The following is a 57,671-nucleotide window of genomic DNA, read 5'->3' on the forward strand; positions in this document are numbered from 1 at the left end:
CGACGTCACGAGTACCCATACCGCTTTTGTACATCTGAATCACGGCTTCCTCAAGCCATCCATCCCGCCGCTGATACGGCTCAAATACTTGAGTCGATCTCGTGGAACCTCAAGCTCCTCAATGGCACCGTACTTGGTGTGCAGGCTGCGCTTGTAGTAACCGTTCCGGCTATTGTGCTCTTCGTCTGTGTTTGCCATAAAATGTTTAATTTCAGCTTTCATCAACGACTCCAAGTTATCTTTGACAAACTGGGTGACAAGATTTTCAAATAGATTAGAAAGCGTGTTTTCGGGTATTATATTCATCGGTAGGGTCCTTTCTCGGTGCGTGTCGTAACCCCGAGGATACCCTACTTTTTTTGTGCCCGACTAGGCCCAAATGTTGGTACACAAACTATTTTACGTCATCTAGTTTGGCCACTGAGAGTCGCTTTTCCCGACTCTCAGCTCCTTTTCCCCCTATTTTCGGCGGTGAGAGTCAGCTTTTACGACTCTCACCATCACACTAGGGGAACTTCCAGCTAGTTTGACCACCGAGAGTCGCTTTTCCCGTCTCTCAGCTCCTTTTCCCCCTGTTTTCGGCGGTGAGAGTCAGCTTTTACGACTCTCACCATCACACGAGGGGAACTTCCAGCTAGTTTGGCCACTGAGAGTCGCTTTTCCCGACTCTAAGCTCCTTTTCCCCCTGTTTTCGGCGGTGAGAATCGGCTTTTACGACTCTCACCATCACACGAGGGGAACTTCCAGCTAGTCTAACCGCTGAGAGCTCGATTTCCCGACTCTCAGCCTCACTTACCCCGGTTTTCGACGCTGAGAGTCCACTTTTCGCACTCTCAGCAGCCAGCAATCGGGATTTCCAGCTAGTTTGACCGCTGAGAGTCCACTCTTCCGACTATCTGAGCCGCTACCCGCTCAGCGCATTCCGCACGGCAAGTATATACTTCGCCTGATCGAGCGGGTTGACGCCGCGGCGTTGGCGTGACACGTCAACGTCCGGCGGGCATTCGCGGTAGCCGGCGAAGAAGGTCGTGAGCGTGCCGCGGCCTTTGGTCATGGAGCCCAGACGCGCCGGGAAGTCGAGCGTGGTCGCGACGGGCAGCGTGCCCTCCAGCTCCATTCGCTCTTGGCGCACGATAGGCGCGTCGAATTCGCCGCGCATGAGGACAAGCTCGTTCATGAGCTTGCCGCCGTACTCCTCCGGCACGGAGAGCCGAAAACGAAGCAATGGCTCCAGCAGCTTCGTTCCCGTGTTCGCAAGGCCGTTCATCATGCCCATAGGCGTCGCAATGACGAAGTCGAGCGGATGCGTGTGCCACACATGATGCTCGCCCTCGATCAGCGTGACGCGCAGATCCGTCACTTCCCAGCCGCGCAGTCCCTGCTGAAGCGCCTCCGGCACTCTCCGAGCGACCTCGTTCTGATAACTCTCCAACAATCGTTCGCCTCGAACAAGCGACTTATAGACAAGCCCGCTTCCCCGCTCACCCGGTTCGATCGTAAAACGCAGGATCGCCCAGCAAGGCTTCGGCATCAAATACGCGACATACCCTTCGCCAACCGAAGCCGGCGTTTCTTTATAGATAACCGACGGTGCGCCGAAGCTGACTTCGAGCTTAAATCGGCTCAGCAAGATGGAGGTCAGCACCTCCATCTGAATTGGCCCCATCACCTTTAAATGCAGCTCTCGCTCATCCTGCAGCCACTGCAGATCAAGCAGAGGATCCTCGTCCGCCAGTTCCTGAAAAGCCGCAACGACAGCCGGATACTCCGCCTCGTTCTTCCACTGCACCTGCACGGTGAGCAGCGGCACCGCAAGCCGTTTCTCTCCCGGCACTCCTTCGGGCGCGCCGATGACATCACCGATTCTTGCGCGGCTCCACCCATACACCGCCGCAATATCGCCGGCCTTCAGGACGCCGATATCTTCCGTCTTCTGCCCGGTCACTCGCCGAATTTGCGTTACTTTATCCTGCATGTCGCGGCTGTAATTAAGCACCGTATCGCGGTTGCGGATGACCCCTTCGAAGAGGCGGACATACGAGATTTTACCCATCACGGGGTCCCGTTCCATCTTGAAAATCACACCCGATACCGGAGCCTCCTCCGACCCGCTCGGCGCCGGCAAATACGTCAGTACCGCATCCATTAGCTCTTTCACGCCAATCCCGCGGTTCGATGCCCCGAACAGAACCGGAAACAGCGTGCTGCGATGTACGCCTTCGACAAGCACTCGCCCAAGCAGCGCATCATCCACCGCCTGTCCATCCAAATAAGCTTCCAGCAGCGACTCATCCTGCTCAGCAACCGCCTCCACCAGCATGCGCCGGTACGGCTCCGCCCACGACTGCTCACCGGCACCAATCACCTGCTCCTCCAACAGCACCGACACAGCTCCGGTAAACTCTGCTTCCGCCCCAACAGGCGCCGCGACAGGCACCACCTGACGCGATAACAATCGTTGCAGCTGTGCCAATACAGCCAGAGCATCGGCTCCAATGCGATCCATTTTGTTCACATAAATAACCGTCGGAATCGACAGATCGCGCAGCGCCTGCCAGATCACTTCCGTCTGTGCCTGCACGCCTTCAACCGCGGATACGATCAGCACCGCACCGTCCATGACTCGTAGCGACCGCTCCACCTCAGACAGAAAATCGACATGGCCTGGCGTATCCACGAGGTTAATCGGCGTATCTTTCCACGTAAACCGCGTCACTGCGGCACGCACCGAGATGCCCCGCTCCCGCTCCACATCCAGCCAATCCGTCTGCGTCGTCCCTGTATCCACGCTGCCCAGCGCGCGAATATGCCCGCTCTGATAGAGCATCTGCTCGGTCGTGGTCGTCTTGCCTGCATCGACATGAGCAAATATGCCAACATTACGCATCTTCGCACCCATAGCTCCCTAATCTCCCCTGCTGTCAGCTCTTATCGTCGTAATAGACATGATCGGCCGCCACTAAAGCGCCGCCTTCTATTGTAAAAATCCCAAACGAATACTGCATCTGCCTGCGTTTATCTGTCGGCGATCCCGGATTAAACAGCAGTACGCCGCTTCGCTCCCGAATTAGCGGAACATGAGAATGCCCGAACACGATCACATCCACGCTGCCCTGCTCGAAGGACCGATACGCATTCGTTTCCGTATCCTCGCGCTTGCCTGCCCCTAGATGACCGTGCACTAAACCGACCCGAAGTCCGCCAATATCAAGCACTTTGCGGTGGCCGAACTTGGCAATAATCTCATCGCCGTCATTGTTGCCTGCCACACCCTCTGTCCGAGCATACGCACGCAGCATATCCCATACCGATAACGTCATCCAATCTCCCGCATGCAGAATGGCATCTGCATCGTGAAGCTCCTTTATCAGCCGGTCCGGCAGCTTCTTGGCCATCCGTGTCATGTGCGTATCCGATACAACGACTACTTTCATGTCCTCCACTCACCTCTTCACGCTGGCATGGTATTACATAACACCGCCTGTGTCTTCCACCATGATCCTATTACTTTCATTATTGTGCAAAAGCACCCTCTATTCAACATGAAACAATTTTATTCCTGTAATCTAACATCAATATGCCGCATACGAAATATTTCGATCCCAAACCCATCAAATCCCATAAAAAACTGTCATACACCACCACTTTTATGTTAGATTATATTACATATAAAGCATTTACTTGCTCAACACAGTCGGGTTAGGAAAAGGAGAGAATGCTATGTTCAACATAAGGCGTTATTCCACCGCAGACCATGACGACATCTGGCGGCTTCATCTTCTTGTTATTTCCGCAGCAGGCGTAGAACCGACTCATCAGCATTATCATGATATTTTTCATATTGACGAGCAATATCTGGAGAGCGGCGGCGATTTTCTTGTCGGAACAGGTCAGAATGGTATCGTAGTAGCGATGGGCGGCCTGAAAAAGCTCGACAATGATACCGCTGAAATCAAACGACTGCGTGTTCACCCTCATTTCCAGCAGCGCGGCTATGGTCAGATGATGCTGACCAAATTAGAACAGAGGGCACAGGAACTCGGCTTCCGCCAGATTTATTTGGACGCTCTAACCAACCAACTAGGCGCCAAGAAGCTGTTTCTTACTAACGGCTACGCGCATCGAGGTGCTTCCGTCATCGACGGTTTCTGGATCAACGTGTACGAGAAATCGCTCATCGAAGCCAAATAAATAACAAATTTCATAAAATCGCTCAAACCGCTGGGCTTATCTCATCGTTACCTCCTAATAGAACGACTATTAGGAGGAGGAAGATCGATGAATAAAGCAAGAAGGTTTGGGCTTTTTTTGCTGACTTTAACCGTATGTCTGGCCATGCTGCTCCCTGTACTGAACGCCTCGGCAGCAGAGAGCTCCCCTGGGGTTACAACAGATGCGGACACAGCCGCTAAGCTCGGCCTGCTGTTAGGTGACGGCGACGGGGTTTCAGCCGCCTATCTCAGCAAGACGTCCACCCGCCTCCAAGCCGCTATTATTTCGTTACGTCTTCAAGGCAAACTCGCAGAAGCTCAAGCTTTCACAGAAAGCGGCAACTTTAAAGACGCTTCTCTCGTAAGTAAAAGCAATCAAGCTATTCTGGCTTATTTGAACGCTCACGCAGAGCTCGGCTGGAATGGTACAGGCAACGGTAATTTCAATCCCCTTGTTTCCATCACCGCACAGCAGTTCTATAAAGTGCTGCTAGAAGCGCTGGGCTACAAATCCGGCACCGCTTTCCAATACAACGCTACCTTCACGTTCGCGAAAAACAAAGGGCTGAAGAACATTGCCGCCGCATCCGAGCTGACCAATGCAGATATCGCCACAGCACTTGTTGAGGCGCTGAACGCATCGAACGCGAAGGGCGCTACCTTGTTTGCTCAACTGCAGCAGGCGAACGTAATTACCGCTTCTGCCGTGCTGCCAGCAGGCGAACACATCGGACTTGGAACCACAGACAAGCTAGGCTCATACTTAACCGACAGCAAAGGACGTACGCTCTACTTTTTCACAAAGGACGCTGCCAATCTAGAGTCCTGTCAAGCCGACTGCCTGAAAGCATGGCCGATTTACCATGCGGATCAGCTGCAAATTCCTTCATCCCTAAACGCAGCCGATTTCGGTATGTACATGCGTGCTGACGGCACCATGCAAACGACGTATAAAGGATGGCCGCTTTACTATTTTGCCAAAGACACGGCTCCCGGTGATGTGTTTGGGGAAGCTGTCGGCGGCGTATGGTTCGCTGCCAAATCGGATTACGCCGCTATGCTGGGCACGTCCACGAAGCTCGGCAACTACTTAACTGATGCGAACGGACGCACCTTGTACTATTTTGACAAAGACACAGCCGGCAGCAGCGTTTGTGAAAGTACTTGCTTGGCTAACTGGCCGGCTTATCTGGGTGCAGGCACCAAAGCCCCTACAGGTATTGCGAGCTCTGATTTCGGCGTCATTACGCGCACGGATGGCAGTAAACAATCTACGTATAAAGGCTTCCCGCTTTATTATTTCGTCAAAGACTTGGCACACGGCGATGTCAACGGGCAGGGTTTGAACAACGTTTGGTATGTCATTGATCCCGTTGCTTTCAAAGGTACAACTGCCAGTGCCGAAGTCAAAACCTATCACGTAGACATCAAAGAATACTCCTTCGGCACCGGTCCACTGACCGTGGAAGCCGGCTCGAAGATCGTCTTCACTAACTTCGACGATATGAAACACAATGCGGTTGCAATTGACGGCAGCTTCGACACCCCGTTATTGGCCAAAGGCGAATCGTTTACGATTACGATCAGCAAGCCGGGTACGTACGATTATTTCTGCGAGCCCCATAAGAAGTTCATGACCGGCCAAATTATTGTGAAATGAGTGACTTCGCATGCAGAGGAAAACGAGGAGTAACCGAGTAGGAGCGTCGTGGAACAAAGGATATCTGTTGGTCGCCTTAGGCTTGCTGATCTGTCTGTCGGTGTCCGCATGCAGCAGCAATACCAATTCTGCCGCTACAGAGAATCATGTCAATCACAATGAAATGGCGATGAATGACGCAGCAGACTCGCCCGGCTCCGGCGAGGACAGCTCCGTCAACTCCTCAGCAGACGACGATCCGGCAGCACAGCCGGCCCCTGCGACTGACGATACCCAGGTAGACGACAAGGGCGGTAACACTTCAACGAATAACGGCGGGACTGCCACGGCAACGGAGCCTAAGCCAGACGATTCTAACGCTGCGGCGAAGCCGGACGACGTCAAGGCAGATCCTAAGCCGGCAGCCGATGATAAAGGCGGCACGAAGGGTGATTCCAACGATGATGCCCATCATGATGATTCGAAGGCCACGACGCCTGCCGCCAAGCCATCGACGAAGCCTGCAACGAAACCCCCAGCAAAACCGGCTGCGAAGCCTGAGACGAAGCCGGATGAAGGCACAACAACAAAGCCTGATAAACCGGCAGCAGGTGCGGATAATTCAAAAGCCGAAGTGAAGAGCAAAACCTATGTAGTCGAGATTAAGGAGTTCGCTTTCACGGTAAGCAGTCTAACCATCCGCCCGGGCGATACCGTGAAATTCATCAATCGGGATAAGGTTAAGCACACGGCCACAGCGGACGATGGCAGCTTCGATACCGGCCTCTTAGGCCTCGATGAAGAGAAGTCCGTTACCTTTGATACCGAAGGGGAATTTTCTTACTACTGCGCGCCTCACCCGGCGATGCAGGCAACCATTATCGTAGCAGCGAAATAATAGTATCGGACAACGTTGTATAGGGTAGCCGCAGCTTAAGCGGTTACCCTCTCTGTTGTTAGAATGGTACATGGGTCTACATTATCGACGTCTGTTCTGGAGGCTTGCCGGTATGCACAATCTTGCTGATCATGAATTGATGCTGCTCATCAAAGCCAAGCAGCACAAGGCGCTGTCCGTTCTATACGACCGTTACGCGGCGCTAGTGTATTCGTTCGCACTGAAGTCGCTGAAGGATGAACAGTCCGCAAGGGATATTACGCAATCTGTCTACATGCGGCTGTGGACGACCGAGTCGGACTACAACCCGGATAAAGGCCGTTTCACCAGCTGGCTGCTAACCGTGACGCGTAATATGACAACGGACTGGCTGCGCAAGCAGCGGCGTATTAACGCTCCGCTTCTTCCCTATGTGCCGGAGGAGCTTGAGCGTATTCCTGATGCCGCCGTCACTTCCCCTGAGGAGAGTGCAGAGCGTCAATCACTCAAAGCGCAAATTCGCAGCGCCTACCGCCACCTATCCTCGCAGCAAATTATGCTGCTGGAGCATTTCTACTGGCAGGGATATAGCTTAAGCGAGCTCGCTGCCGCCTATAATCAACCGCTCGGTACCGTGAAGAATCGATTGCATCAAACGCTCAAAATATTACGCAGACATTTGCCGGCAGAAGAGGAGGGATTGTGATGGAGAAGAAAGATACAACGCCCGCATCCCCATGCGAGCTATGTCTGGAATACGTCTCCGGCGCATGCAACGAAGAAGAATCGCTCGCCTTCGAGCTTCACCTCCCTCACTGCGACGCCTGTCAGAAGGAGCTGCTTGAATTGCGCACAGCCTGGGAAGCACTGCCCGTCGATATCGAATGGATCGAGCCGCCCCAAGATCTGAAGCAGCAAGTAATGAATGCCGCGCTTGCCGCTCGTCCGGAGGACATTCTTCCCGACTCTGCAGGCAGCCATGTCGCGCAATGGCGTCCAAGAAAACCTCGAGCTCGCTTAGTCAAGTTCAAGCTGCTCCCCGGTCTGCTCGCCGCTTCCATTGCAGGAATCGTGCTGTTATCGGCGTGGAACATCCAGCTGCGGCATGAACAGCGAATCGCGCCGCTTCCGGTAGAGCAAGCGCTTCACGTATCCGCCGCTCAAATCAGCGAGCTTGTTTCGTTGAAGGCCCAAGGCCCGCTCGCCGGCAAGTCTTCCGGCGTTGCCTGTATTGTCGATAACGGCCAGAGCCGGCAGTTCGTCGTGTATTTATTCGGTGCTGCGGCAACCAAAGGCGCGGAAGCCTACCAGGTCTGGCTCGTCAAAGACGGCGTCCGCACGAGCGCCGGCACATTCCGCGTTGGCCAAGCGGATCGCGGAATCGGCCTGCTCGCGATGCCTATCGCGTCGGCGAAGCTCGATTACGACAGCATCGGCATTACCATTGAACCCGATGATGAGGGCAATCAACCGCGCGGCACGAAGGTGTTCGGGTCCATCTGATCCTCAGATGCGCGCAGCACACGATAGTTAAGCCACTCCGGCGGCAGAAGCCGGTTATAATGGGGCTGCAGGTAGCGGTCGTCAATCAACAGCAAGCTCCCGCGATCATGCTCCGAGCGGATGAGACGCCCGCCCGCCTGCAGCACCTTATTCATGCCGGGATATAAGAACGCATAATCGAATCCGTTGCGGTCTGTCCGGTCGAAGTACGCCTTCATAATGTCACGCTCAAGCCCGACTTGCGGCAGTCCAACTCCTACGACAACAACGCCCGTGAGCCGATCCCCGACCAGATCAATGCCTTCCGAGAAAATACCACCCATCACGGCAAAACCAACCAGCGTTTCCCCCGAGCCTTCCTGAAAAGCAGCCAGAAACCCTTCCCGCTCCTCCTCCGTCATACCCGGCCCCTGCACCATGGTCCTCACCGAACTCGAACCTGAACCAACAAGCAATTGATACTGCTCATACGCATCATTCATATAGGCATAGGACGGGAAGAAAACCAAATAATTGCCCTGCTTCTCCTGCGTCACCTTCGCAATGAGCGCTGCAATCGGAAATTTCGTACGCTCTCGATCCTGATAGCGAGTAGATAACGGAGCAATCGTCACTTCCAGCTGGTCCGCCGAGAACGGGGACGGAATGACAATGCTGTAGCTCCCCTCGTTCTCTCCTGCACCCAGCATATCCATGTAGTAGTTCAGCGGCATAAGCGTAGCCGAGAAGAAGACCATCGCGCGGTATCCCTTGCTCATTACCTCAAGCAGATGCGAAGGGTCTAAACAGAACAGTTTGGTGCGCATATCTCCCCGCAAGGACTCTGTATACGTCACGAAACGCTCATCATACAGCTCCGAGATGCGAACGAAGCTTTGACTCCGAAAATACAAGTCCAGCAGCTCCGGGTTTACGCTGCCACCAGCCGGCGAAAGCAGCTCCTTCTCCGCCGCAGCAGCAAATTGCTCCACTAAGCTCACAAGCGGCTCCGGCAGCGACTCCACCACCTCCTGCCGCTGTTCGCCGAGTGCTTTGCGCTGCGCGATGTAGTATTGATTGACCGCTTTGGCCGCTCCGTGAACATCGCCGTTTACCCCTTTGAATGCCCGCTGCATCTCCAGGAAGTCCGCTTTATTGAGGTCGCTCGAATACATTTCCCGTGCTCGGTCCACAAGATTATGAGCCTCGTCAATCAGCAGCGCCGTCTGCCGTTTCTGCTCCTCGAACATGCGCTTCAAGCTGACACGCGGATCAAACACATAGTTATAGTCGCAAATCATCGCATCCGCCCCATATGCCGCATCCAGCGCAAATTCGAATGGGCATACCCTGTGCTTGCGCGCATACACCTCTACCACTTCGCGTGTAATAAGCGTTTCGTTCGAACGCAAATCAAGCAGCGCCTCATTAATCCGGTCGTAATAACCGTCCGCATACGGGCAATGCTCCTTGGAGCACCGGACTTCCTCTTGGAAACAAATCTTCTCCTTCGCCGTCATCGTGACCACCTGCAGATGCAGCCCCTTCGTCTGCAGCAGCGCGAATGCCTCTTCCGCCGCCGTACGCGTGATCGTCTTCGCCGTTAAATAAACGAAACGCTGCAGCAGCCCGGCCCCAATCGCTTTGACGGATGGGAAGATTGTAGAGATCGTCTTGCCGATGCCAGTCGGTGCCTTAGCAAACAATTTATGGCCCTCTGCGATGGTTTGATAGACAGCACCCGCCAGCTTCCTTTGTCCTTCCCGATACGCCGCAAAAGGAAAAGCAAGCTCCTGGATACTGCGATTCCGGAGCTCTCGATGCCGTACCTGCTGTGCAGCGCATGCATAATAACTTCGCACCATCTCGTGCACGAACTCCGTAAGCTCCTCATAAGTAACTCGCTGCAGGAAGCGCCTCTCTTCCTCGCTCTCCACTTGCACATAGGTCAGCTGCACCGTGAGCTCCTGAAGCCCTCGGTCCTTAGCAATCATATAGGCGTAGCACTTCGCTTGCGCCCAATGAACAGGGTATGTATGGTCGATCTCCTCCGGCAGCCGTCCAGCGGTCGATTTAATTTCATCCACGATAAGGCCGCCATCTTCTCCCGCGATGAGCAGCCCATCACAGCGTCCATCAATGACAAAGAGAAGATCATCCATGACGATCTCCGCGCTTACATATACTTCCTTCTGATCTTGTTCGCCATATTGCTTCTGGATGCGTTGGTGCGCCTTGGTGCCTTCCGTCATGGAGCTCATGACATGGAAACCCGATTCGATATCTCCGCTCCGATAGGCATACTCCACCAATGCACGCACAGACAGCTGTATATGATCTCCCATGGCATCTCCTTTAGGCCAACCAAATCGAACATTTGTTCCTCAATTGTACCACCTAACCCCTTATCCGCGCAAAAAAAAGCCGTCCCGGGAAGGGACGACTAATTTTTCGAGCTTTTTAAAGAGTTGTTGTTGTTCAAGGCCGGAAGCATCTTCATGCTCTTGACCATAGGTGTATGATGCACATGGCAGGAAGGAGCAACATCGAAGGCGAAGTTATCACGCATCCAGCTTTTACAACCTTCTGTCTCACAGCTCCAAATCGCTGTGTTCTCTTCAGGGATATCCTCTACGATTTTCTTGCGATTATACAAGGCGCATCCCTCCCGGAATTATAAAAAAACTGCCCTCAACTTTCGTTAAGGGCAGTTTGTTGTTGTTCGCTATAAAACTACAGTTTTACAACGTTTTCTGCTTGTGGTCCACGGTTGCCTTGAACAACGTTGAACTCAACGCGTTGGCCTTCGTCAAGGGACTTGAAGCCTTCGCCTACGATTGCGGAGAAGTGTACGAATACATCGTTGCCGCCTTCAACTTCGATGAAGCCGAAACCTTTCTCTGCGTTAAACCATTTAACTGTTCCTGTTTGCATTAGGAAAACCTCCAAAATTAAATTAACATGTACTTTTTATTCGTTTTGCAAATAAAAAAATCACACATTGAAAAAGGTACCATCTGACTTTATGACAACCCTTTTCAATATGTGAATTCAGGTCTTTTCTCACTAAAATCATATTAGCATATCTATATACGAAAAGCAACGTGATTCCATTTCTTAACTGTTTCTTTAGGTTGCCTTCACCTGGTCACCTGCAAAGTGCAAGCTATTTCGCTTGCCCTCTGCTATTATGACCGTCACTTCCAGCTTCCATACTTAAATTTACAAAAATTTTATGAACCGATATATCGATCATAAAGCGATTGCGCGCGATCGAGATCTTCCGTTCCCTGCACGAGCACGCGTCCATCTGCGAACAGGACAAGCCGCTCCCCTTCCGGTAGCAATGCCTTGAGCAAATACGGATTCCGCTGCAGCTCGCAGGAGCGCGCAAGCTTCGCAGCCATATGCTCCAAGTCAAGCGCTCGCGAGCCGCTAATCTGAACGGTCTCCCTGCCGCACAACGTTACCGCCCCGCCGCCGCCATTCCCAGCCTGCAAGGATGGAAATTGCCGCAATCCGCAGGTTGGACAATTCTCTCTTGCCGGCGGCAGCTTCAAATCCATCATCTGATGCTGCCAAATCTCCAACGACAGCAAGCCCTGCCGCTGCGCGCCCGTCGCACCGACGATAAATTTGAGCGCCTCAACCGCTTGAAGAGAAGCGATGATATCCACGATCGGCGAGATGACGCCGACAGTATCGCAGGTGTCCCCGCCGCTGTCTCCCGCACCGAGCAGGCAGCGCAGGCAAGAGGTCTGTCCGGGGATAAACACCGCTGTCATGCCATGCGAACTGACGGCACCGCCATAGATGAACGGGATTCCCCGCTTGAAGCACACATCATTGAGCAGCAGTCGAGTTTGAAAATTATCCGTGCCGTCCAGCACGAGATCAGCGCCGGCAACCAACTCCTCCGCATTCTCGGCCGTCACATGTGAGACGATCGCCTCCACAGTTACGTCTGCGTTAATGAACCCCAGCTTCCGCTGTGCAGCAACCACTTTAGGCCTGACCTGCAGCACATCGTCCTCGTCGTACAGCATCTGCCGCTGCAAGTTGCTGCGCTCCACATAATCACGATCAATAATACGCAAAGTGCCGATCCCGGCTCTTGCCATATGATTAGCGATGACAGTGCCGAGCGCCCCCATGCCAACGACAACGACGGTTGCTGCCTCAATCTTCTGCTGTCCACTCACTCCGATTGGAGGGAACAGCATTTGCCGAGAATAGCGCTCGCGGTTATTGGATTGTTCGTCAAGACTCAAGACCATCAACCTCTCTTCTTGCCAATTAAGCCGCCCTTCATGCCGGATTGCAGCAGATTTAGGCGGCTCTCTATACCGTTCTATAAGTTATCGCAACCGCTCCGTTATCCCCCGGAAACAGCCTGCAGCACGCGCAGCTTATCGCCTTCCGCAAGCGGAATATCAAGCCGCTCCAGCCAGGCAATGTTATCGGCATTGTAGTAGAGCAGCACATGCTTCCGCACCTCGCCCTGCTCCGTGTACAAATGCACTTTCAGCAGTGGATATTCCTCGATCAGCAGCTGCAGTGCCTCCTGAAGTGTTCCCGCTTCCAGCTCGAACGAAGATCTGCCCTTCGTGCTGTCGCTCAGCAGAAGCGGCACGGATACTTGAATACGCACACGCATTACTCCTCTATAATCCAAGGTTTGACCGTCAGAATACGGGAGAACTGTCCCGGAAGCCTGTCCCACGTTACGCCGCGATCTGTCGAACAGAAGATTTCACCGGATGTCGTGCCGAAATAAAGACCGTATGGATCCAGCGAATCTACGGCCATGGCGTCACGCAGCACGCTGACATGGCGCTCCTCGTCAGGCATCACATCGCCGACCGGCTCCCACCGGCTCTCGCCCGGGGCCATGCCGTAAACGAGCAGCTTGCCGCCTCTCATCGAGCGCTGTTCGCTGCTCTCGAGCGGGACAAGGAACAGATCGCCTGTCGGCGAGACGCTGATCGGGAAGCCGAATGGCGCGTCATCGCCTTTCAAGACCAAACCTTCTTCTATGGCGAACCAGTTGTCGCCGCCATCCGTTGATTTGAACACGCCGCTGTGCTCCTGCATATACAACGTGTTCGAATCCGTCGGGTCGATTACCATCTTGTGGATGCAGTAGCCGACCTCATCCGAAGGCTGCCCCGTAGGGACGCGCGCAAGCCCATTGTTGCACGCTTTCCAAGTCTCGCCGCCGTCCTCGGAACGGAAGACGCCGACCGCTGACATGGCCACCCACATCCGATGCTTATTCGACGGATCGATAATAATCGTATGCAAGCACATGCCTCCCGCACCCGGGAACCAGTTTGGCCGGCTTGGGTGCTCCGTCAAGCCTTTCAGCTCGCGCCAATTCACGCCGCGATCATAACTGACGAACAATCCCGCTTCCTCGGCCCCGGCATACAGCGTATCCGGCTCTGCGCCAGGTACGAGCTGCCATATTCGATTCAAGGAGAATCCGCTCTCTTGAGAGTAAGACGGGCCATTCTCCACTTGCGTCCAGCTTTCGCCGAAATCATCCGACACGCGGATAGATGCACCGTAAGCCGCATGCGAAGTACCGGCATAAATGCGATTGCCGTGACGGCTGTCTCCAAGCACGCTGTACACTTCCCAGCCCGGAAGAAAAGGTCCGCTCAGCTTCCATTCCTTCCGTTCCAGATCCGAGGAGTATTGAAATACTCCTTTATTCGTCCCAATTAGCAATACAACCCGTTGTCCCATTGTAGCGAATTCCTCCTTGGCATTTTGGCTGAATCCTTCTCCCTATTCTTCGATGAAGATAGTAGAAAATCCTTCCAATATCCGAACGAGTGCTCGCATTATTTTATCCCGAGTGCCTGCAGCTCTTGGTCGACGCGTTGCTTCAGCGCCTTCTTCTCCGATTCCTCCAGGAAGGCTGCATTTACGCCATTGCGAATAATTGAAGCCAGCTCCGCATCCGTAAAATCAAATTTCTCCGAAACAATGCGATATTCGCGCGTAATGTCCGTGCCCGAGACGCTCGGATTATCCGTATTCAGCGTGACGATCAACCCTTGATCGAAATAATCGCGGATCGGATAGACACCCCAGTCCGCCACGGCTTTGGTCTGGATGTTGCTGACCGGGCACATTTCAAGCGGAATGCGCTGCTCCAGCATCATTTGGAGAATGGCCGGGTTCTCTCGCAGGCGGACGCCGTGACCGATTCGCGACGCACCCAGATTCTTGACGGCTTCATAGACATTCTCCGCCCCTGCCGCTTCGCCGGCGTGAATCGTGACAGGCAATGATCGTTTGTGCGCAAGCGCGAATACTTCGCGGAACAGCTCCGGCGGGTATGACGCCTCGTCCCCCGCCAAATCAACGGCGACCAGTCCGCGTCCGGCATATCGGGCAGCAGATTCGATCACTTCCAAATTATCCTCACGGCCATGATGGCGCATGCAGATCGCAATTGCCCGGCCCTTAATGTCAAACTGCTGCTCCGCACGCTTCATGCCTTCAATAACATGATGGATGGCTTCCTCCGGCCGAAGCCCGCGAAGTCTGTGCAGCTGCGGCGCGAATCTGACTTCGATATAACGGCAATTGTGCGAGGCGGCTTGCGCCAACGTTTCATAAGCCACGCGTTCGAGCGCAGCGCCTGACTGCATGAACCGGGTCGTGAAGCCAAACTTGCTTAAGTACTCCGGCAAGCTGCGGCACTCATCGTCAACCTGCATGTAAGGAATCAGGCCGGCCGCATCGTGTGCCGGCAGTTCGATGCCTTCGGCTGCAGCGATATCAAGGACGGTGGCCGGCAAGAGGCTTCCGTCCAGATGAACATGAAGATCTACCTTCGGTAATTGATGCCATCTATTCATACGGTTGTTCATCCCTTCTCTATGTAAATAAGTGATCATCCCGGGTGGTGCCGTAACGATCTGCCGATAGCTGCTGCTAGTGTAGCCCTGTGGCAGAGATTTCATAAGAAGATAGCATATTATACCGAAGAGTGGAGGAATTTGTCGATTCATGACGAATTGATAACGACTGGTTATTATTTCCCTTCATATGTTTGAGAGGAGTTCTACATCATGTATAACATAAATGATGACTCACAATTAAGATACACGACTCCCCGTAAGACTTGGTTCGTATTGTTCCTCAGCGCGCTGCTTCTGGGCAGCTGCTTCTGGTGGATTACAAACGCCTACAGCCGCTGGCTGCATAAAGAAGTCTATCACGACGCATCCGTAGAGCTGGCTGCGAATGCCTCCTCGCTAACGCTGGCTCTTGAGCGCAGGCTGCTGCTCTCAGACGGGCTTAAAGCTTTTGTGGATACTTCGCTGATGGACTCGCATAAGCTCGATGCTAACCATTTTAATCGTTTCGCCAAAAGTTTCATCGGTCCTATCCAAGGCATTCGCAATTTGTCTGTCTATCCCGGCGGCATTGCCGAATTTGTCTATCCTCTTCAAGGAAACGAGAACGTCATTGGCCTTAATCTCTTCAAACATCCTAATCCTGATATCCGCGAGAATGCGCTGCGAACCCAACATCTGAATGTCAAAACGATCTTCGGGCCGTTCGAGCTGACGCAAGGCGGGCTCGGGTTATTGTCCAGACAATCGATTTTCGTTCAACGTGAGTTCTGGGGTTTCGTCTCCATCGTACTCGATGTGCCGCCGATTCTGGAAGAGGCCGGGCTGACGCAGGTGAATAAGGGCATTGATCTGGCTGTCAAAGCTGGCAACAACGTGATTTACGGTGACGCAAGCCTCTACGAGCGGTCTCCGCTGCTGGAGAAGATCTATCCGGCTGAAGGAAAATGGGAGATTGCCGCGCTTCCCAATAAAGCAAAGTTAAGTGCAATAGATACGAAGGTACAGATTATTCAGCTGATTTTCCTCTTAGCTCTCATCCTGCTTATCTATTTAATTTATATTCAATTGACCCAGAAACATAAGCTGCAAGTGATGGTGAATGAGCGGACGAATAATATGACGCGCGCCAATCAACAGCTGGAATCCACCTACGAGGAACTCATTGCGACCGAGGATGAGCTGCGCACCCAATATCGACTGCTGGAAGGCACGGAGCGGACGCTCCGCCAGATGGCTTATCGCGATACGGTAACCGGACTCAACAACCGGATCTTCTTCCAAGAACGGCTCGAAGAAACCATCCTCATGGCCGGCAGCAAAAACCGCCGCTTCGCGCTGCTCTTCATCGATTTGGATCAATTCAAGCTCATTAACGATACGCTCGGCCATTCCTACGGTGATTTGCTGCTTAAAGAGGTCGGCGAACGGATGACGATGCTGCTGACCAAAGGGGAATCGTTCTCGCGGATTGGCGGCGATGAATTCACGATTATTTTGCCATATTTGAAGGATCAGACGCATCTACACCAAATGGCGCAGCAGGTTGTGAACTTGTTCCAGCAGCCATTCGTTCTGCAGGGGATGGAGTATTATGTGACCGCAAGCATCGGGATTACGGTCTTCCCGGAACATAGCGACGATGCGGAGCTGCTCATGAAGTATGCCGATGCAGCGATGTACCGGGCAAAGGAAGAGGGCAAGAACCATTACCGGATTTATGACGATACGCTGAATGCCGATGTGCAGGAGAAAATTTATATCAAGAACAGCCTGCGGCGCGCGCTGGAGAACAAAGAATTCGAGATTTACTACCAACCGCAGCTGGAGATTAAGACGAGGAAAATCATCGGGCTTGAAGCATTAATTCGTTGGAATCATCCGAAGCGCGGACATATTCCCCCGTCCATCTTCATCCCGATAGCGGAAGAATGCGGCTTAATTGAACCGATCGGAGAGTGGGTTCTGCGAACGGTATGCGCGCAGAGCAAAGTGTGGCAGAACGCCGGCGCCGAGCCCATTCGGGTCGCTGTCAACTTGTCCGCTCGCCAATTCAACCAGCGGAACAAGCTGACGGAGCTCATTAAGTCGATTCTGGCCGAGACCGGACTTGATCCCGCTTATCTGGAGCTGGAAATTACCGAGAACCTGGCTATGCAGGACGAGAACGCGACCGTCTTACAGGAGCTGCGCGATCTCAACATTACGATTTCCATCGATGATTTCGGGACGCATTATTCGTCCCTTAGCTACCTGAAGCGACTGCCGATCGACAAAATCAAGATCGATCGCACGTTCGTAAACGGCATCTCCAAGGAACCCAAGGATGAGGCTATCATTCTGGCGATTATGCTGATGGCCAGTCATCTGGGCCTAACCATCATCGCCGAAGGCGTGGAAACGACGGACCAGCTGTTCTTCCTGCAGCAGAACCACTGCCACGACATCCAGGGCTTCCTGTACTATCCGCCGCAGCAGGCCGACACGGTTCTTCGCATCCTAAACAGCCACTCGCCGGATAGTGTGCTGGCAGCAGAGAAGCAGTAGAGGCAATTGCTACAGAGAGCGCAGTGCTCATGCTGAACTCTCAGCTCCTCATCCACGCCGCGAAGTAGCTGAGAGTTCCTGAAACTGACTCTCAGCGATCAAACTAACCCCCAATTCCCTGCTTCGGATGCTGAGAGTGCGCATGCTGAACTCTCAGCTCCTAATCCGCACTATGAAGTAGCTGAGAGTTCCAAAAATAGACTCTCAGCAATCAAAACTAACCTCCGATTCCCTGCTTCTGATACTGAGAGTGCACATACTGACCTCTCAGCTTCGGACTCAAAAATTCTAACGAATCGTAGGGGCCTTATTTCACCGAATTTCACGCCTCCGAAAATCTAACGAACCACACAGGTCTTATTTGGGTAAAAACAACTCCCAAATACGAAAAAACCTTCAAATAAGACCTCCACGGTTCGTTAGAATTTTTTCGACGTTATTACAGGCCAAATAAGGCCTGTACGATTCGTTAGAACTTTATGTTTTAGAAACAAAAGAGAAACCTGACGTTTTGAAAAAACGTGGGTTTCTCTACATTAAGCAGCTCCCGGCTGAGAGCCGCTTTTGTTTACATTCGGCTAGTTCCACTAATGTGTGGCCCTACGAACTACTCTTGCACTCATTCCACTAGCTTTCCACCAATGTGTGGCTCTAAGGGCCACTCTTTCGCTCGTTTTGCCAACTTTCCGCTAATGTGTGGCTCTACAGACTACTCTTGCACTCATTCCACTAGCTTTCCACCAATGTGTGGCTCTGAGGGCCACTCTTGCACTCATTCCACTAACTTTCCACTAATGTATTGCTCTACAGACTACTCTTTCACCCATCTCGCTAACTTCGCACTACTGTATTGCTCTACACGCTACTCTTTCACCCATCTCGCTAACTTCGCACTACTGTATTGCTCTACACACTACTCTTTCACCCATTTCGCCAACATCACGCTGATGTGTTGTTCAACCGCGGGCGCCCCTTACGATGCGCCGCGGCTAGAGCATATGCGCCGGAGCAGCGGTATTCGCCAACTCCACGCGATTGCGGCCCAGGTGCTTGGCGCGGTAGAGCGCCTCGTCCGCATCGCGGAACAGGCCGGCCGCATCCTTCGCCGAATCCGGATATCGCGTGATGCCCATCGACAGCGTGACAGGCCTTCCGACGGGGCTGTCCGTTTCTTCCATGATGGCGCGCAGGTTCTGCGCGTAGACCATCGCCGTCCCAAGCCCCGTTTCCGGCAGCAGCACGACAAATTCTTCCCCGCCATACCTGCAGCAAATATGGCTCTCCTCGAACTGCGCTTGCATGTTGGCCGCCAGAAACCGCAATACTTCATCGCCCATTTCATGGCCATACGTGTCATTGACCTGCTTAAAGTGGTCCAAATCCAGCATCATGATGACAAAAGGCATCTCCTCCGCAATCCATGTGCGGATGTAGAGATCCATCGTCCGCCGATTGTACAATCCGGTGAGCGGATCCGTCTGGGCCTCCTGGGATAAATGATCGAATCTGCTGCGGATTTGTCTGACAGCCAGCACGAAAGCCCGGTGCATCGCGTTCGCTTCGCGGTTCCACGAATGAATGCGAGGGACCTCATCTCGCACGGATTTATTAGTTAACAGCACAGAGGCGAAAGTAGAAAGCTTCGTCAGCGGCTCTGACATTTTGCCGATCAGCCAATAGATAACGAGCAGCAAGATGGCCAGAATCGGAGCCATATACAGGGCAACCTTGAGAATCGGACGCTTCGATGCCGTTAGGATCACGGCAGTCGGCGTCTGCGTGACCACGCCCCACCCGGTCTCCTTCATATAAGTATAACTTGCCAGCATATCGACCCCGCGCGAATTGACAATGCGCTTCACGCCGCTATGGCCGGAGAGCATATCCGCAAAGATCGGATTGACGATATCCCGCTCCCCGATCCGACTCTTATCGGGATGATACAGCATCGCGCCCGAAGCGCTGACCACATAGGCGTATGTACCATTGCCGGACTGTGCGGCATCTCCTAGAATCGTATTCAGCAAATTGGTCTCATGCAGACGGATTGTCCCGCCGATGTAACCCAAATATTCGCCGTCAGCGCCCCATAGCGGATGGCTCACCATAATAATCAATTGATCAGCGGCACTGATATAAGGCTCCGAAATGAGCGGCTTCCGTTCCTTCAGCGCCTGTTTGGCACCGTCCGTTTCGATGGTCTTGCCTTTAAGGCCTGTATCGGTTTCCGACGCAATGCTGATCACTTTACCGGTCTGGTCGACCACAACGACCGCTTTGTACATCGGGTTCGTTTGTTGGATAAGCTTCACTTGCTCGTCCAGGTCAGGACGATTCAGACCGCCCTTCGCAATATGCTCGGCGTTGTACTTGAGATTCTTCTTCATGGAAGCGAACAGCTCATTGACCGTATCGCTGATCTTCGTCGTATACATGTGGTTAAGCTGAAAATTCATCGTCATCAGGGAGTTCTTCTCGTTACGATAACTAATCAATAAGCTGATTCCCAGTGTAATCAGTACAGATGCAACGACAAGCACACTAACCATGGTTCGAATCGAAAATCCCTTTGCTCGGAGCATGCACATGCCCCCTTTCAAGCTGATCAGAGATTATTCGACAAAAATCGCTATAGTTCCTGCATCCCGAGCACACTCACGAAATAAAAAACCGCTCCCTGCCTTAGACAGGAGAGCGGTCCTTTCCACTCAATCAATCGTATGCGCTTTCAAATTCGAAGCTGAACCTTCTCCAGCAGCTCTTCCCGCTCCCAGCTTACGAACTGATCCTCCCAAGCTACGTGGTATAAGCCTTCCCCGGTTTCCATGACGGTCCCTCTCGTGCCATCAAGCAAGAACACAACGCAATCTCCGACCTCGAACATCGTTATCACCCCAGTCTGAAAACGATTCCGTGACCACCTTTCGGATATTCCCACTTGATGTTCTGATGCGGACAGCCGATGCGGCAGCTCCCGCATTCATGGCAGCCTTCATAGCCGACATGCATGCGGATCTCCTCCCATTTGTACACCTCTGCCGGACAGAATATCGTACAGATTTTGTCCGGACAGCTCGACATGCACACCTCGGCATCCAACACGGTCAAATGAGACTTCGTATCGGCGTTAAACCTGAGGAGGTACTGTTTCTCTTCGATGGACTGTCCTTTTGCCAGATCGCTCATTTTACTTCATCACCTTCCAGGCCCGGTACATATCCCGCGCGATTTTCACCTTCTCCTTCGCTGTGCCGATATCCCGCCATATCTTCTTCTGTTTCTCCCGCTTGGAGGTGCCGTCGACGGTGAACATTTGGCTGGCCGCACGGTTCATCATCGGAATGTATTGTTCGAAGAATTGCGGGAATTTGTCAAAATGATGCGTGGAGTCTTTGTATTTCTTCAAATCCTTCCCAACGAAGCTGCCCATCAGCGCTAACTTGTAATGATCGAGAAAGGCTTCCGAGAAATCCCCGGCTTCTTTGGCCAGCACGACCGTCTCCGCGGCTAAGCGTCCTGAGGTCATCGCCATATTGGAGCCCTCGCGGTGAATAGCGTTAACGAGCTGCGCTGCGTCGCCAACGACGAGCACGCCGTTGCCGACCACCTTCGGCATGGAGTGGTAGCCACCCTCGGGAATGAGATGGGCTAGATATTCCTGCGGCTCCGCGCCTTGCACAAACGGACGGATCATCGGGTGATTCTTGACATAGTCGAGTAGATGGTGAGGCTTTAGCTTATGCTTAATCATGCCTGAAAGTAACGTGCCTACGCCAAGGCTGAGCGTATCTTTATTCGTGTAGAGGAACCCCGTACCGAGAATGCCTTTCGTGGCATCCCCGAACAGCTCAATCGTACAGCCCTGTCCTTCCTCCAAGTTAAAGCGGTCCTCGATAACCTTCTTATCCAGCTTCAAAATCTCCATCGTCGCAAGCGCCACTTCATCCGGTCTAAACTCTTTGTGGAAGCCGAGCGACTTGGCCAGCAGCGAATTCACCCCATCGGCGAGGACGACAACGTCGGCATAGAGTTGACCGTCCGGACGATCGGTCTGAACGCCTACGACTTTGCCGTTCTCCACAATGCAGGAGAGGACGACCGTCTCATTGATGAGCAGCGCCCCTTGCTCCACCGCTTTACTCGCGAACCACTGGTCGAACTTGGCCCGCAGTACGGTGAAATTGTTATAGGGTTCGCGTGCCCACTCCAGCCCTTTATAACCGAACGTCGTGGCTGATTCTTTATCCATCATCATGAAGCGCTGCTCTACGATGGGCCGTTCTACCGGGGCTTCCTTATAGAATTCCGGGATGATATCCTCCATCATCTGCCGATACAGCACGCCGCCCATGACGTTCTTCGAGCCGGGATACTCCCCCCTCTCAATCAGCAGCACCTTCACGCCTGCCTTCCCCAGCTCGTAAGCGCAGGCAATTCCGGCAGGCCCCGCGCCTACGACGATACAATCAAACTTCTCAGGCATAGTTACTCTCCTTCCCAAGCGCAAGCTTGAACTGCTCGATCAGCAGCGGCACAATTTCGAAGGCATCACCTACGATGCCGTAGTGGCAGGATTGGAAGATTAGCGCGCCGGGATCTTTGTTAATCGCAATAATGAGTCCGGAATTCTGCATGCCCACGATGTGTTGAATCGCCCCAGAGATGCCGATGGCAAAATAAATCTTAGGCGTCACCGTCACACCGGTCTGCCCGACCTGATGATGATGGCCAACCCAGCCGGCCTCGACGACATCCCGGCTTGCGCCTACAGCAGCTCCGATGACATCCGCGAACTCGTGGATGAGCTGGAATCCGGCCGGGCTGCCGAGCCCCTTGCCGCCGGCGACGATAATATCCGCTTCGTCGATCCGTACCGTCTGCACCGTATTGCGCACGATTTCAAGCACCTTCGTCCGGACATCGTCCTCGTGAAGCACAATGGACTCTTCAATAACCGTACCCTCACGGGATGTGTCGCGCGGGAGCGCCCGCACGACCTTCGGTCTTACCGTGGCCATTTGCGGCCGGTATTTCTTGCATAGAATCGTCGCCATGATGTTGCCGCCGAAGGCGGGACGGCTTGCGAGAAGAAGACCTGTGTCCTCTTCCACGTCCAGCTGCGTAGTATCGGCGGTAAGGCCTGTCGGGAGGTCCGTGGCAACAGCGCTTGCCAAGTCCTTACCCGTCGAAGTTGCGCCGTAGAGGATAATCTCGGGCTTGTATTTCTCCGTACAGGCGAGGAGCGCCTGCATGTACGTTTCGGTACGGTAATGCTTGAAAATCGGCGCGTCGTAGACATAAACTTGATCCGCGCCGTAATAGATGGCTTCCTGTGCAAGCGCGCTCACCCCATCGCCAATAATAACGCCGGCCAGCTCGGTTTTTCGTTTATCCGCCAGCTGCCTGCCAGCGCCAAGCAACTCCCGCGCAACGGGTACAATTGCACCGTCCTTGATCTCCATGAACACCCAGATGCCGCGGTAATCCTCGAAGCTCATGACGTTTCCCCCCTCGCTTGGAACAGTTCCTTCTTCTCCAGCAGCACGGTCAGCAGCTGGCTGACTTGCTCTCTTGCCGCGCCATCCAGCATCTGTCCGCCTTGCGGCTTCTGCGGCGCCCACACCGACGATACGATCGTCGGCGAGCCTTTAAGACCAAGCTGCGCCTTATCCACATCCTCCAGCTCATTCACGGACCAAATGTACGGGTTGTATCTGGCTGCTCGCAGCATGTTCGGCATCGTGGAGTAAGGGACCTCGTTAATGTCCTTCTCGACCGAGAACAGACAAGGCAGCGTCGAGGAGATCACCTCGTAGCCGTCCTCCAGCTTCCGGTGGAGGATTGCGATGCCCTTCTCCTTGTCAATCTCGACGATCTTCTTCACCGAGGTCAGCGGCGGAATGTCGAGCCGCCGCGCGATGCCCGGTCCCACTTGGCCGGTATCGCCGTCGATTGTCATTTTGCCGCAGATGATCAGGTCGATCGGCTTTTCCTTGGCGATCTTGTTAAGCGCTTTCGTTAAGGCATAACTCGTGGCCAGCGTATCCGCTCCGGCGAACGCACGGTCGGAAATCATATACCCCTCATCTGCGCCAATCTCGATGCATTTGCGAATCGCTTTGACAGCCGGCGGTGGCCCCATGGTGAGCACCGAAACCGTTCCCCCGTAACGCTGCTTCAGTCGAACCGCTTCTTCAACCGCATGCGCGTCATAGGGATTCAGAATCGCCGGCGCGCTGGCACGATCCATCGTGTTGGTTTTGGGGTTCATCTTGATGATTTTCGTATCCGGCACTTGCTTAATGCAGGCGACAATATGCAGCATCCCTTCAGCACCTCTCGTCTAAATACTAAAATATATAAGAGACAGCCCTAGAAAATGCCTGTACGCAGGAAAGGCTTGAACAATTATTGTTCAAGCCTTTCAAACACCCAAGCATGTAAATGCAATCCCACATAAACTAAGATGTGCATGAATTCTTTGCGGCCTTCTCCCGGAGGTCTCTTTTTTTTGTACGATAATCCCTAAGCGCCGCGATAACGCCTTGCAATCTTCGAAAGGATTACTTTGGCGCATAGATGGATTTGATGTGCCGCATATTCATAAATGTGCTGCTTCCACTTGCCTGGACAAGTTCGATGATGCCGCCGCTCACCTTCTTGATGACGCCCAATGTTGCGGAGTGTCCTCCGAGATTGATCACGACCATGTTGCCTTCTTCTTCCTTGCACCGTTCCTCGAAGCTTCTGGATAGAGCGGGCGGCAGCGGCTTCATCGAAAGTGTATCCGCACTTCGGGCATACGGGAGATGAGAAGCCGGATAAGGAATAAGCCATTTCAAGTGATGCAGTGAAACGTAAACCGCGTTATAAATTGGCGAACAGATGATGAGATAATCGTTCATAATGCCCTGTACGAAACCGTGAATCGGCTTACTGCCGCCGACACCGATTTCGACGAACATCCCTTTCGCTTCCTGCAGCACGGCGAGCAGCGTGATCGAATCGACATGCAGCATGGCACCATGCTCTCCTTGTTGGTCAGCCGCATTGTCGTCCGAAGCAGCCGGCGTCCACTGGTGCACGTGGATTGTCGGAATATACATATACCGCTCTTCATGGTAGAGAACCAGAATATCCGGACCTACATCGATTAGTTTACCCGCTACCTTCTTCTTTCCCGTCACCTCCACAATCACTTTCTCCGCAAGATAAGGAATCAATTGATTCAAGACAGTCCCTCCTTTACATGCATATTTCGTTTGGCTTGTCAGGTCAAAAAATCCAACTCACCCAGTACGTTAACAGGACTAGCGTGAACAACACCGTTATCGGAATAACCAGGACCGTTACCTTCAAATAATCGGCCCATTTGAGTTTCACGCCGCCTTTTCGAATGATATGCATCCACATAATGGTCGCCAGTGTACCGATCGGCAGCAGAAGCGAACCGATGTCACTGCCAATAACGCTTGCCAGATAGGCGACTTTGAGTGTAAGCGGGTCCAGGCCCATATTCGTTAACGTCAGTGTACCGACCATTAATGCCGGATGGTTGTTAAACAAGTTCGACATGACGCTCAGCAGCATACCCATCAACACGCTGGCGTGCAGTAAACTGCCGGAGACAAGCGGCTGCAGATAATCAATTAACCACTCCGTTAATCCAATATTGCGCAGTCCATAAATGATGACATACATGCCGAAAGCAAAGATCAAGATATACCACGGCGTCTTCTTCAACATATCAACGGGCGGTACTTTGAGATAGATCCAGCGCCAAGCGAGCAGAAAAGCAGATCCGATGACGGCCATTACCGCGACAGAAAAATGAAGATACGATGCAACGAACAAGCTGATGCGCACACAGAAGACGAAGATCAGCACATTGCGCATAAACTTGGCGTTATGGTTCTTCTTAGGTGCTTCCCCTTTGAGCGGATGGCTGCCGGGCGTCATTTTCCACGGCTGCATTTCAGGCAGCTTCTTCGGAAGGGTGCGATAGAAGATCGCAAACAAGAGAAGGGCCATGAACAGTAATCCAAGGAATGCCGGCACGAACATCATCGCCGTTTGCATGTAGAGGTCCATGTGAACGATCTTGAGCGCGATCAGATTGACGATGTTGCTTACCCCGATAGGAGCACTGGAGGCTGTCGCGATCAGAGCACCGGAGAGGAGATAAGGGATTTTCTGATGGTTTTTGAGCCCCATGCTCTTAAGCAGCATAAGCAGAATCGGTGTTGTAATCAGAATGCTGCCATCGTTATTGACGAAGAGCGTCATGAGAAAACAGAACAAGTTGGTTAGCCAAAATAGTCGGATGCCTGATCCCCGTGCCTTGCGGGTTAAGATTTCGGCAGCCCAGTTGAAGAATCCGAAGCTCTCCAGAACGATAGCCATCACGATGGTCGCTATGATGGTAATCGCAGCGCCGTAGATCGTTTCCGTGATGCTCCCTAAATCCCCAAGTGATACCGTCCCTGTAAGCAAGACGATAAATGCGCCGACTGTAGCCGGTATCGCCTCATTCACATTCGGACGCCAGAACATAAAGCCGACAGTTAGGAAGAACGTACAAACTGTAATGATTGCCATTATGTCGTGCATGTTTTTACCTCTCTTCAAGAAATCATTTCTCTAGTCTTTCATTCTCCTTTCAAGCCGAATAGGAACACCATGCCTCGTCCTGCTATTTTCATAGATTCCTCCTCTGCATGCCCGTAACTGCAGCTATGTACTGTATATATATGTACAAGGCAGATGGCTCGTACTGGACAATACCCCCGAATCTATGAAAACCATCTCCTATCAACACTTGATAGATATCTCTGAGTGGCAGATGCCGGGAATAGATAGTTGCCTATCGCCTAGCGCGGCTTGGACACGAAAAAGGCGGTACAGGTGAAATCCCTGTGCCGCCTTCGGAATGATTGTATGGTACCCATGTAGACCTCTGGGTTCGCTTCTTACTCCAGATTCGCTGTTTTCGCTACCATGTAGACTTGTGGGTACGCTTCTTGCTCCAGATTCGCTGCTTTCGCCACCATGTAGACCTTTGGGTTCGCTTCTTGCTCCAGATTCGCTGCTTTTGCTACCATGTAGACGTCTAGGTTCGCTTCTTGCTCCATATTCGTAGCTTTCGCTTCCATGTAGACCTCTGGAGGAGCTTCTTATGTTGTTCTAGAGACTACTCTTTACTCGAACCCACCACTTTTCAGCCAATGTGTGGTTCTGGGGGCTGCTCTTTGCTCGAACCCACCACTTTTCGGCCAATGTGTGGTTCTAGAGACTACTCTTTGCTCGAACCCACCACTTTTCGGCCAATGTGTGATTCTAGGGGCTACTCTTTGCTCGAACCCGCCACTTTTCGGCCAATGTATGGTTCTAGAGACTACACTTTGCTAAACCTACCACTTTTCAGCCATTGTGTGGTTCTGCCCTTACTTACGAAGGGTCCAGTCTCCGAAATTTCGGAAAATGGATCGTCACCGCTGTATACACGCCTTCCTCCGAAGCGATCGACACCTCGTGCCCGAGTTTAGCAGCCAGCTGCTTGACCAGATAAAGCCCCATCCCTGTCGACTTCGTATGCGTGCGCCCATTAGAGCCGGTGAACCCTTTATCGAACACGCGGTGCACTTCCTCCGGCCGAATGCCGATACCGGTATCGCGAATGACAAGCCGCCTCTCTCTGCTGTCTTCCTCATAGAAAGTCGCGACTTCACCGCCTTCTGCCGTATATTGCAGCGCATTAGCCATAATCTGATCGATCATGAACGTCAGCCACTTGCTGTCGCTGGCGACGAACATGTCATCGCTTGGCGCGAGCAGAATCCGGATGCGCTTCGTAATGAAGAGTTTCGCGTATTTCTTCACGCTGCCTTTCACAACCGCCGAAATGCCGATTTCGTTTATAAAATAATCCTTGGAGAACGAGTCAATCCGCGAATAGTACAATGCCTGTTCGACGTAGCTGTCAATTTTGCTGATCTCATCTTCCAGCTTGTCGACTAACTCATCGACCGGCTTATCGTCGCTGCCCGACAGCAGCAGCTTGCTTGCCGTTATGGGCAGCTTCACCTCGTGAATCCAGGACATCACGAAATCCTGATGATCCCTTATCTCCAGCTGCACCTGCTGAAGTCGCTTGACGTAGGTGTCCTGCTGGCTGCGAAGAAGCGCAAAATAAAGAGATTGGGTTTCGTTCTGCGGATCCGGCAGCGCCTCGAACCGTTCCAGCTCGCCGCTATGGAGCAGCTCCGCCAGCTCCTTATAGAAGGAACGCCGATAGTAATAGCCTGCCACTATATAGATGATGGCGAACACGAGGCAGCTGCCATCGATGTAGACCACGTCACTCCAGCCGTTGCCGCTGACAACCAGCATGACGGTCACGAACAGCAGCACGACCGCGAACCAGCTGACATAATAACGCTTATCCTTCAAATAAGAGAGAAAGGTCATTCGATCATATACCCCTGCCCTTTCCGCGTCGAGATGAATTCTTCACGGCCGAGTTCAGCCAGCTTCTTGCGCAGTCTCACGATATTGACGGTCAGCGTATTGTCGTCAACGAAGCTTTCGTCCTCCCACAGACTTCGCATCAGCTTCGTCCGGCTGACAATGGATCCTTTCTGCCGCATGAGCAGGCTCATAATAACGAATTCCGTCTTCGTCAGCTCCGCCTTCCGCTCGCCTAGATATAGGGCTCCGTCCTTCAAATTCAGGAGTATGCCATCATGCTCGATGGCGCTGGTTTGCGCGTCCATGTAGGTATAGGTTCGGCGCAGCAGCGCATTGATCTTCGCAATGAGCACATCGGGGTGAAACGGCTTCTGAATAAAATCATCCCCGCCCATATTCATGGACATAATCATATCCATAGGGGTATTGCGCGAGGAAATGAAGAGAATCGGCACCTTCGACACGGCGCGGATTTCCCTGCACCAGTAGAAGCCGTCGAAGACCGGCAAATTAATATCGAGCAGCACAAGATGCGGCTCCTCGCAGGCAAAACGGCCCATGACGTCTTGGAAATCAACGATAGCCGTTGTCTCAAACCCCCACTTGTTCAGCGACTCACAGATCATCTCCCGTATAGTCGCGTCATCCTCGACAATCATGATTTTCAACGTAGCTTTCGCTCCCTGCAATGGTTTCTTCCTTCATGTTACCTTCGGCCCGAATAGGAAGCAACCAACCTGACAAATCTGTAAGGTTCCCGGCGGAAGCTGTAAGCTTGAGCTAGGGTTGATTCCTGTACAATGGAGCTATAACCGGTGCGATGGAGCACCTAAGGGAGAGGACGACTGACGATGAAGACCATATTGGAAGCATCCGCCGTGCGCAAAGTATACGGCGCTAAGGGCAATCTATATACCGCACTGCAGGACATCGACCTCACTGTGCAGGAGGGTGAGTTCGTCGGCATCATGGGTCCGTCCGGGTCAGGCAAGACGACATTGCTGAACCTGCTGGCGACGATCGATCAGCCGACGGCCGGCGATATTAACATTGACGGCCAGAGTATGCTGCGCATGAACGAGGAGCAGCTATCGGCGTTTAGGCGCAGCAAGCTCGGCTTTATTTTTCAAGATTTCAATTTGCTCGATACGCTGACGGTGAAGGAGAATATTATATTGCCGCTTGCGCTATCTAAGGTGAAAGCCGCAGATATGGAGCGACGTGCCGAGGAGGTCGCCGCCACCTTCGGAATAGGGGCTATCCTCGATAAGTATCCCTATCACATCTCCGGCGGTCAGAAGCAGCGGACGGCTGCCGCCCGCGCGATGATCGCCCGCCCGAGCCTCCTGCTCGCGGATGAGCCGACCGGCTCGCTTGACTCCAAAGCAGCCGCCGACCTGCTGGACAGCTTGAGGGGATTGAATGAGCAGGACCGCGCCACCATTCTCATGGTCACGCATGATGCGTTTGCCGCGAGCTACTGCAAGCGGGTTATTTTTATAAAGGATGGGACGTTGTTTACCGAATTGGTGCGGGGGTCGATGACGCGCAGCCAATTCTTCAAGAAGGTGCTCGATGTGCTGGCCGTGCTTGGAGGTGGCGCCGGTGACCTTGTTTAGCTTGGTTAAGAAGAATCTGATCGGCAACGCGCGCAGCTATCTGCTCTATTTCGTCTCGCTCGTGCTGAGCGTCATGATCTACTTCACCTTCGTTTCGTTAATGTACAGCCGTGAAATCAAGGCCACCATGGAGCTTGCGGACAGCATTCGCAACGTGTTCTTCGGCGCTTCCATCGTGCTCATTCTATTCGTTGCCGTGTTTATCTGGTTTTCGAACGGCTTCTTCACGAGGCGGCGGAAAAAGGAAGTCGGTCTCTATGCGCTGCTTGGCATTCGCAAAAGAACCATCGGCCTGCTTCTCTTCTATGAAAATCTGCTGATGGGCGCATTGGCGCTTGGGGCAGGAGTGCTGCTCGGCACGCTGCTTTCCAAAATGTTCGCGATGATCTTCCTGAAGCTGCTGGACTCCGCGGTAGAGGTCAGCTTCCGTTTCTCCGGCGCTGCCATCGTCAATACGGTCATCGTGTTCATGGCGCTCATCTTGCTGGTGTCGGTGCGGGCTTACCGCCTGGTGTACCGGTTCCAGCTCGCGCAGCTCTTCCAAGCGGACAAAGAAGGCGAGCATGCTCCGCGCACTTCACTGGTCGCAGCCCTTGCGGCCGCAGCGCTGCTTGCAGGCAGCTATTGGATCGTGTTTCAACCGATGACGTCCAGTGAGCAGATGGGCCGGAACGGCTTGCTGTTCTTGATCGGGCTGATTGCGGGCACGTATCTGCTGTTTCGCTCCGGCATTATGAAGCTGCTGCAGCTGGCGCAGCGGAACAAATCCCGCTACTATTCAGGGATGAACCTCGTTGCCGTCTCGCAGCTCGCGTACCGCATGAAGGGCAATACCCGCACGCTGACCATGATCGCGCTGCTAAGTGCGATGGCGCTAAGCGCAGTAAGCACGGGGTATATTATGTATACCGACAACGGACGGGCAGCCGAGGAGTCTGCGCCGTTCAGCTACAGCTGGGTAAGCCGCGGCGAGCTTGACGCGAAAGCTGCCGCTCTTATCGAGGCGGATAAATCACATCCGGTTACGGCGCAGGCGCAAATTCCCGTTCTCCGCGCAGTAGGTGACGTATCGAAGCTTGGCTATATTCCGTCCGCCTTTCCCGCTGCCGAAATGCCGATGAAAGTGATGTCGGCCAGCGCATACACGGACGCCGTCAGTGCGCTCGGAGAACGCAGTCAGCTGGGTGAGCTGCAGCACAATGAGGCCGCAATCATTCGGCCTCGTTATACGTCCGACCTCTCGTCTGCCGATTTGGTCGGCCGCACGATCGATTGGCGCGGCAAGGAAGCGGCGGCGGCCGATCCGCGGACAGAGGTTCACGTATCGCAGCTCTTGGAGGAGCACGTGCTCCGCTGGGGTTATCCCGACCTTGCGCTGGTCGTAAGCGACGAGACGTTCGCCGCGATGTCGAAGACTTCGCCTCCGATTACGTATATGGCATACAACGTCGAGAATGAACGCAAGACAGGAGCGACGGCCAAGACGCTGCTTGCGATGGCGGAAGAGGATGATGAAATGTCGCCGTTCTATACTCCTTACCGCGAAGGACTGGAGAATGGCGGTCTGAATTTGTTCATTCTCGGCTTCCTCGGGCTCGTGTTCCTTGCGGCGACCGGGAGCATCATCTACTTTAAGCAACTGGCAGAAGCACATGCCGACCGCGAACGCTATGCGGTGCTGCGCAAGATCGGCGTCAGCCGGCAAGAGATCCGCAGGGCGATCGCGAAGCAAACGCAGTTCATCTTCGCGCTGCCGCTTCTTGTGGGCATCGCCCACAGCGCCATGATTCTGAAGGTGCTCGACAATGTGAATCTGATTGCCGGCAGCTGGAGCATTGCTTTCGCCATGATCGCTTATGTGATCATTTACGCGGTGTACTACGGCATTACGGTCGCATCCGTAAATCGGATTGTTAATGGAGCTGCGGCATAATGCCGCACCGTATCTGTGCATACAACAAAAAAGGACGGAGCAGGTTCAACCTGCTCCGTCCTTTTTTGTTTAGTTCATGAAGCCCACGAATTGCAGCCAACGTTTCAATACAACCGCCGCTTCCGCGCGCGTAGCATTCGCTTTAGGTGCAAATGCGCCTTTATTATTGCCTTGCAATATTCCCGCATCAGTCGCCTGCGTGACGGCAGCCTGTGCCCAGCCTGCAATGCTGCCTTTGTCCGTGAAGGAGAGCTGCTTGGACACGGAGGATGATTTACCCGCGAGCTTGAGCGCGCCGGCCAGCATAACCGCCATTTCTTCGCGCGTAATCGTTGCGTTCGGCGCAAAGCTGTCCTTGCTGCGTCCGGAAACGATGCCTGCTTCTACAATGGCGTGAACCGCGCTGGCGTACCATTTGTCTGCCGGCACATCAGCAAATGCAGTAGCTGTATCCGCCATCTCAAGACCGAGCGCTCTTGCCAGCATTGCGGCAAATTCCGCACGTGATACGGTGCTGCTTGGCGAGAATGTGCTTGCGGAAGTGCCTTTAACAAGCAGCGCCGAAGCGAGAAGCTCGATTTCTTTCTTCGCCCAATGCGCGGTCACATCGGCGAATGTTTTTGGCGATACTTCAACGATTCCGTAGAAGCTTGCGTGAGGTGCGTAAATAACCGCTTCTACTGTACCGTTGTTGTTCTTCACCGTTGCCGGGATGAACGACATCTCACCGGTAACCGGGTCAATAAGGACAGCCATAAATTGCTTGCCCTCACCTTGACCTTCAACCACGATTGTTCTTGTTACGTAGGTGCTGCCGAAGTTTGTGATCTCTTCGGATTTACCACCCGCAGTTGCAGTCACGGTAAAGTTAACGACACCGACAACGTTCAGGTTGTTTGCTTTCGCACTGTCTGCGATTTGCTGCTCTTGCTCCGTTGTAGGGGCAGTCATCGAAATCGTAACTGTCATTTCGCTCAGCTCCGAACCAAGCGATTTCGTAAGACCTTTATAGTCTACTGTGCTAATCGGCAAATTGAAGCTTCCGTTATCGGTCTCTACAGTGATAACCGCATTCGGATTAGACGCTGCAGCATCAGCAAGTACGCTTGCCGGCAGATCCAGGCCGACGTTGTCTGCCGCTTGATCGACACGGATGACAATCGTTTGCTTCTTCGCATCGTCTCCTTTAAGCGTTTCGAATGCTTTAGCAAGCGTATCCGCATTCGGCGTAACCGTTACAACGGTTTTACCGTCCGGCGTTGTACCTGATTTGATTTCACCGGCACCCGGTGTTAGAACAATGCCGTTGTCGCCTTCGGTTACCGTGTTATCCGGTGGTATTGGTACCCCAGGACCTCCCGGAACGTACTGTGCCGGTGTCGTCACTTTGACGATATTCGAAGCACCTTCGTTCGTCCCGCCTGTTACTACAAGTCTGAATTGATACGCTGTACCGGCAGTCAACCCCGTTACCTTGGCGGTTGCAACGTCGGGAGCAATCCATTCTGTAGTGTCGGATTTCGTCCAAGATTCACCATTATCTGTCGATTGTTCAATAACAAGCTCCGTCGCTTCTGATGCAGGACTCCAGCGGAAATCAGCTTCCGTCTCGGTTACAGCCGTACTCATGAAATCGATGAGTGGCCCTGCTTCAGTCGTTACATCCACAATATTGGATATCCCAGCATTCGGACCGCCTGTAACAACGATTCTGAACTTATGCGCTTTACCTGCTTGCAGGCCCGTTATCTTCGCTGAAGTAGCGTTCAACGTGAGCGGTTCAGTCGTCTTAGCTGCCTTCCAAGTAACGCCATCATTGCTCGATTGATCAATCGAAATCGCCGATGCTCCCGTTACAGCACTCCATTCGAATTCAGCCTCATACTGCGCAAATGCTTTATTCGTTAGGTCACTAATTGGTGTAGTAGCTGCCAGTTCATCGATAAAGTCTTGCACACCTTTACCGTCAACCGTTTCTTGTGGACTACCTGTTGCTTCTGAGTCGACCTCCATGAAGTTCTTATCGATTAACGCCAAATCCTTGGCGTCAACAAGGCCGTCCTGATTTAGATCCTCAGCCGGGAAATTCGTGTCGGAGCGCTTATAGGCTTGAGCAGCCACCAACTGCGCATCAAGGATATCGATCATATGGTCGCCGTTCACATCACCTGCAAGGTTAAGCGCATTATTGATTACGGCGTTCATCCCAACCGGTTCATCAAACATTTTTTTTCCGATTTTCACCGATGCGTGACTTGTTAAGTGCCCCGGAATCACGGTAGTGAACTCAATCTCATTCTCGCTGAGCGGGAGGTTATCAAACGTAAATCTGCCGTTTGTTGCAATGGTCCCCTTATATGACTTGCCGTCTACATTTGCGGAAATTCGGGCTCCAATAATACTGTAGTCCTTTGGACGATTCAGATCGCCATAATCCCCAGAGAAGGTCATGAACGCCTCAGGATATATATCCCCTTCCACAATGGAATGTTTAGGGAATACTTTATAGCTGTTAATCTGATTGAAAACAGGGATTTCCGTATCGGCTTCCTCGCCTGCTTTCTTGTAATAAAATTGCTCTATATTTTGTTCGATATTCATCTTATCGAGGCCGGTAAAATTCTTGTCGTCCACCATTTTGAACGTTACGTTAAGGAATGGCATATCCCCGTCAAAGCCTTCTGTTTGACCCTTTAGGGAAGCACCGACGGTGACTAAATCCTTAGAAGTCCATTCAGGATCGCCTTTCAGGATCGGTTCATCCAGCTTGACTGTAACACCCGCATCGTCGGCCCTAGCTTTGAACGCATCGTTTACTTTGACGTCTACAAATTCAAAGAATTTATAGTAACTTACGTCATATTTGCCTGCGATCAAGTCTTCCACATTGTTTAGGTTGAGAGTCATTGTGATCTCATCCCCCAAGGCCACGCGATCCCTATCATAATCTGGAACGACATAAGGGGAACCCGCTTTAATGAATCCGTAATGCTGGAAATCAGCAATCAGGTATCCATTAGTAGCCAAATCGATCGGGAATAGCGTCAGTGTCATCGGCTTGTCCTTTTTCGTAACCGGATCGATTAGATCGTCGCGCGTGACGCCAAACTTCACATCGCCGTTTGCTTCAACCAAGAACTCGTAATCGGCTACCGAAATCTGATCCTGGTAATAGAACAGACGGTTAGCGGATTGCGTGATGCCAATCGGTGCCAGCTTCGCCGTCCCTTCGTCGAACAGGTTGGCATGAATCCAAATTGCACTATGGCTGGTGCCCTGCAATTCTTCTGTCGTAAACATAGAATCGTCAACCTCATACACGCCTGGTGCATAATCATTGAACGTGAGTACAGGACGCTTATTATCGATAATAAACATGGTATCTTTCGTAAAGCTGCGTCCCTCCGCGTCCTTCGTAATCATTCGCAGCGTGTATTCGCCTTCCTTAATAATCTCGGCCTGCGACGAAAGTTGGTTATCAGCGGGGTCCCCAATATACGGATACATAATTGGTTCTACTTGATTCCATGTTAATTCATCGACCGGGATTTCTGATGCATCGAAGGACGTTACAGCAAAGAAATTGCCGATCGGATACCCATCCTTGTCCAAAATAGAAGTTTCGAGCGTTTTCATCGGGCTGTTCAGTTGGAGTGCTATAAAGTTGGGTCTGCCTTGATTTTCATTTATAACCGACGGAAATTCCGTCATGAATGCCGGATTGGTCAGATACATAGAGTCAATGCCCGGTTCTACGACACGAATCGCAAATGGAACCTGATACTTCTCATCCGCATTCTCTGCGTTGGTAAAGTGAACATAACCTTCGTATCTGCCGTTTGCCGCAGTCAACGGAACGACAACCGTCACCGGCAGCGTTACGGACTCCCCGGCAGGAACCATGACGGATTCCGAGCCGCCTACATTTATCGTTACATCATTGTCGACCGCGTTCACGCTGCCGCCTGCAAAAAACTCCGCAGCTATTGTAAAGGTTTTATCGGCTGCACTTGTATTCGTAATGGTCATGCTTCTGCTTTCGCCAATGTCGCTAAACTTCGCGTGGTTGCCGTAGGAAATCGAACCCGTAGGGTTATCAATCATAAGCGAATTTCCATCTTGGTCCAGCGTCTGAACTCTGTTCAGTACCTGAATGGAGACGTCTGCATTCACGGCTTCCGTCACATCGACTTCACCTGCGCCTACTTGATATACAGAGTAGTCGCCGTTCAGGTCGTCTGCCGTATTCATCAGCGCTGCTCGAACATCGAACGGCGTATAATCCGGATGCTGCTGCAAGATCAGAGCAATAATACCCGCTACATGCGGCGTTGCCATCGACGTACCGGAGATTCGTGCGTAAGCATGCGAGTAGTCAATGCCTTCTTCCTTGCTGTGAATATACTCCGGGTAAGTGGAATAGACATTCACGCCTGGTCCAACAACATCCGGTTTGATGTCATAGCTGCCGTTAACCGGGCCCACTCCGCTGAAACCAGCTAGATGGCCGCCTTCCGTAACAGTGCTTCCCATGGAGCTGAACGACACTTTCGGAGCTGCCATTCCTTTCAAGGCCTCACCATTTGCTTGCGAGGTTCCGAAAGTTGGGATTAAGGCCGAACCATCGCCTACAAACGGAATATCGCCATCCACGTTATTCGACATAATCGCGGCAATAGCGCCTGCTTTCGCCGCATTCTCAACTTTGATTTGTAAGGAAAGCGTTCCGCGCTGAATGAAAGCGACTTTACCCGTAAGGTCCTTGCCTTCGAAGTCAGCCGTATCCGCTAATCCTACATCAACGATCTCGAAAGGTTGTTCGGTGTTCAACAAACCTTCCATAGAGGAATAGTTGTATGCAATGACATGCATCTCATCCAGCGAAATCGAACCCGAAGCATCCGACACGCTGCCCGTCATGGTCTTCAGCGCAATCGCAAAATCGCTTGCACCAACAGTGATGCCAAGCGGCGACGTGCCTGGCGAGGTTACCGTTTTCTCATCCGGTCCCGCATTCCCTGCCGCTACCGCGCATACTACGCCAAGCAGCGTAGCGTTATTGATCGAGACGGCCTCAGCCATGAGCGGGTCATTAACCATAACCCCAAGAGAAAGATTGATGACATCCATGCCATCCTGAACGGCTTTATCAATCCCCGCCATAATCTGACTCTCCGTGCCGCTGCCGTAAGGGCCCAATACGCGGTATACGTACAAGTCCGCTTCAGGCGCTACACCCAGCGTCGGAGCGTCGGTTGCGGTGTTCTCGGCGCGTCCGACGATCGTTCCCGATACGTGCGTGCCGTGAGACGTATAGTAGGTTCCGCCTCCCTGATCCTCCGTTTCGCCGGATGCTTGCCAATCCTTGTACGTGGTTTCCATCGGGTCCGCATCGTTATCGATGGCGTCCCAGCCTTTGACGGAAGACGGATCAATCGTCTTCGGATCCACGCCTTCTTGCGCACGATAGCCTTTGTAGGCGTGCGTCAAATCAGGATGGTTGTAGTCGATCCCCGTGTCAAGTACGCCAACTTTGATCCCTTGGCCTTTAATGCCCTGCGCATGCAAGTCATTAATGCCATCCAGCGGAATCGAGTTATCCGTGGACGGCGCATCGGATTGCTGAGCGGCTTCTGCACCAGTTAGCAGCTCCATCTCTTTCGGATCCAGCTGTACGACATTGTCCTTATAAATCGTTTTAACGACGCCTGAACGAAGCAGGCTTTCGATATCCTTGCCAGGTAAAGTCATGGCCACGCCGTTAAACGCATGGTGATATTCTCTGGTGATTGCTACTTCTTCAGCTTCAAAGGTAGTCGGGCCTTGCTCGGCCGCTTTCTTCTCTACCAGCTGTTGTACATAGCTTTTGAACGTCGCATGGTCGTCTTCAGCCTCTTCTAACGCTTCGTTAGGAGAAATGTTCACGCCTTTAGACGATTGTTTGAGTATTTCAACCTGCGCTGGCGCTTGCTTAAACTCGATAATAACCGGCACAGAAGCCGAGCTCTTGAGGTCAAGTTCAGGCGAAATGACAGGACGCTTGAAATCCAGCTGTTTCAATGCGCTCTTTTGCGCCGGCGAGAGATTGAAGTTGGAAGGACTGACGTCCTTGAGCGAATTCGCTGCAAACACATTATAGGGAAGGGCAAGCGATACTAGCATACTGCCGACGATAACTTTCGAAACGAGCTTGTTTCTGCTGCTTTTATGCATGCCGACTCTCCTTCAAGTAGAAAAAATAATAGAACCAGAACGACTCTATTATGTAAATCTACTTGCAATCCCACCAAGCCACAATGGGGGGAATTTCGGCATAAAAAAAGCCCATCCTTAGACGGGACGGGGCTTCTAATTGTAATTTTATTTCCATCTCTTCCAGTTTGACTGTTATTTCTCCAGCAAAATCGATAAAAACTGCTTGGTTCGCTCCTGCCGAGGGCTTCCAAATATTTGCTCAGGTGGGCCCTCTTCGACGATTACGCCCTCGTCGATCATGATAATGCGGTCAGCTACTTCACGGGCAAATTTCATCTCATGGGTCACGATCATCATCGTGCGTCCTTCTTTGGCAAGCTCGCGGATGACTTTCAGTACCTCCTGCACCAATTCCGGATCAAGCGCCGAGGTCGGTTCGTCGAAGAGCAGCAGCTTGGGATCGATGGACATGGCACGCGCAATGCCGATCCGCTGCTGCTGACCGCCGGATAGCTGATGCGGGTAAGCATCCGCTTTATCCGCGAGTCCAACCTTGTCGAGCAGCTCCGCAGCCCTTGCTCTGGCCTCCGATTTCGTTCGGCGCAGCGCCGTAATCTGCCCCTCCATGACGTTCTGAATCGCCGTCAAATGAGGAAACAGATGGTACGCCTGAAAGACCATCCCTGTCTGCCGCCGCAGCGATAATACGTCAGCAATCCTTGGCTTCACGCCTGGTTGAAAGGTAATGCTCGCATTGCCGATCGCAACCGAGCCCGATGTCGGCACCTCCAGCACATTCAGGCAGCGCAGCAGCGTTGATTTTCCTGAGCCGGACGGGCCAATCACGACGAGCACGCTGCCTTGCTCGAGGTGCATATCGATGCCTCGGAGCACAGGCGAAGAGCCGAACGATTTTGTTAGATTATGAACCTGAATCATCGCGCCTTCTCATGCTCCTCTACCCGGTATCGTACCGTTCGTAATATCGTTCCAATCGGCGCTGAAGCACGGATAACACCGTGCATATCAACAAATAGATCAGCGCCACTTCGCAATAAATAAGCAGCGGTTCATAGACGGTTGCTGTAATTTGCTGTCCTTTCTGAAACAGCTCCGTCAGCGTCAGCGTCGCTGCAAGCGACGTATCCTTTACCAAGCTGATAAACGAGTTCGACAGCGGTGGAACGGACACCCGCGCGGCCTGAGGCAGTATAATTCGGCGAAGCGCCGTCAGGCGCGTCTGTCCGAGCGAAAAGGCCGCTTCCCACTGCCCGCGCGGAATGGAGATGATCGCGGCACGTATAATCTCAGAGCCGTATGCGCCTACGCTGAGCGAGAATCCAATGACTGCCGAAGGGAACGGGTCAATTGTAATGCCGACACTCGGCAGCCCGTAGAAAATAATAAAGAGCTGCACAAGCAGCGGCGTTCCGCGAAAAATCCACACATAGAAGCGCGCCAACTGTGCCAGAGCGCGCATTTCAGACAGCCGTACAAGCGCGGTTACGACGGCTAGCAGCAGACCAAGTACAAACGAAATGATCGTTAACGGTACTGTAAAAGCTAACCCCGCCTTCAGCAAGGGCATGAAAGAATCGAGAAAGATGTGCAGCAGCCGCTCTGTGCGATCGCTCATCATGAATCAACCGCCTTCTTTACTGCGATACATCCTCGCCGAAATAGGTTTTGGAAATCGTCAAATAGGTGCCGTCCGCTTTCATGTCCGCAAGTGCTTTATTGATCGCGGTGACCAGCTCCGCATTGCCTTTGTGGAGCAGCAAGCCGCTTTGGGAGGAGCTATCCGTCTCGTCGACTACCTTGATCGGAACATCCGGACGCTGCTTCTTCAAATCCAGGAAGCTCAGCTTATCGTTGATGGTTGCATCAATTCGGCCGGAGGTAAGTAGATCAATCGCTTGGTTAAAGCCGTCGATCTGCACAATTTCCGCACCGTTTGCTTTGGCTATGTCACCTAGATCGCTCGTCAGCGACTGCCCTGACTTCTTGCCTTTGAGATCAGCCAGCTTCTTGATGTCGTTGTTGCTCTCCTTCACGATGAGGACAGCCTTTGACACAATATAGGGGTCAGAGAAATCATACTTCTCCTTCCGATCGTCCCGAATGGTTACTTCGTTCGCCACCATATCGAAGCGCTTCGCATCAAGACCGGCCAGCATGCCATCCCACTTCGTTTCAATGAATTTCGCTTTAACGCCAAGCCGCTTGGCGACTTCTTCCGCAATCTGCACATCAAAGCCCGTAAGCTTTCCGTCTTTATCGTGAAAGGTGAACGGAGCATAAGTGCCTTCTGTACCAACGGTAATTTCCCCGTTCGCCTTAATCGTTTCCAGCAAATTGGTACCCGGCGCGTCGGCATGATTGTTTGATTCTTGCTTGCCGCATGCGGGCATAGTAAAGGTCAGCAGCGCAGCAGCCGCAAGCGTCATATAGAAGCGGTTAGATCTAATTGTCATCGTTTGTAATTCCCCCCATTGTTATTTGGGGATAGTATGCTGACTTCTTCCTTGGTTCATTCCTCCTCGAATAAGTCATAGGATTTCGCAATTCGCCGCAATGAAAGGGGCATTCGTTGACAGTCCGAAGGGCTGTACTATAATAAATAGAGCTGCTTACATAGCTAGCAGAAAGGAAGTCACCTTATGAATCCACTGACAGGCGAATCCGCCGTCATGCCGCGCTCGAGACGGCTTTGGACGGCGGCCGTGCTTGGCTCGCTGAGCGCATTCGGACCGCTGTCGCTCGATATGTATTTGCCCGCGCTGCCGAAGTTGGCAGATGATTTAAACACGAGCACCTCGCTCGCGCAGCTCAGCCTAACCGCCTGTTTAATCGGACTTGCACTCGGGCAGCTGTTCGCTGGCCCAATCAGCGATGTGCGCGGCCGAAGACAGCCGCTGCTGATTGGCTTGCTGCTATACACGGTATCTTCGCTGCTATGCGCAATCGCGCCGTCGATCGGCACTTTTATCGTATTGCGATTCGTGCAGGGTCTAGCCGGTGCTGCCGGCATCGTCATCGCACGCGCGATCGTGCGCGATCTCTATACAGGGCCGGAGCTGACCAAGTTCTTCTCGCTGCTCATGCTGGTCAACGGCATTGCGCCGATAGCCGCCCCTATATTCGGCGGACAACTGCTTCATTTTACGACTTGGCAGGGCGTGTTCGTCGTGCTAGGCGCAATCGGTCTTATTATGTTCATCGCCGTACTACTTGGTCTTCCCGAAACACTCCCGATCAACCGACGTGCAAAAGGCGGAATCCTAAATACCCTCTCGACATTCCGCGGGCTGCTGACGAACCGTTCGTTCATGGGCTACGCGCTGGCACAGGGCTTCGTCATGGCCGCGATGTTTGCTTATATCTCCGGCTCGCCGTTCGTCCTGCAGGACGTGTATGGCGTATCGCCGCAGATATTCAGTCTCTGCTTCGCGATTAACGGGCTCGGCATTATCGTGGCAAGCCAAATCGCCGGCCGGCTGGCGGGCCGAGTGGACGAGGTGAAACTCCTCGTCACCGGGCTTTGTTTGGCTGCACTCGGCGGCATCGTACTGCTGATCATGCTGCTTATCCATGCGCCGCTGCTGCTCGTCCTGCTGCCGCTCTTCTTCGTTGTCGCAAGCGTTGGAATTGTGACCACAATGGGCTTCTCGCTCGCGATGCGCAGTCAAGGCCATGCTGCCGGCAGTGCTTCCGCGCTGCAAGGACTCCTATCATTCCTGTTCGGCTCCATCGTTGCACCGTTTGTCGGCATTGCCGGGAGCCATACGGCCATTCCGATGGGGATCATCATAGCCGCGCTCGATATTCTGGCGCTGCTGATCTTCTTCATGCTAGTCGGCGGCAAATCAGCCCTAGCAGATACCACAACAAAAACCCCTTCATCCGGGCAGCAGCGCTAACATGCGCTGCGTCCCCCGGTGAAGTGGTTTTTCTATACCATCCTATTCGCTGCTCAGCCAAACACGCGCTTGATCGCTTCCAGATAAGCCATTCCGTTCTTCGTATCCGGCTCCAAGTAGCTGCCTTCCGTCCACTCGTTCCATGCATTAACTGTAAATGCCGGGAAGCCATTCAGCTCTTGGGAGAGGAACTGCTTCATCCTCACCAGCGACAGCTCAAACTGCGCCGGCGTGTTGCCGGACAGCATCCCCATATAAGGATAGCCTAGATTCTCATACCCATCCGACTGCACCGTTCGTGGCGAAGAGTCCCAGCCCATCGTCACGTTCGGCAAATAAGGCAGGCCGTACATCGCGGAGAACTTCGACCAATCCTCCGTCGATTTCGCACTGATCTCAGCATACGGCGTCTCCGGAAACGTCGGCAGCTCTTGATGGTGAATCCATACATACGAAGAGATACTGTCGACCCCCAGCGCAGCCAGCAGCTCGGTGCCGTTCGTAATCTTCTGCTCACCCGGGAGAATCTGCACGCCCCATACGACCGCATTCACATGCAGCTCGCCGAGCCCTGCCGCGCGAACCCGAGCACGGAAATCATCAAGCGCTTCTCTCGTCGCTTCGATGCTGCCAAGCCCTTTCACCAAGCTCATCAGCTCGTACACCGAGAAATACAGCTTTCCGTCCACACGCCAATAGTTCGGCCTTGTGAAGTACGTCCGGATCATGTGATCGGTTGCCTGCGTAAAGGCTTCGCGGCTGACTGTGCCCTGTGCCAAAATATTATAAGGCGTGCTTCGCTGAGCCGGATGGATATCCATCCAATCATGGTTCGCCCACATCAAGGCAAATTTCAATCGGCTGTTGTTGTCCGCGCCTAGAAAACCTTCCTCCAGCGCGCGATCCAAATACGGCCCATCCTCGTACCAGTACCAATCAAATATAAATGTGTCCACGCCGTGGTCGGCAGCAGCGTCGATTTTGCGCGACATGACAGCCGGGTCTGCCTCATCCTCATAGCCCCACAGCGGCACTTTCGGCTGGTCGTGTCCTGCAAAACGCGGCTCGGCGCGCTTCGTCAGCTCCCACTCCGTCCACCCTTTGCCATGCCAGGCTTCATTGCGCTTATCCACGTGATAGTTCGGAAAATAATAGACGGCTACTTCAACTGGTTTGCTCATCGTATCGATCGGCCTCCAAACGAATAAAGGATCATCTGCTAGGTCCATCCTACCCCAGCCGCGATGATCCTGTATTTGGAGCGCAGGCGTTAGTTTTTGCACAAAAAGCGAAGAAGTGGATGGGCGGATAACCGCTAACCGCATCTAAGGAGTTCCGCGCAGGGAATCGCCGTACGCCCGCGGCGGCATCCCTTCCAGCTTCTTGAAGAGGCGGCTAAAATAATGCAGGTCCTCATAACCGCACAACGCCGCAATTTCGCCGACGGATAATTCTCCCTGCCGCAGCAGCTCTTTGGCACGCTCCATCCGAAACCGCGCCAAGTAGCGCGTCCACGAGAGGCCGGTCGCTTGTTTGAACAGTGTCCGGGCATACTTCGCCGTCATGCCATAGCTGCGTACAATACTGTCGATATCGAGCTCCGTGCGATAGCCTTGGCGCATCAGTTCAATCATTTCCGCGATCATCGCCTTGTGAGGACTGTCCTGTTTGATGCCTTCGGAAGTGTGCGTATCTGCAAGCAGCAGCCCGATCACATCGAGCAGACAGGCACGCATCCGCACTTGATAGCCGAATGGTTTGCGGGTGAACAGATCCAGCAGCTCCGCGAACCGTTCGCCGAATCGAGGAGCGTACGCTCCGGCATGGTGGACAGCCGGAAGCTCGAAATCGGTGAACTGCAGCGTCTGTCGCTCCAGCAGCTCCTCCTGCACCGGCACCTCGGGCAGATTCGCATAGTCCACTTTTACATATACTTCATCGGAGAAATCCTGCTCCCGGCCCAGATAGATCGGGTCAAAGTGGCAGGCATAATAAGCGAAGGAACCTCCTTCCGTCACTTTGCACGCATTAAGTACAAGTGGCGGAATGATATGCAGATCGCCTGCTCGCAGCACATAGTCCACATCGCCGAGCGTGTAGCATGCACTGCCTCTTGTTACGTAAATAAACTCGTAGTCGTAAATCACTCTGCGCGGCACGCGGTAGTGCTCGTTACCTTCATTGTAGTGAACATACCGCACATAGGGGGCCAGCTGCAGCAGGCCAATCGGTATAGGTTGCGACATGCAGCGATGCCTCCCGGTACAATAGGATGATTATAGTATAGGTGATTTATGGCAGTAGTCGCTAAGTCAAAATCATACGTACGGCAAACAGCGCGAGCGCCGCGCACATGATGCGAATGAGCAGCTTGCTGCCGATTTTGCGTGAGATGATCGCTCCGACATAGCCGCCAATCAGCGCCCCGGGCGCTAGCGGCAGCACAAGCTGCCAGTCCCATTCCCCGCGATACAGATGCATGCCGCTGCCGAACAGTGCCGAAACCAAGATGACGGACATCGACGTCGCCGTCGCGATATGCGGCGGAAACCGGAATAGCAGGACCATGGCCGGAATAAGCAGCACGCCGCCTCCGATGCCAAGCAAGCCGGAGATTAGGCCAACTACTCCCCCGATGAGCAGGGCCGGCAGCATGCTGTAGCCATAGTCGAGCTGCGCTCCGTTTCCGTCTATGTAGGATTTTGCGTATCGCCATGTTCCGCGAAACGGTTTGATGCGGCTGCGAAGCAGCAGCAATACGACCATGAACAGCATGAAGTAGCCGAACGCCCGGCGGAAAACATCCGGCTCGAACAGCGAGGTCAAACTGGCGCCGACCACCGACATGGGACCGCTTGAAATGGAGAAGAAGAACGCGCAGCGAAGATCGGTTTTGCCCTCTCGATAGAACGTGATCGTCGACGTCAGCGAAGTAAATACGAGTACGCCAAGCGAAACGCCGACCGCCATCGTCGTATCGATGTCCATGCCCAGCATGGACGGACCAAGCAGCAGCAGCGCAGGTATAATGATGACCCCGCCTCCGAGACCGACGACGGCACCGAAGGTTGACGCGACTAATCCAAGAGCGAACAGAACAAGCAGTGTGGGCACGTCCCACATGAAACTATTTAGAGCCAGAGTCATGACGCGTGTTTACCCTCATTTCGATGTTATAGCCTCTACCCCCTATTATACAAAAATAAGAGCTCCCCCGTGTCCATGAACAGACACTCGGGAAAGCCCTTATTGTTTATAAGAAATGATGGATATCATTATTCCGTCGCTTCACCTTCTGCTGCTTCTTCTTCGGCAGCAGCTTCTTCCGCAACTTCCTCGGATTCTTCAGCTTCTACAGCTGATTCTTCTTCGGATGATGCTTCCTCTTCAGATGCTTCTTCCTGGGATTCTTCTGCCGCTTCCTCAGCTTCTTCAGCTGCTTCTTCGGCTTCCTCGGATGCTTCAGCTGCTTCTTCTGCAGCTTCTTCGCTAGCAGCAGCTACTTCCTCAGCTGCTTCCAGTTCGCTTGAAATTTCTTCTGAAACGATCTCTTCCTCATGGCTCATAGTAATCACCTCCTGGGTTGTTGTTACTATTATTGTAGCGCTTTCATAGAAGGAAACAAGAGTGTAAAATGTCGGAAAATAGCAGTTGTAAAATTTATTTTACGATATTCATAGATTGTGACGAAAAGGCGCAAAACCTGCGTAAAATGGGCGTTTCTTGCATGTTTACAGCCGGGTCTGGTGAGACTAAATGAGGCGAATTCCGAAGGAGGTAATCACATGGATCAAACGAGCGATTTCGTGAACAAGGTACACGATACGCAGGCCAAAGCCGAAGGCAACAAACAGCGCCAGGGCAAGGGTGCCCCGGCCAAACAGCTGGGCAACAAACAGCACGCCACGAACAAGTAACCTCGGGCGGATTGGACAGGAAAAAGGCGGTGCAGGTAGGTTCCTGCTCCGCCTTTTTGGGCTGGCTTCGTTTTCGACTAATATGCAGTCCTCTGAGGGAGATTCCAGCACGAAATTTGCTGCAATTGCTGCCATGTAGATCTCTTGGCGTGCTACTTGAGCCATATTCGGCGGGTTGGGGGCCAGGTAGACCTCTGGGTTCGCTTCTTGCTCCAAATTTGCTGCTTTCGCTGGCATGTAGACCTCTAGGTTCGCTTCTTGCTCCAAATTTGCTGCTTTCGCTGGCATGTAGACCTCTGGGTTCGCTTCTTGCTCCAAATTTGCTGCTTTCGCTGGCATGTAGACCTCTGGGTTCGCTTCTTGCTCCAAATTTGCTGCTTTCGCTGACATGTAGACCTCTGGGTTCGCTTCTTGCTCCAAATTTGCTGCTTTCGCTGGCATGTAGACCTCTGGGTTCGCTACATGTGTTGCTCTGGGGGCTACTCTTTGCTCGTTGACTCCACTATTCAGTGGATGTGTTGCTCTGGGGGCTACTCTTTGCTCGTTGACTCCACTATTCAGCGAATGTGTTGCTCTGGGGGCTGCTCTTTGCTCGTTGACTCCACTATTCAGCGGATGTGTGGCTCTGGGAGCTACTCCACGCTCTCGTCCGCCGCCCGCAGCGCCTCCATGATCTCCGCCGCGGCGCGTTCGCCGGATTCGACGGCGCCGTTCATGTAGCCTTGGAAGACGACGGAGGTGTGCTCGCCGGCAAAATGGCATGCGCCTTTGCTGCCCTCGCATTCCCCTTCGATGCCCGTAAATTTGGTGTACTGCCCCACCTTGCGGTAAGCGTACGAACCGAGCGAGAACGGATTGCCCGGCCAGTAGTCGCGCGTCACCTTGCCGTTCCAACGCTGCGTCATACCGGGTATCACCGGCTCCAGCTGATGCAGGAACTGCTGCGCTCGCTCCGGCAGCGAGCCAAGGTTCATCCCGTCTGCTACATTGCCCCCCGTGTACGCAACCAGAATACCCGATTTTCCCGGCTGACCGCGGGTGACATCGAATGTATTTTGATACCCGCCGTCCGTGATGGTATCGCCGTTGCAGCCTGTCGAAGTCCAGTGACGGTCGGTAAATTGCACATGAAGCTTGCTGTTTGCCCCCATGCCAAGCTCTTCGATCGCTGCAAGCTTGAGCGGCCGAAACCCCGCCTTGCTGTAATCAACGGAACTCCTCAATATCGAAAACGGGATCGTGAGCACTACATGCTCCGCTGCCACCTCATGCGTACCGCTCCGATCCTGCAAGGTCAGCCGGTAACTGCCATCCGCCGCCTCCGCAATCGCGATTAACCGGCAACCACGCTGCAAGGTACCGGGCGCAAGCCTGTCCATCAGCCGATGGACGATTTGATCGTTCCCGCCGCGCACATGGTACCGCTCATCCGACACGCCAAACACACTAAACTTCTCCCCATCCGGGATATAATCGTGTAGATACAGGAAGTTCAAAGCACTTTGCTGCGAGGATTCCGCCCCATACTCAATGTTGCAGGCGATATCAATCAGCTTCCCAAACTTCGACAGCTTGCCGCCGGGCACGCTCTCTTCGATCCAATCCACGACCGACATTCGGTCGAGCTCAAGGCCCCGCGGGGTATAGTGGTTGTACACTGTGGGGAATCCTGCAGCCTTCAAATCCGCATTCAGCTTCGGCACTACCGCCTGAAAGTCTCGCGTCGCATCCGCCAGTGTGTAAGGCTCGCCGTCAAAATAATAACAAGGCTCCGTACCCGCAAGCTCCGCAGCAAGCAAATCATTCAGCGCAAGTCCAAGCTCCTCAATCAGCTCGCGCAGCGCAGCATGGCCGGTATCAATCAGCATCCCGCCGCGCTCAATCGATTGCCCATCGTCAAAAGCGCCGCGCCGGGTGTCAACGCGGCCGGGGATCTTCTTATGATCGGCCTCGAACACTACCGGCTTGAAGCCTGCCTGCTCCAGCCGATATGCGCATGTCAGACCGGCGAGGCCGCCTCCAATAATGGCAATTCGGGATGCGAGTACAGAGCGTGAAGCTTGTACCGGGGGATGAAAAGGGGAAGTAATCGGCTCGTCATGAGGCAATGCGAGCGGATGAGCAGCTTTTCGTTTCCATTCGTATACGACTTGTTCAAAAGGGATTTTTCTCTGGTTAGCCTCTTCTAGAACGACATACATGTCTTTAAATAATTGAGCCAGCGCGGTATGAGGCATACGATCCTCCTTCATGGACTGTTCCACAATCTTTCTATTAATCTAGTACTATGTATGTGCAGTCCGAATGAAAGAGGAAACGGCGCTCTACGATTTTCCGCGCACAACAAAGAAGCCCACGACTCTTGAACAAGAGTCATGGGTTTCAGCCTCGTTTAGCTGCCTTTAGTCAATGTAGCCGGCAATGCCTTTATCCATCAAATATTCCATCTCAACGTCCAAAATCGTTTCCACCGTCAGCTCGTCCAGCTTCAGCCCCGGGCGACTCAAAATATAATCCACCAGCTCGTCGCTGTCGATATTCACTTCGCCATTCTTGTCTTCTTGCGCGTTGTTGATGAACGTCTGCTCATGCTGCAGCACTTGCTCGATGCTGCTCGGTGCCGCTTTTGTTTTGCCGGCGATGAACTGAACCATCTCTTGCATGTTGATTTCTTCACTCATGTGGGGTCAACTCCTAGTCGGTTAATTGTGGTAAATCCATTGTATCATCACAGTTAGGGAATCAGCAAAATTTTGCCCGTACTCGCGCGGCTCTCCAAGTAGCGATGGGCCTCGGCGCCATCGGCAAGCCGAAATGTTGTAGGCTCCGATAGGCGAAGCCTGCCCTCCAGCATATCTGCAAACAACTCGCTGCCTCGTCTACTGCGTTCTTCGGCTGATGTGATGTGGTTCCAGAGATCGCCTCCGGTTAGGGTTTTGCTCGTATCCATCAGCATCCGCGGATCAACCGGCGCAGGATCGCCGCCGGCCATCCCGAAGAAAACGACCGTTCCTTTGATACGGACCACTTTGAAGCTGTCCATCAACGTAGAACCTACGGAGTCGTACGCTACATCGAGGCCCGTGGCCGCAACCTCGGCGCTGACGGCAGACCATTTTAGCACGTCACTCACCCAGTCTGTGTTATACAGGAACACCTCGTCGGCCCCTGCCGCGAGCGCCGCTTCGCGTTTCTCCGGACTGGATGTCAGGCCGATAACCTGAGCTCCTCTAGCCTTGCATAATTGAATGAGCAGCTGACCAACCCCACCTGCCGCCGCGTGAACGAGCACTCTATCGCCCTGTTTCACCGCGTAGCTGTCGTTTACAAGATATTGCGCCGTCAGCCCTTGGAGCAGTACAGCTGCGGCGTCTTCGTAGCTGATGCCTTCCGGAAGCTTGATGACCCGGTCCGCAGGCACAAGGACAAGCTCCGCATTCCCGTGCGGTGCATCCGCGAAACCGACGCGGTCTCCGACTTGAATGCCCTCCACATCAGGCGCAACCTCCTCGACCACGCCTGCTCCTTCATAACCCAGTATGTAAGGCGGCTCACCGACCAGATGGTAGTTGCCGCGCCGCCGATAGATATCTGCATAATTGAGACCGATCGCCCGTGTGCGAACTTTTACCGTGCCTGCTTGAATCGCCGGCTCCGGGATATCTTGGAGGGTAAGCACCTCCGGTCCTCCGAATGTATGGAAAACTAATGCTTTCATGTTGTCGTCTGTCACCTCTTCATGGATTCAACCTCTAGCTTACTCTTAACGCGCGCTCGTCTCAAGTCAGTCCGGGGAAGCGAAACTCCCGGTTTAGGATATCCATCATAAAAATGTTACAATACTTTTTATAGTAACGTCCGGTCCATATCGTTTCAGCGTGAGTAAGGGAGATGTTCATGGTGATGCCAAGCAATGGGGAAAATTTAAACGGTGGAGTCAATGGAGAAAAGATAGATACACGCCGCATATTAATTGTGACGGCTGTCGATGCCGAGCGTGACGCCGTGCTGCGCGGGCTCGGCCCGGCGGCGGCGCAGTTTCACGTAATCGCCGCGGGCGTTGGCCCGGCGGCGGCCGCGGCTGTAACGGCGGCGACGCTGGCGGCTGGCGGCGGAGCCGGTGCGGTGGGGACGAGCTCCAATGCGGTGAGTGCGGCGGCGAGTATAGACGCCGGTGGAGCGAGCTCCGCCAAGGCGGCAGCCGGCGGCGCCGGCAAGAGCGGCGCAGACGCGACCATGGGCGGGTACCGCCTGGTCGTCAGCGCAGGCATCGCCGGCGGCTTCGCCGGGCGGGCCGCGCTCGGCTCGCTCGTGGTCGCGAGCGAGATCATCGCCGCCGACCTAGGCGTCGAGACCCCGGGCGGCTTCGCCAGCGTAGATGAGCTCGGTTTCGGCTCATCCCGCTCCGGGGTCTGCGCGCGCAGCGCTAGCGCTTTGGCCGCGGCGCTTAGCGCGGCCGGTCTGCCGGTTGTCACGGGGCCAGTGCTCACCGTGACAACGGCAACAGGCACAGCCGCCACAGCTGCGGAGCATGTGCGGCGGGTGCCGGAAGCCGCAGCCGAAGCGATGGAAGGCTTCGGCGTGGCAAGTGCAGCCCGGCACTTCGGCGTGCCCGTGCTGGAGCTGCGCGCGATCTCGAACGCGGTCGGCCCGCGTGACCGCGATGCGTGGCGTATCGGCGATGCGCTTCAAGCACTTGAGCGCGGCAGCGCAATTCTAAAGGAGGCACTCCAATGACAATGAATATAGCGTTCTCTCCATGTCCGAACGATACCTTTGTATTCCACGCCTTGGTGCACGGATTGATTCCCGGTGCACCGGAGTTTGACGTGACCTACGCGGATATCGATGTTACGAACAACTGGGCGGCGAAAGGCGCCGGTCCCGAAATACTCAAAATCTCCTACGCCGCTCTACCATGGGTGCTGGACGATTACGCCCTGCTGCCCTGCGGCGGTGCGCTGGGCCGCGGATGCGGACCGCTCGTGCTGACCAAAGGTGAAGCAGGCAATCCGGCTGCGCTCGCAGGCAAACGAATTGCCGTGCCAAGCGATCGCTCCACTGCTTACCTGCTCTTCCGTCTGTGGGCAGCACAGCTTGTCCCTGACGGTAATATGGAAATCGTCGTCATGCCCTTCCATGAAATCATGCCCGCCGTCAGAGACGGCTCCATCGACGCGGGTCTCGTTATCCATGAAGCCCGCTTCACTTACCAGAACTACGGCCTCAACATGATGGCTGACCTTGGCAGCTGGTGGGAGTCCGATACCGGTCTGCCCATTCCACTCGGCGCTATTATTGCCCGCCGTTCCCTTGATGCAGCATCGCTCACATCGTGGATTCGTGCCTCGGTCGAATACGCCTGGGAACATCCTGAAGCGTCTGCTGACTATGTCATGCAGCATGCACAGGAGATGTCGCCGGACGTCGCCAAGCAGCACATCGCGCTGTATGTTAACGAATATTCCGCCAACCTAGGCGAGAGCGGTTATGCCGCCGTCGAAGCACTCCTCGGACGAGCTGCCCAAGAAGGCCTCGTGCCGGCATTCGACCTAGCCAAGCTTCGCCTATAAACTCATAAATGCAAGAGCTGCCCCAAAAGTATACGACTTTGGGGGCAGCTCTTGTTTTGCATGATCATTTTCACAAAGTACCTAGAGCCCGCTCAGGAATTGTTGCAGAAAAAGCAACATTCCACCCCTCGAAGTAGAACCAAACACCTCAATGTTGCAAAATATGCTACAAATTTTCTCTTATTAGCTCCAATGAGGCGATCTGAGAAGAGAATGTTGCATAAAGCGCAACATTTCCTCAATATGACTTCATTTCCGTAAGAAATGTTGCATGAAATGCAGCATTTCAAAACCATCCAAACATTGGGGAGAGTTGTAGAATCCCCTAGCCCCCAAGCTCCCGCTCGAACAACTGCTGATTGCCCAAGTGGAACTTGCGCAGGTTGCGAGGGAACGGGCAGCCTTCAATGAGTGCATCAATCGCCGCCTGATCTCCTGCCGCGACGGCTTCCCGCATGGCTGCTATGTATGCGAAATCCGCCGTTTGACGGCGTTTCATCTCCCCAACATCCATGGTCGAATTTCCGTGACCCGGGATCAAGCGCATGATGGAATGCGAAGCCAAAATCGTATCCAGCTTGCTGATACTCGCCTCGTACAACGTGCTGCTGAAATAGATATACGGAAACTCAATGTCCGACCAGTAATCACCGGCTAGCAGCAGCCCAAGCGGCTCCACCACCGTGTACATGCCATCATCATTGTGCCCCGGTGACAGATAGAAAGTCAGCTTCGTTTCGCCGGCAAGCTGCAACACCTGACCATCGTACTCCGCTCGGTGCTGCACAACCGGATAAGCAATCTCATAGTCACGCTCCAAATAATAGCTGTCCTCGAAGTCCCGAATTTGCTCGAGAATAGCATCCTTCTCAACCGAATTCTTATCCGCCAGAGCAGCAGATGCAATCACTTCCGCATCCAAGAAAGCTCCGTAACCAATAATGTGGTCGTAGTCCGAGTGCGTGAACAACACATACTTCGGCCTTCCGGCAGCAACTTTATCCGCGTACAACCGAATCTCTTCGACCTCGTGAGGCAGCCAGCACGGATCGACGATAATGATGGCATCCTCGGTCTCAATGACAGCCGACATCGTCTTATACAGCGCGCTCTCAAACAGCGTCAGCGCTCCATCTCTACGTTTAATCATAACAACTGCATCCTCCCTATTTTGAACCCGAATATTTACTATGTATTTCACTTGTATTTGTCATTGTACGCACCTGCAAATAAACAATCGCCCTCCAAGCTAAGCTTGGAGAGCGATCCATCTCTATTATAATTCCGCAGCTGCAGCCGCAGCTGTAGTTGTCTTCGCAACCCGCGTCAGCCGCTTCATATCGCGAAACCCGATTAATCTCTTGCTAGGCTCATGCCACAAGCGGAAATTAAGCGAGCTCAAGCTCGTAAGAATCGTAATCGTTCTAACATCCTGCATACGCGGGTTTGTCTCATGAACCGCTTCCAAGTTATAGTTTGGAATCCGAGGGCTTAAATGGTGGATATGATGGAAACCAATGTTGCCCGTAATCCAGTGCAGGATACGCGGCAATCTATAATAAGAGCTGCCATGCATGGCGGCCTTCACGAAGTCCCATTCGGCATCCGCCTCATAATACGACTCCTCGAATTGATGCTGCACATAAAACAGCCAAATACCTGCAACACTTGAGATGAAGAAGATCGTACCCTGAATCAGAAGAAACGCCTGCCAGCCAACAGCCCAGATAAGCAGAGCCGTTACAGCCGCGATTCCGGCATTCGTAATATACGTATTGATCCGTTCTTTCGTACTCGCCCGTTTGCGATTGAAACGATAATCGATCAAGAAGATGTAAATCGGGCCAATCGTAAACATAATAAAAGGATTGCGATACAACCGATACACGAGTCGGCGCAGCGGTGAAGCGCTCAAATATTCGTCTACCGTCAGCGTCCAAATATCTCCCGTACCCCGACGATCGAGGTTGCCGCATGTCGCATGATGGACCGTGTGGCTATGCTTCCATTGCATATAAGGGACATAAGTCATGATGCCGGTAATGGTGCCGACGATATCATTGGCTTTGCGATTTTTGAAAAATGACTTGTGACAGCAATCATGGAAAATAATAAAAGTCCGAACGAGGAATCCGCCTGCAATCATTGAAACACCGACTGTCAACCAAGGGGAGATGGATAAGCAGAGGTAAGCAGCGAGCCATAGCAGCACTACAGGTCCGATCGTGTTGATGATTTGCCAAATACTGTTCTTGAGCTTCGGTCGTTCAAATGCTGCAATTTCTTTACGCCAATGGCCTTGCTCAGCTTCTATCATTCAGTTGTTTAGTCCTCTCTCCACGCTGCTTTTCTAAGTTTCATTGTATCAATAACGGTAGTACGAAAGATAGGCACAAGTCGTTCCAATAATTCTGACGAACTTTAGGAGGTGCCCGGATGGTTTATGACTGCATCATCATCGGAGGCGGAATCGCCGGACTGCAGGCCGCTATTCAGCTCGGACGATATGCGATGCACGATGTGCTCGTTATTGATTCCAGCGATGGACGCTCCAAGATCTGCCGCAGCTATCGAAATCTGCTGGGTTATCCTGATGGTGTATCCGGTGCTGCCCTCCGAGAGGCAGGTCTTGCACAGGCTGCCGATTATGGCATCCAAGTCATAACAGACACCATTCTCGAAGCTCGAGGCATCGCGTCCAACCTGTTCAAGCTTCACGGCAGTAAGCCCGAGAACGCTGCTTACCAATCGCGGACGCTGCTGATTGCCACGGGCGTCATGGACCGGCTGCCGGATTATCCGGAGCTGCGGCCATGTCTGGGACTCACCGTATTCGTCTGCCCGGATTGTGACGGTTACGAGATAAGGAATCGCAGCACGCTCGTGCTCGGAGCCGGAGATGTAGGTGCCCGCATGGCGCTCACCTTGCGCACATGGACGGACAAGCTGCTCTACATCGACCAAGCGTCGGAATCCCAGACAATAAGCGCCTCCTTGCTAGAGCAGCTCGCCGCCGCTTCAATCCCTTATCAAAGAGCCGAGCATCTGCACGTTCGCGCTGATCGAGATGGCAACCTGCAAGGTATTACCTTTCAGGATGGCACCCGCATCGAGGCCGATCGCGCTTTTCTCGCCTATGGCGGCAATGAGGTGAGATCCTCGCTCGCCCGTCAGCTAGGCGCCAAGCTGCACGAGAACAGCCATATCTGGACGGAGCCGCGCAGCAAAATGACCAGTATCCCCGGCGTCTGGGCAGCCGGTGACGTTGCCGTACATGCCGAACAGGTGTCCATCGCAATGGGAGAAGGTGCACAAGCTGCAATCTGGATTCATAAGACACTGCTGAACATGAAGCAGCCGCAGCAGCCGTAAACGCAGGCGACGTTCGTGACAGGGCCGCTGAGTCGCCTACGCCGGCCTTTCACGACACATATCCGGATCAACGAGGCTCCAACCCTACTTCGAGCCTCACTTGTTCGCAATATGTACTTTAAGCACTTTTCCTTTCACGGTCGTGTTCTTCATCGCCCGCAGGACAAGGGAGCCTTTTCCATTCAAAATCTCCACGAAGGTCGCACTGTCCTCAATCGTGATAATGCCGATATCTGCTGCGGTCATTCCTTCCAGCTTCGCGATCGTCCCGACAAAATCCACTGCCCGCAGCTTCTTCTTCTTCCCCCCGCCAAAATACAGCTTCGTAATATCCTGGCTCAGCAGCTCTCGTTTATCGAGTCGAGGCGCATCCAGGGCACTCAGCTTCTCGTCGAAGGCTTCCTTAGCTTCCGCAACCTGCGCTGCGCTTGGCGGCTCTGCCCGAGGCAGCTCGAAGCCGATGTAGCCTTGAATATCGTCGAGGTACCTGCCTTCACTCGGCGTAGCGAACGTAATTGCGATACCACTCTGTCCTGCCCTGCCTGTTCGGCCTGTACGGTGCACGAAGTTCTCTTTGTCCATCGGCAGGTCATAATTGATGACATGCGTAATATTCTCGATATCGATGCCGCGGGCCGCCAGATCGGTCGCCACTAAGTAGCGGAACTCCCGCCTGCGGAAGGCATGCATGACGCTGAAACGATCATTTTGCTCCATGCCGCCGTGGATTTTGTCGCAAGGATATCCGCTTTGTCTTAGCATACGGCTGACCTGGTCAACTGCTTCCTGCGTGCGGCAGAAAATCATGCAGCTGTCCGGATTTTGGATCGTAGTGACGGCCTTCAGCAGCTCCGGCTTTCTCTCATCCTTCACGATGTAGAGCGTGTGAGCAATCCGATCCGTTGTAATGCCTGCCGTTTCAATCTCAATATCAACAGGGTCCTTCATATGTCGATGGCACAGCTGCTCCACGTCCGGCGGCAGCGTTGCGGAGAACAGCAGCGTGACTCTGTCCTTAGGCAGCTCCTTGATGATAGACTCCACCTGCTCAATAAATCCGCGGTTAAGCATCTCATCCGCTTCATCGATGACTAGGTAACGCAGCCGATCAACATCCAGGGTCCCGCGTTTGATATGATCCAGCACGCGCCCGGGCGTACCCGCGACGATATGGACCTTCTGCTGCAGCTCCAGCTTCTGTTGGGCGAACGGCTGCTTGCCATAGATGGCAACCGCCTTGATGCGCTTGAATCTGCCGATATTAATCAGATCCTCTTTGACCTGCCCTGCCAGCTCACGCGTTGGCGTCAGCACAAGCGCCTGCGGTCTGTTCTCCTCCCATTCCACGAGCTCGCAGATCGGGATGCCGAATGCGGCCGTCTTGCCGCTTCCGGTCTGGGATCGAACGGTGAGATCGCGATGTGCGAGCACCTCCGGGATGACTTTGCTCTGAACCGGTGTCGGTTCCGTATAACCAAGATGATCTAGTGCACGAACGATTTCCTCGCTTAATGGATACTGTTGAAAAGGGTTTACTTGCATAATTGCTCCTTCGCCGAACTATTGGGATGTTACTAGTATAGCCTAATTTCACCTCGGTGCCGTTGTTTTGGTACAATCGTCTTACCATGAAATTGCGACAGGCAGGGGGCTCATCCCAGTGCATGAAGGGAAAATCATTAAATTCTACCGCGAACGAGCAGAATTGACGCAGGATCAATTGGGACTTGGCATCTGCTCGGATACCCATATCAGCAAAATCGAACGGGGCATTACCGATTATTCGCAAGAAGTGCTGGATCTGCTGTGCGTGCGGCTTGGCATCAGCATGCAATGCGAGCTGGCGAAGTTCAGCAGCATCAAGAAAAGGCTGTACGATTGGCACGATGCGATCGTGAAGCAATTATCCGCGGAGATGGAAACGATTAAGTCAGAGCTCGAGCAGGAAGCGCTTCTGCAAATCTCCGAGTATGAAACGCTTTATTTGCTGCTTCAAGCGAAGTATCTGCTGCTTAAGAATCAAGCGGAGACGGCGCTGCGCATCCTTAATCGCATTCGCAAAACGGCGGTGAGGCTGCCCGATTTCGAAAGCAACCTCTTCAAGCATGTAGAAGGCCTCTACCATATATCCAAACAGAATCACGTGGAAGCCATCACGATCCTCAAGACTATTAACGATAAGGAATATAACAACCCGGAGTATTTCCACCATTTGGCGATGGCCTATCATACGATGAGATCTGAGGTCATGGCCTACTTCTACGCGGAGAAGGCGCGGAATTTCTTCAAGGAGATCAACTGCTTCCTCCGTGTCATCGATGCAGAGATGCTGATGCTCATTCAAGTGCAGGATGATCCGCAGCATGATTTTAAAGAAGTGATCGCGCGGTTCGAGAATTTGATTCAAAGCTGCGATATGTGTAACGCTCCCGACCGCAAAGCCAAAATCATTCATAATTTGGCCTATGAGTATTTGCGTCGCAAGGATTATCAGAAATCGAGCAGTTTGTATTTACAATCCATGGAGCTTAAGAGTCCCCGAACCCTTCCCTATTTGCTGTCATTGGAAGGTTATCTTCGGAGCTGCTTCAAGGGCATTCTGCTGCAGGCAGGCGAGCTGGAGCGATTGGCCCAGGTTGGCCTGACAGATGCTAAAGCCTTAAAGGATCCGGTGTTCATTCTGCTCTTCACGATGCTGCTTCTCCTGATAAATGGCAAAGAGGCGGAGTATTACCAGTATATGAACGAAGAGGCGCTGCCGGTCTTTCGTAAATTCGGCTATGTGTACCTCATCAGACGGTCAGAACAGCAATTGTTTCATTATTACGCGCGAACGGGAAATACGGAAGCGGCGCTTCGGATGGGGCATTATCTCATTGAGGATCATGACATCCTCTAACTGCGCTTCCTAAACAAACGACCCGCAGCAGGAACACTTCATTGTAAAGTGTCCCTGTGCGGGTCATTGTTTTGGAACGAAACTATTTTCTGGTGCGTTTTTTGGAGGATGTTTTCGTGCGTTTGCCGCGTTTTACGCTCGAAAC

49 protein-coding genes and 1 pseudogene (1 of these 50 running past the window's edge) are annotated in these 57,671 nt (G+C 53.2%); 14 read left to right on the forward strand and 36 right to left on the reverse strand.

Annotated elements, in window-relative coordinates:
* From BLW29_RS13185 to BLW29_RS13195, 3 genes and pseudogenes are all read right to left on the reverse strand, one after another.
* Window positions 1-306: pseudogene (locus tag BLW29_RS13185) on the reverse strand (transposase); the annotation flags it as partial.
* 598 nt (window positions 307-904) lie between these two features.
* Window positions 905-2,899, reverse strand: coding sequence for an elongation factor G (locus BLW29_RS13190; RefSeq protein WP_090980187.1), 1,995 nt, complete (start codon window positions 2,897-2,899; stop codon window positions 905-907).
* Between the two features lie 22 nt (window positions 2,900-2,921).
* Entirely contained in the window at window positions 2,922-3,434 is a 513-nt protein-coding gene (locus BLW29_RS13195; RefSeq protein ID WP_090980190.1) for a metallophosphoesterase family protein, read from the reverse strand.
* 286 nt (window positions 3,435-3,720) lie between these two features.
* Between BLW29_RS13195 and BLW29_RS13200 the strand changes: the two genes are divergently transcribed.
* From BLW29_RS13200 to BLW29_RS13220, 5 genes are all read left to right on the forward strand, one after another.
* A complete protein-coding gene (locus tag BLW29_RS13200; protein ID WP_090980192.1) occupies window positions 3,721-4,191 on the forward strand; it encodes a GNAT family N-acetyltransferase in 471 nt (156 codons plus the stop codon).
* Window positions 4,192-4,278: 87 nt separating this feature from the next.
* Window positions 4,279-5,871, forward strand: a complete 1,593-nt coding sequence (locus tag BLW29_RS13205; protein WP_090980193.1) for a plastocyanin/azurin family copper-binding protein — start codon at window positions 4,279-4,281, stop codon at window positions 5,869-5,871.
* A 10-nt stretch (window positions 5,872-5,881) separates the two neighbouring features.
* On the forward strand, window positions 5,882-6,748 hold the full coding sequence (locus BLW29_RS13210) for a plastocyanin/azurin family copper-binding protein (RefSeq protein WP_090980196.1): 867 nt from the start codon (window positions 5,882-5,884) through the stop codon (window positions 6,746-6,748).
* 112 nt (window positions 6,749-6,860) lie between these two features.
* Window positions 6,861-7,433: an RNA polymerase sigma factor gene (locus tag BLW29_RS13215; RefSeq protein ID WP_090980198.1), complete on the forward strand. Its 573-nt coding sequence runs from the start codon at window positions 6,861-6,863 to the stop codon at window positions 7,431-7,433.
* Window positions 7,433-8,230, forward strand: a complete 798-nt coding sequence (locus BLW29_RS13220) for an anti-sigma factor (protein WP_090980200.1) — start codon at window positions 7,433-7,435, stop codon at window positions 8,228-8,230. Before BLW29_RS13215 ends, BLW29_RS13220 begins: the two co-directional genes overlap by 1 nt.
* On the opposite strand, the gene BLW29_RS13225 is transcribed toward BLW29_RS13220, so the two are convergent.
* The 7 genes from BLW29_RS13225 to add form a co-directional block, all read right to left on the reverse strand.
* A complete protein-coding gene (locus tag BLW29_RS13225) occupies window positions 8,194-10,554 on the reverse strand; it encodes a helicase C-terminal domain-containing protein (RefSeq protein ID WP_090980202.1) in 2,361 nt (786 codons plus the stop codon). The two genes, BLW29_RS13220 and BLW29_RS13225, sit on opposite strands and share 37 nt — an antisense overlap.
* A 98-nt stretch (window positions 10,555-10,652) precedes the next feature.
* Window positions 10,653-10,865: a cold-shock protein gene (locus tag BLW29_RS13230; protein WP_090980204.1), complete on the reverse strand. Its 213-nt coding sequence runs from the start codon at window positions 10,863-10,865 to the stop codon at window positions 10,653-10,655.
* A gap of 77 nt (window positions 10,866-10,942) precedes the next feature.
* Window positions 10,943-11,143 (reverse strand): cold-shock protein, encoded by a 201-nt coding sequence (locus BLW29_RS13235; protein WP_025337122.1) that lies wholly within the window; start codon window positions 11,141-11,143, stop codon window positions 10,943-10,945.
* Window positions 11,144-11,442: 299 nt separating this feature from the next.
* Entirely contained in the window at window positions 11,443-12,480 is a 1,038-nt protein-coding gene (locus BLW29_RS13240) for a ThiF family adenylyltransferase (RefSeq protein ID WP_371264718.1), read from the reverse strand.
* 104 nt (window positions 12,481-12,584) lie between these two features.
* Window positions 12,585-12,860 carry a MoaD/ThiS family protein gene (locus tag BLW29_RS13245; protein WP_177186610.1) on the reverse strand — a complete coding sequence of 92 codons (276 nt, stop codon included), beginning with the start codon at window positions 12,858-12,860 and terminating at the stop codon, window positions 12,585-12,587.
* A 5-nt stretch (window positions 12,861-12,865) separates the two neighbouring features.
* Window positions 12,866-13,960: a WD40/YVTN/BNR-like repeat-containing protein gene (locus tag BLW29_RS13250; RefSeq protein ID WP_090980210.1), complete on the reverse strand. Its 1,095-nt coding sequence runs from the start codon at window positions 13,958-13,960 to the stop codon at window positions 12,866-12,868.
* Between the two features lie 98 nt (window positions 13,961-14,058).
* Window positions 14,059-15,084, reverse strand: a complete 1,026-nt coding sequence (add, locus tag BLW29_RS13255; protein ID WP_256208595.1) for an adenosine deaminase — start codon at window positions 15,082-15,084, stop codon at window positions 14,059-14,061.
* 213 nt (window positions 15,085-15,297) lie between these two features.
* Between add and BLW29_RS13260 the strand changes: the two genes are divergently transcribed.
* Window positions 15,298-17,631 (forward strand): bifunctional diguanylate cyclase/phosphodiesterase, encoded by a 2,334-nt coding sequence (locus BLW29_RS13260; RefSeq protein WP_090980214.1) that lies wholly within the window; start codon window positions 15,298-15,300, stop codon window positions 17,629-17,631.
* A gap of 989 nt (window positions 17,632-18,620) precedes the next feature.
* Here BLW29_RS13260 and BLW29_RS13265 read toward each other — a convergent pair.
* The 11 genes from BLW29_RS13265 to BLW29_RS13310 all read right to left on the reverse strand — a co-directional run bounded on the left by BLW29_RS13265 (window position 18,621) and on the right by BLW29_RS13310 (window position 28,766).
* Window positions 18,621-20,213 (reverse strand): sensor domain-containing diguanylate cyclase, encoded by a 1,593-nt coding sequence (locus BLW29_RS13265; RefSeq protein ID WP_177186611.1) that lies wholly within the window; start codon window positions 20,211-20,213, stop codon window positions 18,621-18,623.
* A gap of 146 nt (window positions 20,214-20,359) precedes the next feature.
* Window positions 20,360-20,515: a hypothetical protein gene (locus BLW29_RS31420; protein WP_177186612.1), complete on the reverse strand. Its 156-nt coding sequence runs from the start codon at window positions 20,513-20,515 to the stop codon at window positions 20,360-20,362.
* Window positions 20,516-20,520: 5 nt separating this feature from the next.
* A complete protein-coding gene (locus BLW29_RS13270; protein WP_090980218.1) occupies window positions 20,521-20,817 on the reverse strand; it encodes a ferredoxin family protein in 297 nt (98 codons plus the stop codon).
* Between the two features lies 1 nt (window position 20,818).
* Entirely contained in the window at window positions 20,819-22,114 is a 1,296-nt protein-coding gene (locus BLW29_RS13275) for an FAD-dependent oxidoreductase (protein WP_090980220.1), read from the reverse strand.
* Window positions 22,107-23,129 carry an electron transfer flavoprotein subunit alpha/FixB family protein gene (locus BLW29_RS13280; RefSeq protein WP_090980222.1) on the reverse strand — a complete coding sequence of 341 codons (1,023 nt, stop codon included), beginning with the start codon at window positions 23,127-23,129 and terminating at the stop codon, window positions 22,107-22,109. The genes BLW29_RS13275 and BLW29_RS13280 overlap by 8 nt, the downstream gene beginning before the upstream one ends.
* Entirely contained in the window at window positions 23,126-23,956 is an 831-nt protein-coding gene (locus tag BLW29_RS13285; RefSeq protein ID WP_090980223.1) for an electron transfer flavoprotein subunit beta/FixA family protein, read from the reverse strand. Before BLW29_RS13285 ends, BLW29_RS13280 begins: the two co-directional genes overlap by 4 nt.
* A 238-nt stretch (window positions 23,957-24,194) precedes the next feature.
* Entirely contained in the window at window positions 24,195-24,863 is a 669-nt protein-coding gene (locus BLW29_RS13290; protein WP_090980225.1) for a hypothetical protein, read from the reverse strand.
* A gap of 43 nt (window positions 24,864-24,906) precedes the next feature.
* Complete coding sequence (locus BLW29_RS13295; protein WP_090980227.1) at window positions 24,907-26,241, reverse strand: arsenic transporter; 1,335 nt, start codon at window positions 26,239-26,241, stop codon at window positions 24,907-24,909.
* 359 nt (window positions 26,242-26,600) lie between these two features.
* Window positions 26,601-26,783 carry a hypothetical protein gene (locus BLW29_RS13300; RefSeq protein WP_090980229.1) on the reverse strand — a complete coding sequence of 61 codons (183 nt, stop codon included), beginning with the start codon at window positions 26,781-26,783 and terminating at the stop codon, window positions 26,601-26,603.
* Window positions 26,784-27,078: 295 nt separating this feature from the next.
* On the reverse strand, window positions 27,079-28,098 hold the full coding sequence (locus BLW29_RS13305) for a sensor histidine kinase (RefSeq protein WP_090980231.1): 1,020 nt from the start codon (window positions 28,096-28,098) through the stop codon (window positions 27,079-27,081).
* The gene (locus BLW29_RS13310; protein WP_090980655.1) at window positions 28,095-28,766 is read right to left on the reverse strand and encodes a response regulator transcription factor; all 672 of its coding nucleotides are present in this window, start codon (window positions 28,764-28,766) and stop codon (window positions 28,095-28,097) included. Before BLW29_RS13310 ends, BLW29_RS13305 begins: the two co-directional genes overlap by 4 nt.
* 183 nt (window positions 28,767-28,949) lie before the next feature.
* On the opposite strand from BLW29_RS13310, the gene BLW29_RS13315 reads away from it, so the two are divergent.
* Together BLW29_RS13315 and BLW29_RS13320 are read left to right on the forward strand one after the other, a co-directional pair.
* Window positions 28,950-29,717, forward strand: a complete 768-nt coding sequence (locus BLW29_RS13315; RefSeq protein ID WP_090980233.1) for an ABC transporter ATP-binding protein — start codon at window positions 28,950-28,952, stop codon at window positions 29,715-29,717.
* Complete coding sequence (locus tag BLW29_RS13320) at window positions 29,704-31,650, forward strand: ABC transporter permease (protein ID WP_177186613.1); 1,947 nt, start codon at window positions 29,704-29,706, stop codon at window positions 31,648-31,650. The genes BLW29_RS13315 and BLW29_RS13320 overlap by 14 nt, the downstream gene beginning before the upstream one ends.
* 69 nt (window positions 31,651-31,719) lie before the next feature.
* Here the strand turns inward: BLW29_RS13320 and BLW29_RS13325 are convergent, their stop codons facing one another.
* The 4 genes from BLW29_RS13325 to BLW29_RS13340 form a co-directional block, all read right to left on the reverse strand.
* Window positions 31,720-37,863 (reverse strand): S8 family serine peptidase, encoded by a 6,144-nt coding sequence (locus tag BLW29_RS13325; RefSeq protein ID WP_090980239.1) that lies wholly within the window; start codon window positions 37,861-37,863, stop codon window positions 31,720-31,722.
* A 174-nt stretch (window positions 37,864-38,037) separates the two neighbouring features.
* A complete protein-coding gene (locus tag BLW29_RS13330; RefSeq protein WP_090980242.1) occupies window positions 38,038-38,784 on the reverse strand; it encodes an amino acid ABC transporter ATP-binding protein in 747 nt (248 codons plus the stop codon).
* Between the two features lie 19 nt (window positions 38,785-38,803).
* A complete protein-coding gene (locus tag BLW29_RS13335; RefSeq protein ID WP_090980657.1) occupies window positions 38,804-39,481 on the reverse strand; it encodes an amino acid ABC transporter permease in 678 nt (225 codons plus the stop codon).
* A 19-nt stretch (window positions 39,482-39,500) separates the two neighbouring features.
* Complete coding sequence (locus tag BLW29_RS13340) at window positions 39,501-40,256, reverse strand: amino acid ABC transporter substrate-binding protein (RefSeq protein WP_371264723.1); 756 nt, start codon at window positions 40,254-40,256, stop codon at window positions 39,501-39,503.
* Between the two features lie 249 nt (window positions 40,257-40,505).
* Here BLW29_RS13340 and BLW29_RS13345 point away from each other — a divergent pair, with 249 nt between their 5' ends.
* Window positions 40,506-41,765 (forward strand): multidrug effflux MFS transporter, encoded by a 1,260-nt coding sequence (locus BLW29_RS13345; RefSeq protein WP_090980246.1) that lies wholly within the window; start codon window positions 40,506-40,508, stop codon window positions 41,763-41,765.
* A gap of 53 nt (window positions 41,766-41,818) precedes the next feature.
* On the opposite strand, the gene BLW29_RS13350 is transcribed toward BLW29_RS13345, so the two are convergent.
* The 4 genes from BLW29_RS13350 to BLW29_RS13365 all read right to left on the reverse strand — a co-directional run bounded on the left by BLW29_RS13350 (window position 41,819) and on the right by BLW29_RS13365 (window position 45,331).
* Window positions 41,819-42,946 carry a glycosyltransferase WbsX family protein gene (locus BLW29_RS13350; protein ID WP_177186614.1) on the reverse strand — a complete coding sequence of 376 codons (1,128 nt, stop codon included), beginning with the start codon at window positions 42,944-42,946 and terminating at the stop codon, window positions 41,819-41,821.
* A gap of 144 nt (window positions 42,947-43,090) precedes the next feature.
* The gene (locus tag BLW29_RS13355) at window positions 43,091-44,011 is read right to left on the reverse strand and encodes an AraC family transcriptional regulator (protein ID WP_090980250.1); all 921 of its coding nucleotides are present in this window, start codon (window positions 44,009-44,011) and stop codon (window positions 43,091-43,093) included.
* A 61-nt stretch (window positions 44,012-44,072) separates the two neighbouring features.
* Window positions 44,073-44,912, reverse strand: coding sequence for a sulfite exporter TauE/SafE family protein (locus BLW29_RS13360; RefSeq protein WP_256208596.1), 840 nt, complete (start codon window positions 44,910-44,912; stop codon window positions 44,073-44,075).
* Between the two features lie 128 nt (window positions 44,913-45,040).
* Window positions 45,041-45,331, reverse strand: a complete 291-nt coding sequence (locus BLW29_RS13365; RefSeq protein ID WP_090980252.1) for a hypothetical protein — start codon at window positions 45,329-45,331, stop codon at window positions 45,041-45,043.
* A gap of 219 nt (window positions 45,332-45,550) precedes the next feature.
* Between BLW29_RS13365 and BLW29_RS13370 the strand changes: the two genes are divergently transcribed.
* Window positions 45,551-45,682 carry a DUF4023 domain-containing protein gene (locus tag BLW29_RS13370; protein ID WP_090980254.1) on the forward strand — a complete coding sequence of 44 codons (132 nt, stop codon included), beginning with the start codon at window positions 45,551-45,553 and terminating at the stop codon, window positions 45,680-45,682.
* Between the two features lie 632 nt (window positions 45,683-46,314).
* On the opposite strand, the gene BLW29_RS13375 is transcribed toward BLW29_RS13370, so the two are convergent.
* From BLW29_RS13375 to BLW29_RS13385, 3 genes are all read right to left on the reverse strand, one after another.
* Window positions 46,315-47,919, reverse strand: coding sequence for a flavin monoamine oxidase family protein (locus BLW29_RS13375; protein ID WP_090980256.1), 1,605 nt, complete (start codon window positions 47,917-47,919; stop codon window positions 46,315-46,317).
* 165 nt (window positions 47,920-48,084) lie between these two features.
* A complete protein-coding gene (locus tag BLW29_RS13380; protein ID WP_090980258.1) occupies window positions 48,085-48,363 on the reverse strand; it encodes a hypothetical protein in 279 nt (92 codons plus the stop codon).
* Between the two features lie 53 nt (window positions 48,364-48,416).
* On the reverse strand, window positions 48,417-49,400 hold the full coding sequence (locus BLW29_RS13385) for a quinone oxidoreductase family protein (protein ID WP_090980260.1): 984 nt from the start codon (window positions 49,398-49,400) through the stop codon (window positions 48,417-48,419).
* 185 nt (window positions 49,401-49,585) lie between these two features.
* Here BLW29_RS13385 and BLW29_RS13390 point away from each other — a divergent pair, with 185 nt between their 5' ends.
* Window positions 49,586-50,419 (forward strand): futalosine hydrolase, encoded by an 834-nt coding sequence (locus BLW29_RS13390; RefSeq protein ID WP_090980661.1) that lies wholly within the window; start codon window positions 49,586-49,588, stop codon window positions 50,417-50,419.
* Window positions 50,420-50,421: 2 nt separating this feature from the next.
* Entirely contained in the window at window positions 50,422-51,255 is an 834-nt protein-coding gene (locus BLW29_RS13395) for a 1,4-dihydroxy-6-naphtoate synthase (protein ID WP_090980663.1), read from the forward strand.
* 325 nt (window positions 51,256-51,580) lie between these two features.
* On the opposite strand, the gene BLW29_RS13400 is transcribed toward BLW29_RS13395, so the two are convergent.
* Window positions 51,581-52,405: an MBL fold metallo-hydrolase gene (locus BLW29_RS13400; RefSeq protein WP_090980262.1), complete on the reverse strand. Its 825-nt coding sequence runs from the start codon at window positions 52,403-52,405 to the stop codon at window positions 51,581-51,583.
* Window positions 52,406-52,531: 126 nt separating this feature from the next.
* The gene (locus BLW29_RS13405) at window positions 52,532-53,572 is read right to left on the reverse strand and encodes a Delta(5) desaturase DesA (protein ID WP_090980264.1); all 1,041 of its coding nucleotides are present in this window, start codon (window positions 53,570-53,572) and stop codon (window positions 52,532-52,534) included.
* Between the two features lie 119 nt (window positions 53,573-53,691).
* On the opposite strand from BLW29_RS13405, the gene BLW29_RS13410 reads away from it, so the two are divergent.
* Entirely contained in the window at window positions 53,692-54,627 is a 936-nt protein-coding gene (locus BLW29_RS13410) for an NAD(P)/FAD-dependent oxidoreductase (protein WP_090980266.1), read from the forward strand.
* Window positions 54,628-54,723: 96 nt separating this feature from the next.
* On the opposite strand, the gene BLW29_RS13415 is transcribed toward BLW29_RS13410, so the two are convergent.
* A complete protein-coding gene (locus BLW29_RS13415; RefSeq protein WP_090980268.1) occupies window positions 54,724-56,169 on the reverse strand; it encodes a DEAD/DEAH box helicase in 1,446 nt (481 codons plus the stop codon).
* Window positions 56,170-56,287: 118 nt separating this feature from the next.
* Here BLW29_RS13415 and BLW29_RS13420 point away from each other — a divergent pair, with 118 nt between their 5' ends.
* A complete protein-coding gene (locus tag BLW29_RS13420; RefSeq protein WP_177186615.1) occupies window positions 56,288-57,526 on the forward strand; it encodes a helix-turn-helix domain-containing protein in 1,239 nt (412 codons plus the stop codon).
* 82 nt (window positions 57,527-57,608) lie between these two features.
* Here the strand turns inward: BLW29_RS13420 and BLW29_RS13425 are convergent, their stop codons facing one another.
* Window positions 57,609-57,671, reverse strand: partial view of a hypothetical protein gene (locus BLW29_RS13425; protein ID WP_090980272.1) — the final stretch only. The gene runs 276 nt beyond the window's last position; 63 of the gene's 339 nt are visible here — the last part of the coding sequence; the start codon falls outside the window, past its right edge; its stop codon occupies window positions 57,609-57,611.

Origin of the sequence: Paenibacillus sp. CF384 (assembly GCF_900106745.1) — a bacterium.
Lineage (GTDB): Bacteria > Bacillota > Bacilli > Paenibacillales > Paenibacillaceae > Paenibacillus_Z.

Excerpts from the sequence above, each read along its gene's own strand:
- BLW29_RS13400 (WP_090980262.1), bottom strand. The coding sequence starts at position 52,405 with ATGATTAAACGTAGAGATGGAGCGCTGACGCTGTTTGAGAGCGCGCTG.
- BLW29_RS13325 (WP_090980239.1), bottom strand. The coding sequence starts at position 37,863 with ATGCATAAAAGCAGCAGAAACAAGCTCGTTTCGAAAGTTATCGTCGGC.
- BLW29_RS13340 (WP_371264723.1), bottom strand. The coding sequence starts at position 40,256 with ATGCCCGCATGCGGCAAGCAAGAATCAAACAATCATGCCGACGCGCCG.
- BLW29_RS13350 (WP_177186614.1), bottom strand. The coding sequence starts at position 42,946 with ATGAGCAAACCAGTTGAAGTAGCCGTCTATTATTTTCCGAACTATCAC.
- BLW29_RS13345 (WP_090980246.1), top strand. The coding sequence starts at position 40,506 with ATGAATCCACTGACAGGCGAATCCGCCGTCATGCCGCGCTCGAGACGG.
- BLW29_RS13220 (WP_090980200.1), top strand. The coding sequence starts at position 7,433 with ATGGAGAAGAAAGATACAACGCCCGCATCCCCATGCGAGCTATGTCTG.
- BLW29_RS13280 (WP_090980222.1), bottom strand. The coding sequence starts at position 23,129 with ATGAGCTTCGAGGATTACCGCGGCATCTGGGTGTTCATGGAGATCAAG.
- BLW29_RS13270 (WP_090980218.1), bottom strand. The coding sequence starts at position 20,817 with ATGAGCGATCTGGCAAAAGGACAGTCCATCGAAGAGAAACAGTACCTC.
- BLW29_RS13360 (WP_256208596.1), bottom strand. The coding sequence starts at position 44,912 with ATGACTCTGGCTCTAAATAGTTTCATGTGGGACGTGCCCACACTGCTT.
- BLW29_RS13375 (WP_090980256.1), bottom strand. The coding sequence starts at position 47,919 with ATGCCTCATACCGCGCTGGCTCAATTATTTAAAGACATGTATGTCGTT.
- BLW29_RS13295 (WP_090980227.1), bottom strand. The coding sequence starts at position 26,241 with ATGCACGACATAATGGCAATCATTACAGTTTGTACGTTCTTCCTAACT.
- BLW29_RS13265 (WP_177186611.1), bottom strand. The coding sequence starts at position 20,213 with ATGCTCCGAGCAAAGGGATTTTCGATTCGAACCATGGTTAGTGTGCTT.
- BLW29_RS13405 (WP_090980264.1), bottom strand. The coding sequence starts at position 53,572 with ATGATAGAAGCTGAGCAAGGCCATTGGCGTAAAGAAATTGCAGCATTT.
- BLW29_RS13195 (WP_090980190.1), bottom strand. The coding sequence starts at position 3,434 with ATGAAAGTAGTCGTTGTATCGGATACGCACATGACACGGATGGCCAAG.
- add (WP_256208595.1), bottom strand. The coding sequence starts at position 15,084 with ATGAATAGATGGCATCAATTACCGAAGGTAGATCTTCATGTTCATCTG.
- BLW29_RS13315 (WP_090980233.1), top strand. The coding sequence starts at position 28,950 with ATGAAGACCATATTGGAAGCATCCGCCGTGCGCAAAGTATACGGCGCT.
- BLW29_RS13380 (WP_090980258.1), bottom strand. The coding sequence starts at position 48,363 with ATGAGTGAAGAAATCAACATGCAAGAGATGGTTCAGTTCATCGCCGGC.
- BLW29_RS13205 (WP_090980193.1), top strand. The coding sequence starts at position 4,279 with ATGAATAAAGCAAGAAGGTTTGGGCTTTTTTTGCTGACTTTAACCGTA.
- BLW29_RS13415 (WP_090980268.1), bottom strand. The coding sequence starts at position 56,169 with ATGCAAGTAAACCCTTTTCAACAGTATCCATTAAGCGAGGAAATCGTT.
- BLW29_RS13200 (WP_090980192.1), top strand. The coding sequence starts at position 3,721 with ATGTTCAACATAAGGCGTTATTCCACCGCAGACCATGACGACATCTGG.
- BLW29_RS13225 (WP_090980202.1), bottom strand. The coding sequence starts at position 10,554 with ATGGGAGATCATATACAGCTGTCTGTGCGTGCATTGGTGGAGTATGCC.
- BLW29_RS13395 (WP_090980663.1), top strand. The coding sequence starts at position 50,422 with ATGAATATAGCGTTCTCTCCATGTCCGAACGATACCTTTGTATTCCAC.
- BLW29_RS13210 (WP_090980196.1), top strand. The coding sequence starts at position 5,882 with ATGCAGAGGAAAACGAGGAGTAACCGAGTAGGAGCGTCGTGGAACAAA.
- BLW29_RS13190 (WP_090980187.1), bottom strand. The coding sequence starts at position 2,899 with ATGGGTGCGAAGATGCGTAATGTTGGCATATTTGCTCATGTCGATGCA.
- BLW29_RS13370 (WP_090980254.1), top strand. The coding sequence starts at position 45,551 with ATGGATCAAACGAGCGATTTCGTGAACAAGGTACACGATACGCAGGCC.
- BLW29_RS13235 (WP_025337122.1), bottom strand. The coding sequence starts at position 11,143 with ATGCAAACAGGAACAGTTAAATGGTTTAACGCAGAGAAAGGTTTCGGC.
- BLW29_RS13330 (WP_090980242.1), bottom strand. The coding sequence starts at position 38,784 with ATGATTCAGGTTCATAATCTAACAAAATCGTTCGGCTCTTCGCCTGTG.
- BLW29_RS13410 (WP_090980266.1), top strand. The coding sequence starts at position 53,692 with ATGGTTTATGACTGCATCATCATCGGAGGCGGAATCGCCGGACTGCAG.
- BLW29_RS13355 (WP_090980250.1), bottom strand. The coding sequence starts at position 44,011 with ATGTCGCAACCTATACCGATTGGCCTGCTGCAGCTGGCCCCCTATGTG.
- BLW29_RS13300 (WP_090980229.1), bottom strand. The coding sequence starts at position 26,783 with ATGGAAGCGAAAGCTACGAATATGGAGCAAGAAGCGAACCTAGACGTC.
- BLW29_RS13215 (WP_090980198.1), top strand. The coding sequence starts at position 6,861 with ATGCACAATCTTGCTGATCATGAATTGATGCTGCTCATCAAAGCCAAG.
- BLW29_RS13285 (WP_090980223.1), bottom strand. The coding sequence starts at position 23,956 with ATGCTGCATATTGTCGCCTGCATTAAGCAAGTGCCGGATACGAAAATC.
- BLW29_RS13305 (WP_090980231.1), bottom strand. The coding sequence starts at position 28,098 with ATGACCTTTCTCTCTTATTTGAAGGATAAGCGTTATTATGTCAGCTGG.
- BLW29_RS31420 (WP_177186612.1), bottom strand. The coding sequence starts at position 20,515 with ATGTTCGAGGTCGGAGATTGCGTTGTGTTCTTGCTTGATGGCACGAGA.
- BLW29_RS13390 (WP_090980661.1), top strand. The coding sequence starts at position 49,586 with ATGCCAAGCAATGGGGAAAATTTAAACGGTGGAGTCAATGGAGAAAAG.
- BLW29_RS13275 (WP_090980220.1), bottom strand. The coding sequence starts at position 22,114 with ATGCCTGAGAAGTTTGATTGTATCGTCGTAGGCGCGGGGCCTGCCGGA.
- BLW29_RS13250 (WP_090980210.1), bottom strand. The coding sequence starts at position 13,960 with ATGGGACAACGGGTTGTATTGCTAATTGGGACGAATAAAGGAGTATTT.
- BLW29_RS13365 (WP_090980252.1), bottom strand. The coding sequence starts at position 45,331 with ATGAGCCATGAGGAAGAGATCGTTTCAGAAGAAATTTCAAGCGAACTG.
- BLW29_RS13385 (WP_090980260.1), bottom strand. The coding sequence starts at position 49,400 with ATGAAAGCATTAGTTTTCCATACATTCGGAGGACCGGAGGTGCTTACC.
- BLW29_RS13335 (WP_090980657.1), bottom strand. The coding sequence starts at position 39,481 with ATGAGCGATCGCACAGAGCGGCTGCTGCACATCTTTCTCGATTCTTTC.
- BLW29_RS13260 (WP_090980214.1), top strand. The coding sequence starts at position 15,298 with ATGTATAACATAAATGATGACTCACAATTAAGATACACGACTCCCCGT.